We start from the raw sequence: 57671 nt of genomic DNA on the forward strand, positions 1-57671 counted from the left end.
ATCATTACACCATAACAGGCAAAATAAGCAATATTGGATAAATTTTCACTATTAAAAGCACTTTGGAGATTATTAAGCAGTGCGCAAACAATAGCAATAATCAAAAGACTCCCAATTAACTCCATAGACGCATAAATTTCCTTAAATGTAAATTTAATAAAATAATTAGAAATGTTTTTAAGACTAAAACCATTTTCACCAGTTTTCATAAATCCATCTACAAAAGCTTTGGGTTCCATGTCGTTAAATATTTCATACTTTGTTTTTATATTAGTAATATAATCATATAATTTGGTTATTTCCATTTGCTGTTTTTCTCCAATTTTACCTATTTCGGTAGCCTGTACACTAATAGGTAAACATATTAAAAGTAATAAAATTATTATTATTTTTTTCATATTATACCTCTACATTATTTTTAAAATTGATTGCATTACTGCCATTAAGATAGGTATTGCCAAGACTAATATTAATATTTTACCAGCAAATTCAACTTTTGCCCCTATGCTATTCTCACCAGCATCCCTACAAATTTCACTGCAAAAGGATGCTAAATAGGCAATGCCCAGTATTTTAAAAACTGTATTTAAATATACAACATCAATGTTGGCCTTATTTGCTAGGGTTTGCAAAAAACTCATTATTATTGTAAGTTTGTTTATCATAAACAAAAAAATTAATATTCCTGCTGCAATGCTTACTTGAATAGCTAAATCGTCCCTCTTGCCTTTAAATATAAGTACTATAAAGAGTGCCATGAAAGCAAATGCAACAACTTTAATTATTTCCATAATGCCCCTCCTTGTTTGTCTCAGTTAATAGCTTGGCCATGAGATAACAATTCTCTATTATTATCTCCCTAATGCTAAAACTGAAACAAAGTTTTTACAGAAGTAAATAGTTTGCTTACTAGATTTATAACCATCATAAGAATTAATATTACTCCGGCTAAATTTGCAACTACTGCAATGTCTTCCTTTCCCCCGCTTTTTAAAATCTTGTCAATAATAATTATCAGAATCCCTGTTGCCCCTATTTTAAACAGCAAACTAACATCTAACACTTAAAAAACCTCCTCCCTATATTAATGCTATTACAATCACTGCCCCAAAAGAAAAACCTAAATATCTGTACATTCTTACATTTTTATTCATAAAATCTTCTGATATTTTAATTTGTTTTTTTAAATTTGCAAGTGTTAATGAAAATATACTGATTTGGCCTTCAATATCAGACTCTCCTAGAGTTTTAGATAAATCCAAAATAACATTTATATCGTCAGGGTTTAGATATATCCTGCTCTTTATTAAATTCATTGCACAATTCATTGCCTCATATACATTTTCATAGTCATTGTCAGATAATAATTCACCGGTTTTATTAAAAAGCTCCCGTATAGGTTCTTTGCTTTTTTGTGCTACACTTTTAAAAGCATCTGGAAGTAGAGCATGTACATAAGTTATTTCATTTTGAAGCTGATATATTGCTCTTTGAACTTCATTTAGCTGAAAAACTCTATACTTTAACCTTTCACTATATATAAAACCCGCTCTAGTTGAAGCGCCTAAAATCACAGCACATGCAATTAATTTAATCATTTAAGGACCTCCATATATCTGTGCCTTTAGTAAAATCATAAATGCATTCTATTGTACCAATGCCTCTTTTGTTAGAAAGCACTATGCCTCTTGTAAATACGAAGTTCTCCATAATATCTTTAAAAACTAATCTTTTATACAGATCTTCAATTCCAAAGCCATGAATAGTTGTAATTAAACTAATACCTGAATTTAATGCCATTAAAATACTTTCCATATCATTTTGGGTGCCTATTTCATCACACACAATGACATCAGGAGACATGCTTCTAATGGCCATCATAATCCCTTGGCTCTTGGGACAATTATCTAGTATGTCTGTTCGCATTCCCACCTCCATTTGTGGTATGCCTTTAAAGGAGCCTGCTATTTCTGACCTTTCATCAATTATGGAAACATTTTTACCATTAAAATTTTTATTTTTATCCCCCTGAGATATATGACGCGTAATATCTCTAAGCAGAGTTGTTTTTCCGCATTTAGGAGGAGATATAATAATTGTATTGTATACTGAATTGTTGCACGTAATGTACGGCATTACTTTATCAGCACAACCAATAATTTCTTTGCAAGCTCTTATGTTTATGGATGATATATCTTTAATGGTTTTTATGCTATTGTTCTCAATAACACAAATCCCACATAGTCCAACTCTATGTCCACCTTTTATAGTTATATATCCCTGCCTGATTTCGTCTTCAAAAGCATATATTGAATAATTGCTTATTCTCTGCATTATATATTTAATATCATCTGTCGTTGCAATATAATCCCAAATTTCTTCTTTATTACCAATATGAATAAATATAGGCTTGTTCACTTTTATTCTAAGTTCTTCCAGCTCCTGTATTTTATTAACCTGTTCCAATTTACTTCTAATAGTCTTTGGTAATATTTCAAATAAATCTTTTGTAACTAAAATTTTTATCACCCTCTCATATATAATTTCTATTATGGGTTGTTATAAAATATTCCATATAAATTTAAAAATTATTAGCTTAAATGGACTCATTTTACATAATATATGTGATGAATCTCCAAAAAAGAATAAAAAAAAAGAACCAAATTGGCTCTTTTTAAATATATAATCTATAGCTTGTAGTTTATACTCTTAGCATATAGTCGCCATTTCTGGTGTCTATCCTTATAGTCTCACCTTCATTAACGAACATTGGAACTTGGATTATTGCTCCTGTTTCTACAGTAGCTGGTTTTGTTACACTTGAAGATGTATTCCCTCTAACACCTGGTTCAGTGGCTGTTACAACTAGTTCTACAAAATTTGGAGCTTCCACTGAGAAAGCCTCATTCTTATAAAATTTTATTACAGCAAACATATTTTCTTTTAAGTATTTTATAGCATCTTCAACTTTTTCGTAGTTAAGTGGTATTTGTTCATATGTTTCTTGATCCATGAAGTAGTATAATCCATCTGCAGCATATAAATACTGCATTTCTTTTCTTTCTATAACTGCTTCTTGTAATTTTGTAGTTGGATTAAATGTTTTTTCTGTAACCCCTTGGTTAATAACGTTTCTTAATTTAGTTCTAACAAAAGCAGCCCCCTTACCAGGTTTAACATGTAAAAATTCTATTACTGTATAAACTTGTCCACCCTCATCAAATGTAGTTCCTTTTCTTATATCACCTGCTGATATCATTAAGTATCCCTCCAAAATTCATTGTTAATTCAATTAACCCATTATATTATAACCTTATTAGATATATTAATACCAATTCCTACAGTCATACTATAGGAATCTTTTTTATCCCAGTAAATTTAAATTGACCCGTTTATAATTGAAATTTCATGTGTAGTGATTCTTTTAAAATTTTTTTTTATAATCATAGTAAATATAAACATTACAGTGGAACAATGTTATTTTATCAAAACTTAATGATATTTGCAAATATAATTATGTAATATTTAAATAATCTTTATTCTTTTTATAAATATACCACATAAAAACTATATATAATCATAACATGGTGAATAATTTACTTGTTTTTTTTAAAATCCATACTTATAGTTGTAGTTTTCTCCGCTTTATTAATATTAATACTGTTTATGCTTAAAATATTCTTGCTTTCATTTAAAGAATACAAGGATGTATACAATAATCCTATATCTCCATTATACTCTACTTGGATATTGCATATCTCCTCCGACTTCATATTAATAGTTTTTACTCCAAAATTACTATTTTTTCTTATAAGTTCCAAAATGTCGCTGTATCCATATTTTTCTATATTGACAAGCTTTTTATCCACTGTAATATCAGCTAGACTTTGGTTTTTAATCCAATTAATTTTATGCATTACAAAAATAAGTTTAAAAGACAAAATACCCATTATCATTAGTAAAATAACTAAAGTCCTATTTAATTGCCTATTTTTATACATCACCATACCTATAATGTAACTTTAAAGTTAAACTTCCCTTCATTTTTAATGTTTGGAGTTAATTTTTTAATTGAATAATGCTCTTCCATGCGCCTTATCACATGAATATATTCCTCATAATCATTAACTTCAATATCTATTTCCAAATTATCTTTTGTAATGTTAATATTCTCGTAGCTGAAATTATTATCTTCAAAAAACTTAGTGAGTTCACTATATTTTTCAATAATACTTGTATCTTTTTTAATATTTTCTATAACATTAATAGTTTCATTTTCCCCACCTATATATTTCTCTATATTATTTTTTTCATTAGAAATATTTAAAATGAGGCTCATCAAAATAATATTTACTACTAAAGATATTTTAATATATAATTTTACTTTTTTATTCCATACTCCAGTTTTTCTATCTTCGTACCAATTTGGAATGAATGTTTTTTTCGCCATAACTATCTATCCTTTTATTATTATATATTTTACCAAGTCATCCCGTTTTAAATTTCTTAATATTACCACAGGTAATGTAGGATATTGGAATTCTTCTATATTTAACCCTTCTACATTTGAATAATATATTGTTTTACATAGTTTAGCATGGTCATTGTACTTATCTAGAAATTCATTCATTGCATATGAAAATTTAAATAAAAGCAAATCCACAACTCTTATAATAGTATTAGCCACAATTTCATTATTATGACATATTAATAAATATAAAATGCAATTATAATAGAAGCCCAATATATAGTTTTCTTCATTGATTTCATTACAATAGTAACTTTTGACGCAAAACTGAATCGTGTTTACTTTTTTTAAATTGATATTATTATCAATGCAGCTTTCTAATATATTCAAGTTATTTCCACTAAGGCAAAAAACCATTATTTCCATATTAAATTTATCTTTTTTAATTAACTTATATGTAAATGAAATATGATCTATATCTTTATAATAATATCTTAGTTCATTTTTAATCAAATCATTAATTTGGTGTTTTTTAACTAGTGGTAGGGTTACCATTTTAATATAAATCGTCTCACCTTCAATAAGCACATATAAGTTTTTGTTCCTTATATTAATTACAAAATCTTTTATATTTGGAGTATCCATTTGATATGTGTTTCCACAAGTTATATTGTTAACCCTATTTAATATTACCCTTTTAGAAAATTCTATAGCTGAAATTTTTTCTGCAGAAACTTCTAAAAACATATTCCTTCTAAATTTCATTTTTCACTCACCGCCACATTTACAACTATAATCAGTTGTTTAAAGATTCTTTCAACTTGCCACTTGCCACGTGAGTGGCACCTTATTTATAATCTGTTTTTATAAAGACCATCTTATAGCTTTCACCAATAGCTTGTAATTCGAAATAATCATTTCTGTTTGCTTCATACTTGTAAGGTGTTGTGAAAATAAATTCATTGCTTATATTAGAATAACTCACCTTAGCTTTTTCATACTTTACTATGTAGCTTTTAGAATTGTAAAAGAACTCCTTTATTCCTGTTTTTTTTATTGTTTCATTATTTTCATTAAGATAGGTATAAAATAGTGTCATTAAATATTCACTATATCTTTGATAGTTATCCTCTTTTATTAGGTATTCTTTAGTGCTTGTAGAATACTTTACTTCTGACATTTGAATATCAAATATATACATCATTATAATCAAACAAATCATTCCTACTAAAACAGTATAAACCAATATAAACCCCTTTTTAGTTTGCATTTTCTATTGCTAAACACCTCTCCATTGTTTGACCATTGTACCAGCCCACTTTAATATAAAGAGTTCTTCCAGTCCTTTTAGCCACAAATTCTTTCACATCATCTATAATTACACTTTTATAGGAACTATCCACAGGTAAGCTATATTTTGTACCATACAAGATATAAAGATTACTTTTGACACATTTTATGTGATTTATGGTGCTTCCATCGGAATAATTTATTTTAATAATATTATCCTCAGTTTTTACTACAGTGGCATCCTCATTGACTTCTTTTTCTATTATTGCTATAGCTTCGTTTAAATAATTAAACCCCTTATTTTCTAATACATTATTTTTATAATTTTTTAAATAAGAGACAAGCAAACTATCTACCACCCCCACCATTAAAAATACCAGGCCCATAACAATTACTATTTCTATAAGTGTAATTCCACTTTTTTTCATTTATGGTCACCTTTGTAGAAATTACACTGTAATTCGATAAGCTCCTCTGGGCTACCCGAATGTAGGGTGAGTCTTAAAGTATATACTTTAAATTCACATTTTAAAAAGTTCAATTGTATATAGGAATCCGTAAGGATTGCCTTGTCCGAAAACAAGTCCATTACTCCTATTTGAATTTTATTCACATACATATTTTCACTATTTACAAAAACTCTGTTATTTTTCTTTAACTCTTCTAATTCCTCAAAGGTCATAGAATATATAATATTATTTTTAAGGCACTCCATTAGGGTTACATTATTATTTATAGTTTTAATATCCTTTTTTATATTGTGAGAAGTTACGTCGAAAGACATCATACAAATGAAAATGATAGAGAATATTCCTAGGCTGCATAGTACCTCAAGCATGGTAAAGCCTTTTTTATTTATTGATTTTGACATAGGACGTACCTACTCTCATTGTAATTTCGTGTTCTATTGAATTATTATCTTTTAATATTATTGTGCAGGCATCATTACTAAAACCATACTTATCAATTTCAATATCTCTATTTATTCTCCTACCTTGAACACTATATAAGGTTATTTTGTTTGAGAATACCAACGTATTTATGGTATTAAGGCCATTTTCTAAATTTATTTCATTCCTCACTATATCAAAAGTTATTTTTGCACTGCAGGCATTTTGTCTACAATACATCTTTGAATTATTAATAAACCCTACTGTTGCATTACTATAATAATCTGCATCTACTTTGTTTTTTACTGATTTATAGTACCTTACAGAAATGACGCTACAGCCTGCCATTATACTCATAATGGCTATAACTATTATCATCTCAATTAATGTAAATCCCCTACGCATAAATTCACCTTTCTTCTGAAATATCGTTAAATCATCATCTTCGATGCGCCAATATTAACGACTTCAGATGGAAATTTAGACTCCCACTGAAGTTTTCTCTTTGTTGAAGAATTTACCCCCTTCTTATAGAAGATGGAGACTTTGATTCTGAAATGTCTTTAAAATTTACCCGCGGAATCCATAACGTTTAACATTGGTAGCATTACCGCCAATATAATTATGCCAATCATAACCCCTAAAAATATTATTAGAATTGGTTCTAGTAGTGCAGTGGCTTTCTCTACATTTTCCTCTGCATCCTCATAAAATATATCTGCAGCTATTAAAAACATTTCATCTAAATTACCCGTTTCTTCTCCTATTTTTGTCATAGCCATAAAAAATTGTGGAAATAGGTTCATTGAGTTTAAAGAACTTGATAAATCTCCACCTTTTTTAATGTCATCAAAAACTGTTTTAAGCTTTAGCTTAAAATATCTGTTTCCAATAACATCATGAATTATCTCGAAAGCACTTACCAGGCCCACCCCACTAGTTAGTAATATATTAAGACCTCTAGTAAATCTTGTGTAAATAATACGTTTATATACTGGCCCTAATATTGGGCAACTAAACTTTAATTTATCAAAGACCATCTTGCCCTTTTCTGTTTTTAAATATTCTATTAAAATAAAAACAGCAGTTAAATTTATCATTAAAACCCATAAAAAATTTGCTGCTAAAAAGTTACTCATCCCTAAAACCAGTCTAGTTATTAATGGAATTTTTGCATGGAAAGTATTCAAATTTGTAATAAATACTGGAATTACTTTTATAAATAAAAAAAACGATACAATTGTTAATGTGACAAATACTGTGCAGGGATAAATCATGGAATTAGTGAATTTTTTTAATAGCTTATGCTCTTTTTCATAATAAACTGCCAATTCCTCTAGAATTATATCTAGCTTCCCACTCTCTTCACCTAGATAAATCATATTTATCATAAACTCAGGGTATACATTTATAGTGTTTTGCATACTTCTATGAAGTGAATTACCCTTTTGTACATTTCCTCTAATGTTTAGGAGACTATTTTTTATAGATTTATGCTGTATTTGCTCATAAAGCAAATTGAGAATATCGCATATGGGAATGCCCGACTTAATACATATTGAGAATTGCTTGCAGAATATAGCTATAGTTTTCAAATTAGGTTTAGGAGAAATTTCAGTTATTTTTTTTATACTCCTACACTTTATTAAAAATAAGTCTTTCGTCCGTAAATCTAATGCTAATTCTTCTATACTATCACTGCACGTAGTACCCTTTATTGTTATTCCATCATATGTTTTAGCCATATATTTGAATTTCATCATTTTATACTTCACCTATTACTAGCACCCTCAAAAACAACTAGTAAGTTTACCATTTTTTTAGATGCCCTATTTAAAATTATAACTATAAGTAGCATTTACAAATTCTTCTATTGAGGTTACGCCATTGTGAACTGCAGCGCTGCAACTCTCTATAAAGGAATCTGATTTATTTTCATTGCAATATTTCCAAAGTTCATCGCTTATGCCGCTTCTTGCTATAATGGATTTATGAACACTATCTAATTTTAGTAATTCATATACCACAGTTCTACCTTTATATCCAGTCCCATTACATTTGTTACAACCTGCTCCTTTATATAATTTCTCCCCAATATTAAATCCTAAATGCTGAAATTCACCATTAATAGTCTCATATTCCATTTTACAAAATGAGCATAATTTTCTTATTAATCTCTGAGCTAGTATTACAACTAATGAATCCGCAGCTAGATAGGATGGAATACCCATATCTATTAGCCTAGATATGGACGTAACGGCGTCATTTGTATGAAGTGTTGTCAATACTAAGTGGCCTGTTATTGATGCCCTAACGGCAATTTGTGCGGTTTCTTCATCTCTTATTTCTCCAAGCATTATTACATCTGGATCTTGCCTCAATATGCTTCGTAGCCCAGTTGAAAAAGTAAGCCCCGCTTTATTGTTTACGTTTACTTGATTAATTCTAGGCATATTATATTCTATTGGGTCTTCTATGGTAATGATATTTTTACTTTTACTATTAATTTCATTTAGTAGCGCATATAGTGTGGTTGATTTTCCGCTTCCTGTAGGTCCTGCGACGACAATCATTCCATGAGAAAGTTTTAATATATCCTTTAAAATTAAAACTTTCTCAGAACTAAAGCCTAATGAGTCTAAATTAATAAATCTCTCTAACTTATATAAAACTCTTATAACTAGCTTTTCTCCATACATTGTTGGTAGGGATGATACTCTAAAATCGTAGTCCGTTCCATCTATATTTTCTGTTATTTTACCATCTTGTGGTACTAATTTAGTGGCTATATCCATGTTTGCCATTATTTTTATTCTTGTACATAAGGATTTATATACGTTACATGGAATTTGATTTATTTCGTTTAGAATGCCATCTACTCTCATGCGAAGTATGGCAAAATACTTAAACGGCTCTAGATGAATATCGCTAGCTTCTGCATTTATGGCTTGTTTTAAAAGGGAGTTTGTTATCCTAATAACCGGTGCATTTTCATTTGATAATTCTGAATGTGCTTCTTCATTTTTTTCACTTTCCTCTAACATATATTCTTTTCTCATTTCTTCAACTGCCACATCCACAATTTGTTTTCCATAGCAGTTTTCAATAGCCTCCGAGATATTACTAGCTAAGGCAAAGAATATTTTGACTCTTTTGTTTGTTATAAATTTCAGTTCATCGATAACTTTTATTTCAAAGGGATTTGAAAAAGCAACATGTACTTCAACACTATTATCATAAAAAGGTATTACACCATACCTAGTAGCTACCTCCTTGGATATTAGTTTAAATGCTTGATTTTTTTTACTATTAGATTCCAGCTCAGTATAAGATATGTTAAAATCCTTCTGTACTATTAAAATAAGCTGATTTAAATCTATTTTTAGGTCTTGTAGAATTATTTGCTCTTCACTACAATTGTTTCTTAAGGAAATCTCCTTTACATCTTTATACTCTTCTTGCGTAATAAGGCTCTTGTCTAATAATAATTGGAGTAGATTTTTTTTCATCTTATTTTACCTTTTCTAATACTTAATTTTCATAGGATATCCTTTTGTAATTTTTGTCCACTTTTAGAATTTTATTCACCTTTTATGGAAGAAATTTTCGACAAAGCAAAGAAAATGTAGAAAGAATTTTCGACAAAATAAAAAGCAACTGTACTATTAATAAATAGACAGTTGCTTAAAACTTAATTTAGAAAAAAATGTCCTTCAAAAGTTATTTCTGCAGGTCCTGTCATTAGAACCTCGTCATTAACCATCTCTATAGAAAGTATTCCACCGGGAACCTGAACTTCTACCTTTTCATCAACATATCCTAGTCTGTTTGCTGCTACTACAGCGGCACAACTACCAGTACCACAGGCTAAAGTTGGTCCTGCACCTCTCTCCCAAGTTTTAACCCTTATCCTATCTCTTCCTACTATTTCACAAAAATTTACATTTGTTTTTTCAGGAAATGAACTGTGCCGCTCAATAAATCTTCCTTCCTCAACCTGATAATCTTCCTGTCTACCAAAAACAATAGTATGTGGCACTCCCATAAACATTGAAGTAATGCAATACTCTTTATTGTTAGCCTCTATCTTTTTATTAATTATTTCTTCAGTTACTAAAGCAGGAATACTACTGGGATTAAAATTGTATTTCCCCATATTTATAGTTACACTTTCAGCGAATCCATTTTTAATGCTTATATTTGCCAGCTTTACACCATCACCAGTTTCTATTTTTATATTTTCTTTTTGCACATATTTTTTTTCAAAAATATATTTAGCAAAGCACCTTATTCCATTTCCGCACATAGATGCATAAGAACCATCAGCATTAATAATTATCATCTGAATATCTGCTATATTACTTTTAGTAACTATTAAAATTCCATCTGCACCTATTCCAAAATGCCTATCACAAAGTTTTATAGCGAGTCCCTCTAAATTAGCATATTTGCCCTGAAAATCTTCAATAACAATAAAATCATTTCCCGTTCCCTGCATTTTTGTGAAATTTATAATTTCCAAATAACTCCTCCTCCTTATAATCCAACTTGTATGACTTTTCAATAATTTTCTTTAATGGTATAATATAAATGTAACTTAACTTATTAGTATTATATTATATAAAGTATTATTTACAAAGTATAAGTGTGTAAATTTATAAAGTTTTAACAATTGTGAAAGGGTGATATGTATGGCATTAGATGGAATTTACTTATCTAGCCTCATTGAGGAAATAAAAGATATTATTATAGATTGTAGAGTTGATAAAATAACCCAACCAGAAAAAGATGAAATCATATTAAGTTTTAAAAAGAATAGAAAAATATATAAATTATTAATAAGTTCAAGCTCCAACTATCCTAGAATCCATTTTACAGACTTTAATAAAGATAACCCAGCGCAAGCACCTATATTTTGTATGGTTTTAAGAAAATATTTAAATACTGCCACAGTTTTAGATGTAAGACAACTAAGTTCAGATAGATTGCTAGTTATTGACTTTAAAAGTAGCGATGAATTAGGCTTTGATAGTGTATACTCACTTATAATTGAAATAATGGGTAGGCATAGTAATATCAGTTTAGTTAGAACCCGTGACAATTTAGTTATGGATAGTATTAAGCATGTAACGGCAGACATAAACAGTTTTCGTGTTTTATTTACTGGTGTAGAATATGTATACCCTCCCATCTCTACAAAACTAGATCCTTTTAATTTTAGTTATGAGGGATTCTATGAGTATATATCCACTAAAGAAATACAGTACTCTGAAAAGTTTTTTACAGGTACTTTCACAGGAATAAGTTCTAAACTTTCCACTGAACTCCTCTATAGGTATTCTTTGGAGAATAGTAATTTTGATTTAGCACACGCTAAACAGATTTATGATTTTACAGTAAATATGTTTAAATCCCTACATCAAAATACTTTTTTAGCTTCCTATACTATGAATGGTAAATTAGAAGATTTTCATTGTGTTAAGCTTACCTCTTTAAAAGATTGTGAATATGACCAATATGATTCACCCTCTAAATTAATAGAGAATTTTTATTTTCAAAAGGATAACCATGATAGATTAAATTCTAAAAGTGCAGGTCTTCAAAAAATAGTTCATAATAATATTAATCGTTGTGATAAGAAGGTAAAAATACTCAAGGAAACCTTAAAAGAATGTGACACTAAAGGCGCTTATAAGTTAAATGGTGAACTTTTAACTGCAAATATATACTCCCTTAAAAAGGGTGACAAGTTTGCAAGTGTTGTTAATTACTATAGTGAAGATGGGGAGTACATTAAAATCAAACTCGACGAAAATAAGACTCCCTCCCAAAATGTTCAATATTATTACAAAAAATATAATAAATTTAAGATAGCAGAGGAAATGGCCACAATACAAATGGAGCTTACTGAAAATGAATTGAAATATCTTCATTCTGTACTTACTAACATAATAAATGTAGAAAACTATAATGGAATTGAAGATATTAAAAATGAATTAATAGAAACTGACTATATTTCATTTAAAAAGCACAGTAGTGGTAAAAATAAAAAGGCAAAGCCAACAAAACCTATGCATTTTGTTTCAAGTGATGGCATTGACATATATGTTGGTAGAAATAATATTCAAAATGATTTTTTAACATTAAAGCTTGCCAATAAAAATGATATGTGGCTTCACACAAAGGATATCCCAGGTTCCCACGTTATTATTAAAAATTTTGGTGATATACCTGAAAGCACACTACTCGAAGCTGGAAATTTATCCGCATTTTATAGTAAATCTAAGGATTCTTCTAGTGTACCTGTTGATTATACACAGGTGAAAAATGTAAAGAAGCCCTCAGGTGCAAAACCCGGAATGGTTATTTACTCTACAAATAAAACTATGTATATAACTCCTAGCGAAAGCCACTTAAAAAGGATTGAATAAAAAAGATATGCTGCATAATGTTTATGCAGCATATCTTTTTTATTCTTGTTTTTTTTGTCTAGGTATTTCTTTTATATATTGGTAATAATAACATAGTAATCTTCCATTATATAATTTTCTATTTTTATCTGCTTTCTTTCCAAAGTCCTTCTGAAAATCACCATTGGCGGTTATGACAAAGCAAGACCATTCATTTAGCCTCTCATACATCTCTCCGAGGTCAATATGAAGTTTTTTAACTTCTGCTAATTCTCCTAATCTTTCTCCATAAGGTGGATTAGTTATAATAACTCCATATTTCTGTCTTGAGGTAAAACTTTGCATTGGTATTTTTTGAAATTTTATAAACTCCTTGACTCCTGCTTTTTCTGCATTAGCTATGGCTGTTCGAAGTAGCTCTCCATCAATATCTGAGGCTAGGATTTCAATTTCATTGTTATTTACAGTTTTTCTTGCACCTTCTCTTACTTGCTCCCAAATATCTGCCTCCATTGATGGCCAAGTTTCGCTTGCAAATTTTCTGTTTATCCCCGGAGCAATGTTTTTCGCTATAAGAGCCGCTTCTATGGCTATGGTCCCAGAACCACAAAGCGGGTCAGCTAAAACTCTTGAGCTATCCCATTTACTTATTAGCACAAGGGCTGCAGCTAATGTTTCTTTTAGTGGTGCCTCGCCAGCGTATTCTCTATACCCTCTTTTATGTAATCCCACACCAGAAGTATCTATGGATAGTGTCACTATATCTCTTAAAATTGCAACTTCTATCTTATACTCTGGGCCTTGTTCTGAAAACCACTCGCTATTATATTTTTTCTTCATAGACTCTACTACTGCTTTTTTTACTATGCTTTGGCAATCTGGAACACTGTGAAGCTGTGATTTTACAGATTTACCTACGATATGCATATTACCGTCTTCTGGTATTAAATTACCCCAATCTACTGCCAGCGTTCCTTGAAATAATTCTTCAAAAGACAAGGCTTTAAATTCAGCCATCTTTATAAACAGCCTTTCTGCGGTTCTTAGCCATGTATTGCATATAGCAATATCCATTTCATCCCCTTCAAAGGTTACTCTTCCGTTTTCCACCTTTAAATCTTCGTATCCTAGTGCTTTTAGTTCTTTTGCTGTAACTGCTTCTATCCCAAAAGTAGTCGTGGCAATTAAAGTATACATCATAAATTATCTCTCCTATTTCTTCTTTTTCTTAGGTATCACTCATATTATAATATCTCTATTTGTTATTATTGTCTAGAATTTTTAAATTAGAAAGCATTAAAAATAAAAGTGCCAGAACTTCTGCTGGCACTTTTGTGTATATATTATATCTAAAAATCCTATTAATTATCTCCTGACTTACTCTTTTCAGGTAGTGCTAAGTTCAATATTATACCCACCAGTGTTGCAAGAGCTACTCCTGCAATCTCAACTTGCGCTCCTAAAAACGGAAACTTTATACCGCCTCCACCAATACCTAAAACTATTATTACAGAAGCAATTATAAGATTTCTCTTTTTACTAAAATCAACTTTATCTTCCACAAAAATTCTGAAGCCAGAGGAAGCGATTATTCCAAATAACATAACACTAACCCCCCCGATTACAGGAAGCGGAATATTTCCTATTACTGCAGAAACTGGTCCAATAAAGGATAATACAATTGCAATTATTGCAGCTCCTCCAATTACCCAAACACTGTACACCTTTGTGATTGCCATAACTCCTATATTCTCACCATAAGTGGTATTAGGTGGCCCTCCTACAAAACCTGCAAACATCGTGGCAATCCCGTCTCCCATAATTGACCTATGTAGCCCAGGATCTTTTGTGAAGTCACGGCCTACAACATTACTTGTAACATATACATGACCAATATGTTCAGCAAGTGTTACGAAAGCTACTGGAGCCATAAGCATAATAGCATTTATGTTAAAGGTTGGCAAAACAAAGCTTGGCATTGTAAAAAATTTAGCTTTGCCTATTTCTTGTAGAACTTCCTTTGGAATTACTCCAAGAAATATAGAAAGTGCATATCCAATTACCATGGCAATCAAAATCGGTACTACCCCGAAAAATCCTTTGAAATACATAGTGCCAATTATTGCTATTCCCAGGGTTGCCATTGATACAAATATCCATGTGCCTCTAGATACACCTTGAAGTGCCGGTGTTGTAAAACCTGAATTTAGCCCTGCCCAATTTATTGCAACGCCAGCGAGACTTAGTCCTATTACAATTACAACAGAACCTACCACCACTGGAGACAACATTCTATCTAACCATTTGGTTCCCGCGAGTTTAATAATTAGTGCTACAATTACATATACAAGCCCTGCAGCTATAATTCCTGATAACATAGAACTTTGGCCATATGCCTTTGTGGCTACGCCCATAGGTCCTATAAACGCAAAGGATGAACCTACATAAGCAGGAAGTCTAGCTTTCGTACATAAAATATACAATAACGTCCCCACCCCACTACAAAACAGTGCAATTGATGGACTAAGACCTGTGAGCATTGGTACAAGTATAGTTGCTCCTACCATAGCAAATAGGTGCTGGAAGCTTAAAGGGAGCGTCTTAATGATTGGTAATTTTTCATTAACATCTACAATTTTATTCATTTGTTCCTCCTTTTAGTCTCGCTGGACTATTTTAAAAGATTATTTATCTTCTTCGAAATTATGCATCATCTGCGATACTGTTTATCTTCTTCGAAGCTATATTTCATATATACTAACTGAATCTTTTTCGTCAATTTCTAAAAGCTCCACAGAAATCATTTCTTTTCCAGAAGTAGGTATGTTTTTCCCTACATAATCTGCTCTAATAGGTAATTCTCTGTGCCCTCTATCTACTAAAACAGCTAATTGTATCATTTGAGGCCTACCATTAGCTATTATGGCATCAATTGCGGCTCTCGCAGTTCTTCCGGTATACAATACGTCATCTACTAAAATTATTTTTTTACCTCTCACATCTATACCTAAATTTGCATTGTTTAAAACTGGCTGCTCGTTTATTGAGGTAAGATCATCTCTATATAAAGTAATATCAACACTGCCTACAGGAACTTTAGTTCCTTCAATCTGTTCTATTAAGAGAGCAATTCTTTTTGCAATTGGTACCCCTCTTCTTTTTATTCCTATAAGGATAATATCCTCTATTCCCTTGTTTTTTTCAATAATTTCATGAGCTACTCTTGTCAATGATCTTTCTATTGCCTTTTCATCTAATAGCACTGATTTAAATTCCATAACTTCACCCCCTATTAAAATATTATAGTGTTAACACTATCTTTGTTTTATTTACTTTTACAATATAAAAAAAGCCTTTATCATAAAGGTAAAGGCATACTATACTTTAATAGTATTGCTTGCTTCATCCTTATGATCTCTCTGGAACATTTAAAGGCACAAATATTTAATTAAAAACATAATATCACATATTATGCTCTATTTCAACTCATTTCTTAACTTGATTATAATTTTTTCGAAATAATCTGGAAGAGGTGATGTAAATTCCATGTATTCGTTAGTACTTGGATGTATAAAACCAAGCATTTTTGCATGAAGAACCTGACCTTTTAAATTAAACCTCTGCTTTTTAAAACCATATACCAAATCCCCAACTAAAGGATGTCCTATCTTTGCCATATGTACTCTTATTTGATGAGTTCGACCTGTTTCTAGATTACATTCCAATAAGGTATTGTTGTCGAACCTTTCTATTACTTTATAGTGGGTGATAGCCTTCTTACCACTTTCTACTACAGCCATTTTTATCCTATCCTTAGGATGCCTTCCAATAGGCTCATCTACTGAGCCTTCATCTTGCTTAATTATACCTTCTACAAGAGCTAAATAACTTCTTGTCATGGAATGATCTTTAAGCTGCTCTGCTAAAGAGTTATGTGCATTATCATTTTTAGCTACTACAAGGGCTCCAGATGTATCCTTATCGATTCTATGAACTATTCCTGGCCTTAGAATACCATTGATGCCTGATAGATCCTTGCAATGATATAGAAGCGCATTAACTAAGGTTCCAGTATAATTTCCTGGTGCTGGGTGAACCACCATATCCTGAGGTTTATTAATTACAATTACATCGCTATCCTCATATATAACGTCCAAAGGTATATTTTCTTCCTCAACGTCTAACTCTAAGGGCTCTGGAATTGTTAATGTAATTATTTCATCTACTTTTAATTTATAATTACTTTTTCTAATCTTACCATTAACAAATGCCGCTCCACCTTCAATTATTCCTTGAATGTATGACCTAGATTTATTTTCAAATTCATTAGAAATAAATACATCTAATCTTGTACCAACTGAATCTTCCTCAACTTTATACTCAAAATTTTCCATTTATACTTCATCCTTTACTATAGAAATTGCCAAAACCAAAGTACCCACAACTACTAACATATCCGCTACATTAAATGTTGGGAAATAATATATATCTTTATAATGAAGTAAAATGAAATCTACTACATATTTATAAAATAGTCTATCATATAAATTTCCTAGCGCTCCACCTATAATTAGTGCAAGGCTTATTCTTAGGAATTTTGATTTTGGCTTATATTTAACAAGATAATATATCATTCCTGATATAACTAGTAGAGTGACTATGGCTAGCAATATGGTTTTGTTTTGCATAATACCAAAAGCTGCTCCTCTATTTTCTAAATATTCTAATCCAAAAAAATCTTTAATTATTATAATTCCATTATTATCTTTAAGTGAACCCAGCGCCCAAATTTTAGCTAATCTGTCCAATAGCAATCCAAAAAAAACAATTAATAGTTCCATACCCTTCCCCCTATTTATTATGAACAGATAAGCATATATTGCAGGGATATGTTTTTCATACTAATAGCTCTAAACTCATTCAATGCAATATATACTTTTTTTTATTCTGCCTAATTTAAAATATTGTTTCAACTTATTTTTTAATCTGGCAACTGATTTTTATATTGCTGATTACTTATTTTTTCTATAGGTTCAACATAACCGTCGTCATCATCATCATAATACTCAATTATGTCTTCCAATCTATTAAAACGTTCAACTGTTTGATAAATATCTTCAGCATCTATACCTACTTCACCACTAGTACTGTATCTAAAAAGTGTACCCAGCACATCTTCCTCCACGCATCTATCATTTTGCTGCTCTGGTTTTTTATCACCTATGGATTTTTCACATCCCACACAGTTTTCTGCGTAAGGTATAAATTCTAATCTTTCCTCAATTATATCACGCCCGCAACTCTTGCATTTCCCGTAGGTGTGATTTTCAATGCTGTCTAATGCAGATTGAATCTTTTTAATAATTGATATCTCATTTGCTTTAAGTGCCAATCCTTTTTCAATATCAAAAAGTTCAGTAGCAGTATCTGAGGGATGATTGTCATAAAATGATATTTCAGATGCCATTTCACTGTTAGAATTTATAACACCATTTTGCCTAAGTTGATTAATAAGCCTTTGAACGCGTGATTGTTCATTTATTAATCTTTGTTTAAAGTATTGTATTTTTTCCTCTTCCATGATAACAGCTCCTCTAGTTATTAATATAGTAGTAATATCAAACTGATAAAACTCCCATAGGCTTATGTTTTCTCATGGAGTGAATTTTATTACACTTATTTAAAATTATTTTAATAATTACACATCTTAATCCCTAAACGCTACCTCGAATTTTTTTACATTTTTAACAATTTGATCTATGGTGTCAATTGACACTGTTTGCCTTGCGTCAGATATAGCATTGTTTGGAGTAATGTGGCTTTCAATCATTAATCCATCTGCACCTGCAGCTATTGAGGCTAGTGACATCTGTTCTACTAATTCTCTTCTACCTGTTCCATGGCTTGGATCAACAATTATAGGGATACGATATTTTTGTTTAATTGCAGCAACACTACTTAAATCTAATGTATTTCTTGTGTAAGTTTCAAAGGTTCTAATACCTCGCTCACAGAGCACAACATTTTCATTACCATTTGACATAATGTACTCTGCCGCATAAAGCCACTCTGATAGTGTTGCACTCATGCCTCTTTTTAATAAAATAGGTGTCTTTAATTTTCCAACTTCCTTCAGCAAACTGTAGTTGTACATATTTCTAGACCCTATTTGTAACATATCAGCATATTTCAGTACTAAATCTATATCCTTAGAATCCATAACCTCTGTTACTATCGGCATATTAAATTCATCACCAACAATTTTAAGTGTTTTCAGACCTTCCTCCTTAAATCCTTGAAAATCATAGGGAGAAGTTCTTGGTTTAAAGGCTCCCCCCCTCAATATATGTACACCGGTTTTTTTTAAACCACTTGCTATTGCATGCATATTATCGTAATCTTCAACTGAGCAAGGCCCTGATATTATTACTTTTTCTTCTCCACCAATAATTATATTTTTAACCTTTACTTTCAAATCTAAACCATTATTTTTATGAACTAATAACTTTTCCATATACAAGACTCCTAAATTAATTTTAACATATTGTTCAAAATTTTTGTGGAATGCTCTACAGCAATATCCTTGAATTTTTCATAATCCATATGAGCTCCATTATTTGCATTGTCTGAAATGGATCTAATAACAATAAATGGGATTTTGTTTAAATAGCACACTTGTGCTATACTTGCTCCTTCCATTTCACAAGCTAAGCATTCAAACTCAGAATTAAGCCATTTTATTTTATCAATGCTGGCAATAAATTGATCCCCTGACACAATTCTTCCCGTAAAATAATTATGCCCTTGTATGCTCTTGCAAGCCTCTATTGCATGCTCTATTAGTTTTTTATCACATTTGAAATCAAAAGTATCGAGTCTCGGAATTTGTCCTATCTTATCTCCAAATACAGAAGTATCCATATCATGTTGTACTAAATTATCCGCTACTACAATATCTCCAGGATAAATATTTTCTTTAGTTCCGCCTGCAATCCCCACATTTATAACATAATCTACGTTAAAATCATCTATTAATATTTGAGCACAAACTGCAGCATTAACTTTCCCAATACCACTAGTAACTATGACTACGTTTTTATTATGTATAATTCCAAGACTAAATTCCATATTAGCCTTAACCTCACTTCTTTCAAATTCCATATCTTTAAGTAAAAATCCAACTTCCTCACTCATTGCTCCAATAATACCTATATTCATTTTTTACTCCTCCTTGCGTCACTATGCTGTAGAAAACATTTATTATTTCCAAAGTTCCTAATATATTATATCACATTTGCTACATAAAAAATCTCACCCATTGAGTGAGATTTCTATGTTTTTACTCTTTTGCAAAAAAACTTTTTATTTCTTCTATATCATGGTTATGAAAATCTTTTTCATCAATATTTTTTAATGTTAAATTAAAAACTTCTGATTCTACAATATTTTTTGTGTCTATTTTTTTATCCCCAATTTCATTACCCACATTGTAACTCTTAAAATAGTCACTTTCTAGGCCATCAAACATCTCAACTTGACAATTCATAAAATTTCTAAATTTCGTTCTAAACATTGCAAATTCTTGCTTAACACTATCATATTCACCATTTATCTTAAGTACATCATCATGTGCTTTATCTACCATTCTTTGAGAAGAATCATTTGCACTTCTGATAATTAATTCTGACTCCTTCTGAGCAGAAAATTTTGCTTGTTCTGCAGCATTTTGAGCGAGCACTAAGGTGTTTTGAATTGTAGATTCTATTTTAACATGATGATCTAATTTTTCTTCTAAAAAGCTGTTCTTTTCTCTTAAGGTTGAATTTTCTTTGTACATAATTTCATATTCTTCAGCTACCTTATCTAAAAACTCATCAACTTCATCAGCATTGTATCCTCTTAAACCCTTTTTAAACTCTTTATTATTAATATCCATGGATGTCATTCTCATTCTCGTTCCCCCCTTAACTATATGAATTGCTTTATTTCAACTTTTAAACGGTCCTTTTGAGTACTTCCTATAATCTCTTTAACCACAAACTTACCATACCCTCTAATGGTTAAGGTATCATTGCACTTTACAATCTTATCTTTTTTTAAACACTGAAAATAATTCACTAATATTTTACCCGTCGATATAAGTCCCACTGAATTATTTCTTGAAACATTGCATATGGCTGAAACCATTCCATCTAGGCGAAGTGAGGTAGATATAACAATTTTCTCCTCGAATTTACGTTCTGGAAGCTCCTGCGATGTATAAGAGTATTCACTAACGCTGCAATGAGAATTGCCTATATCATTCAAATTATTAATTATATAACTGCTAATGTCACCACATACTGGTACATAGCAAACCGCATCTCTAATTATTAAGTCACCTAATTTTTCTCTTTTAATTCCTAGTGACATTATAGCACCTAAATAATCCTTATGATGAAGGGTACTAAATTTAGAGTTATTACTTATTTTCAATAAGTTTATGGGATATATTAAAGGTCCCTCATAGGATGAAAATGATAACATTCTCCTGTCGGAATCTTTAAATATCCCATTTGTATATGATTTTATTTTATAATTTTCACATAGGACCGAAATTTGATTCCATATAATTGGAGATAAAAACTCATTAGTAAATATGATTTTATTAGTTTTCTCAGCTATTTGCATTTTATTAAATATATTGGAAATCAAATTTTTATCCTCGTGATTTATACTATTTAAAAAATAGTTCTTATCCATTTAACTCATTCCTTAATCTAATATCTCAATAAGCCAAGCACTAATGATCTTACAATCATTATTATAACAAGTGCTATTATTGGTGAAAAATCTACCATCATATTTCCAAAATATTTTTCTTGAATTTTTCTACCGGGTAGTAAAATAGGCCCCGTTATTTTATGCAATAATTCTACATATTGATTTGTTCCCCTATAAACCCAAGATAAAATCACTTCGATAAATATTGCATATTGTAATGCACTAAAAATTAAATCAAAAAATCTATAAAACAAATTTGATAACCTCCTGTTTTTCTCTGATTATTTATTCCAATTAAAAATTCCTTTTGAACTTAATTCACTTTTTAACTCATTATTAACTTCTATATTCGAAGGAGATAATATGTATACACCTTTTTCAACTTGTTGAAGGTCTCCACCTAAAGAATAACAAGAGCCTCCAATAAAATCTAATAATCTTTGGCCAGTTTTAGGTTCTAGTCCCGTAGTGTTAACTACTACAATTTTTCTTGACTTCAAGTTATCACTAATTGTAGTTGCTTCATCAAAATCTTCTGGTTTAATAATAACCACTTTTGTAGATGCTGTGGTATGAATATTCACTACTTTACTTTGTTTTTTATTTGCAGTCATCAGTGATTCAATCTCCATGTTATCATCTTCAGTTTCCATTTCTTCAATTTCATCAGATGCATCCTCTGCCATACCTAAAAAACCCATAACCTTGTTTATTACTTTACTCATTGTTATCCCTCCAGTTTATTGTAATCTCTTTCCCCAAATATTTTCTCACCAAGTCTTATCATATTAGATCCTGCTTTTAGTGCAATTTCAAAATCTCCACTCATACCTAAAGATAAAAATTCCATGGTAACATTTTTATATTTAAAAGTTTTTAGATTATCAAACATACTTTTCATCTGATTAAAGTAAATTCTACACTCTTCTGCATTACCAATTGGAATTGTAGCCATTAGGCCTTTAACTTTTATGTTGTTACATTCCTCGCATGCTTGTATTAGAGAATCTATATCATGAGCAGCTATACCGGTTTTAGCATTTTCTTTCCCAATATTAACTTGAATTAAAACGCTAGCAATTTTATCTTGCGCCCCATATTGTTTTTCAATTTCTTGAAGTAGTCTTATGCTATCTAAAGAGTGAATAAGATAAACTTTCCCAACAATATGTTTTACCTTATTCCTCTGCAGGTGTCCTATAAAATGCCATTTAATGTCCTCTTCTAGGCTATCATGTTTCTCCATTAATTCTTGTACTTTATTCTCTCCAAAATCTCTAGCTCCAGCTGCATATGCTTCTTTTATTTCATGGATTTGTCTAGTCTTAGAAACGCATATTAGTGTTACATCTTCTGAGATTTCATTTTTTATTTGGTTATAAGCTTCACTAATTTCCAAACGGACCTGCCTCCTTGCTGTTCTCCTGGTCAACACAATTATTAATTGTTATTTCCCATTTTTATTTTAATTCTTTAATTCTTTATTTCTTTAATTCTTCATTGAAGCGAAAAATCCCTTCAATTTTTGCATATTATTATTTGATTTTTAATTATATTAATTTTTTTTATTCGCGATACTCATATACTTTACTATATAATCACCGGTATATGCTAATATTTTTATATCATCTACCTTAACAATGTCAATCTTAACTTGTCTGAGCTTTAATTCTTTTATATGTGTAGCTTCTAGTGTTAAATAATTATACAATACATCTTCATTACCTATGGCATCAATGTAGAATGGAACTACTATCTTAATGCCATTTAAATCAATGTTAGAACCAGCACATAATCCATAATTATCATAGATAATTCTTTGACCATTAACAGAAATTGCTTCTGCTCCTGCATTTCTTAGATCATTTATCACTTCTACAATATCAGCGTCATGAATTAACTGTCTACTACTAAGATACTCATCAATATTGCTGATACCATCGTCTAATGTAATTTTAACCCCTTGACCTTGAACATCACTCTTTCCTAATATAATATTATTTTCGTTAACTTCCTTTTGAATTTCTTCTAAAACTTTATATTTTTTCACATCACCACTATCATACTTTTGGAGCTTTGAGGTGGCATTGTAGTATTGCTCTTTTAAATTGTTTAGTTCAGAATATAATTTACTTCTCTCATTATAGGCTACATCATACTGTTTCACATCCAAAAAATTACTTTTTCCTTTAAATCCAATATTCATAGCTATAAGGAGTCCTATTATTATTGATGCAATAAAAACAAATATAGTAGCTTCATTATTTTTCATTTAATCACCTCAGGAGTGAGATTTGGTTTTATCTATTAAAAGTCGTCTAATAATTGCAAAGTTATCAAATATTCTTCCTCCAAATACAATAACAGCAGCCAAATAAATTGGAATGCCTAATTTATCACCTAGATAAACCATGGCTACGGCTAGTGCTGAATTTCCGAAAAATCCTGATACAAAAATATCCGCTCTGAAATTACGGGAAATTGACCCTCTCAGCGCTCCAAAAACAGAATCTAAACACGCAAAAATTGCTACAGAAATATATGGAGAAAATTTAACTGGAATATCAACATTCCATACAATTCCTAGTATAATACCTATTAATAGCCCTACAAATGCAACCATTTCATCACCTCTATTTCTTTTCTATTGGTTTAGCAAACTCAAATTTATATGCTTTATTATATTTAAGAACCTTAATTTTATCTGATTTTTCCATAGTTATATCGCAGGTCTTACTAAGGTCTTGTGGAATCGCTCCTGGAAAACTAATAGCACTTTCTAGTAAGTCTTTTTTCCCAATTGCTTTAATTGTAATTCTTTTATTATAAGAAATCCTTTCATCATTCATAATAATTGCATTTCCTGCATTTCTTATACCACTACGAGAAGTAAATCTAATATCATTAATTGAAATTGCTTCAGCATCTGCCGCATTTAATTCATTTACTATATGCACCAAATCTGTATCATTTATACGCTGAGATTCAGAGTCACTACCAAAAACATCACTTTTAGGGGTAATGTAAATTATTATACCTTGACCTTCTACTTCAGTACCCCCAGTAAGAATTCTCGTCTCTTCCAATTCTTTGTATAATAATCCACTTTGTTCATCTCTTCCCTTAGCAGAGTTCTCATATTCCTTTGTTTTAGCATCTAATTCATCAATCTTTTTCTGCATTTCTTCTTTGCTAGTTTTTAATTGTTCATTTTCAGTTATAATTTCTGGTGTATTCTTATTAGTATCCGCTGTTAAATTCTGTTTGCTTATCATTTTAAATTGGTAAGTTATCATAAATCCTAATAATACACATATTATGCCAATGGAAATTTGGGATCTAAACTTCTTCATAGACTTCCTCCTTGCTACTCTCTGGGGGGGGTACTTGTTTTTGTTTTTACTATTGTTGTATAAATACAACTGGATTGGATTTAGAACTAACATCCACATAACCTTTAGCACCCTTATATTCAAGTTGTGAAATAATGTTTATCGCCTTATTAAATTTATTTTTTAAGTCGTCAGATGTTCCAAATTTAATACACATTTCTCCAGAGAAAACCTTCACATCTAAAACATCACTTACATCTACCATAGTTATCACAATAGCACTATTGGTTTTTCTATACTCAGTAATAATATTTGTTATTTCATTTGCAATAATAATTTTTCTATTATCTTCTGAGTAAACTAAACCTCCAACTTTAGATTGTTCGTATTTAAATCCAATTAAATTCACTAAGCTTTTATTTTTAATATCAGATCTTTTTTCTAGCAAAATGCCTTTGTTATCTAGAATATAATATATGTTGTTCACTTTTCCATAAAATACAGCTACTCTTTCTTCTATTTCTATTACAATTTTATTTGGCAAAACCTTTTTAAATTTCACACCTAGGATATATGGATTTTGGATAATTCTTTTTTTACTATCGTTAAAACTTACATTAAAAATATTACTTCCAAGTGTAATTTTAGCCGCATCATTAATTTCAGCTTTTGAAGCATTGGAATTCCCTAGAATTTCAATAGTTTTAATATTAAAATAGGGTAATTTAAAACATAGTGTAATCAATGTGGATACCATAATCATGGATAGAAGCGTTAAGCGTTTTACTCTTTTTTTGTGCTTTCTTTTATATAATAATTTTTCTTTATTTTCTATAATATAATTACCATTTTTAAAATTATCGCTTTTCTTGTTCATTCACTTCCCCGCATTCAATAATACATATTTTTTACATTTTTGACTTTTAAAATATAAACTTCTAGATTGTAGTTCACACTTTATCTTAATTTATCTAACTTACTTTTATAACTCACTTATCTATATATAATACCACTTAATCTAATTATTTTCATCTCAATTCCAATGTATTTTTTAGTATTTTAAAAAAATTAATATTTTGTGTGAGAAAGCATATAAAAAGGCATGCACAAATGCAAGCCTTCCCTTTTAATTTTTATTTGCATTTTGTCTTGACACGTTTAAAATTACTCCCATGGCAAACATATTAAAAACCAAAGCTGAGCCACCATAGCTTATAAAAGGCAATGGCACACCTGTAACTGGCATTGAACCGGTAACTACTGCTATATTAATAATTGCTTGAATAGCTATAACAGATGTAATACCAATGCCTAAAATAGTACCATACATATCTTTAGCTGTAACTGCTATTTTAATACCACGCCATACAAATATTACAAATAATAAAATTATAAAGCCGCATCCGATTAATCCTAATTCTTCACCAATTATTGAAAAAATAAAATCCGTCCACGGTTCTGGTATGTAAAGACATTTTTGTCTCGATTGCCCAATTCCTGCACCAGTGACTCCGCCAGACCCAAGTGCAAGCAATGATTGAACTAGTTGATAGCCTTCATCTTGACTATGGGCAAAAGGATTTGTAAAATTCATAAGTCTTTCCAATCTATATGGCGCAATTAATATTAAAACACCAACTGCAGCAACTAGCGATCCACCTATGGCAAAAATGTGTAAAAATCTTGCTCCTACCGCAAATAAAATAATTACAGTAACAATCATTATAACTGTTGCAATACTTAAGTTTGGTTCTAGTAAAATTAGACCTGCATAAAATCCTGAAACTAATAAGTACGGAAGAACACCTTTAAAGAATTCTTTAACTTTTTCTCCCTTTATGTCTAAGCTTTTAGCCATATATAACACTATAGCATATTTTGCAATTTCCGATGGTTGAAAACCTGCAAATCCTAATGGAATCCATCTCTTAGAACCGTTAACGGCTGGACATGCAAGTACAGCAAGTAATAACACTACAGTAATTATCATAATAATACCAGTATATTTTTTTATTACGTGATAATCAATTTTAATAGCTGCAATCATAAAAATGAATCCAATGCATACCCACATTAATTGTTTTTTTAAATAGAATTCTGGATCATCTAGTTTGAAAGCCGAAGTATAGGAGCTGGCACTATAAACCATTACTACTCCGATGGCCACAAGAAGCATTATGGTTGCAAATAATACAAAATCTATTTGTCCTATTTTAACCTTGGATTTTTTCATAATATATCCTCCTTAAATCATCTCCTGGGTCGCTAGGATTAACGACTTCAGAAGGATATCCAGACTCCCACTGAAGTTTTTTCTTTGTTATAGTATGGGCCACTTATAGAAGTAGGAGACTCTCCTTCTGAAATGTCGTTAAACCCTAATAGGTAAAGGATAGAAATCCAACTATACATAAAACCACTGTTACAATAGAGAATATTGCCACAATCTTAGTTTCCTGCCATCCACTTAATTCAAAATGATGGTGAATTGGAGACATCTTAAATACTCTCTTACCAGTAGACTTAAATACTAATACTTGAATAATAACTGAAACTGCCTCCAGAACATATATTCCACCTACAATAACAACCAGTAGTGGTACCTTAAGTATCATACCCACCGCTGCTACTGCGCCACCAAGTGCAAGTGACCCCATGTCTCCCATAAAAATTTGTGCTTTATAAGAATTAAATTTTAAAAATCCTAATAACGCACCAGCAAGAGCAGCACAGAATATTGCAAGAGTAGAATGAAACATCATATTACTAACTAGTGCAAAGAATGTCATAACTACTATTGTAACACTGGTAGCTAAGCCATCTAATCCATCTGTTAAATTAACTGAATTTGTAGTTGCTGCAAAATATATAATAATACAGGGTACATACCAAATACCCAATTTTATGGTTTTATTTAAAAATGGTATCATTGTTTCCGTCCCTATTATAATTGAAGCGTAATAACCAATAAAACCCGCTACCACAACTATAAGTAGCATCTTTTGTTTGGATGAAAGCCCTTCATTTTTTTTACGTTTTATTTTTAGAACATCATCAATAAGCCCAATTAATCCAAAAGCAATAAAACAATATAGTGCAATCATAGCCTCATCATTTAAATGCCTAACAATGATTAGCATTGTAATTATTGTTGAAGTCATGAATATAATGCCTCCCATAGTAGGTGTGCCTGCTTTTTTTAGATGACTTCTAGGTCCTTCTTCCCTTATATTTTGACCAAACTTAAGCTTATGTAACATTGGAATTAAAAGTGGACCTTGTAGAATTGATAAAAAAAATGCAATTAAAACTGAATATATAATTAAACTCATTTTTCAGTCACCTCTTTAGCATTTATATTATCTAGCGAATTTAGATTCGCCCGCGAATTAATATTCTCTAGAGCATTCAAATGCTCTAGTTCATTAACTATGCTCTCAAACTTCATATATCTCGAAGCTTTAACTAAAACAACATCATTTGGGGCAATAATTTCACTTAGGAAAGAAATTACTTCATTATAAGTTTCAAAACACCTATATTTATCTATATCACTAAATCCTTGTTTATATGCCTCATTAAATTCCCCTAGGGTAATTAATAAATCAATATCTTTACTTTTTGCATATTCCCCAACTTGCCTATGTCCTTCGAAGGCGTTATTTCCTAATTCTCTCATAGTACCGAGTATTGCAATTTTAGATTTTCCACTAACATCACAAAGTACATCCATTGCAGCTAGCATTGAATCTGGGCTAGCATTATAACAGTCGTTAATGACAGTGAATTTTTCACCCTTTGTTATATCTAAACGCATAGAGGTGGCTTCTAAATTTTTAAAGCCACTAGCAATTTCATCATAGCTCATACCCAATACCCTTCCGCAAGCTACTGCTAGTAGGGAATTTAGTACGTTATGTCTTCCAGGTATATTAACCTCAATTGTATTATCAGTTAAAATTCCAGTCTCAATTAATCTGAATGTTATTTTGTGCTCAAAAATATTTAAATCACAGGCTTTATAATCAGCCTGAGAATCAATTCCTGTTTTTATAGTTTTATAGTTTGATGTGATTATATTTTCTAATAAATCATTGTCTGAATTTACAATTAAAATACTATCCTCTGTAAAAAAATCTGTTATCTCCATTTTAGCCTTTAAAATATTTTCTCTTGTTTTAAGATTTTCAAGGTGAGACATTCCGATGTTAGTAATTATGCCAATATTAGGTTTTGAAGTCTCACATAGGTTATGAATCTCTCCAAAATCACTCATTCCCATTTCGAGAACTGCAATATCATAACTTTTATCTAACATAAATATCATCATAGGTAACCCTATTTCGTTGTTAAAATTACCCAGTGTTTTAAAAACTTTGAATTTTGCAGATAGCACCGCTGCAACCAAATCCTTTGTGGAAGTTTTGCCTGTAGACCCTGTAATCCCTACTACTTGTATATCTAGCTTATTTAAATAAAATTTTGCTAAATCCCTTAATGCTTTTTTAGTATCTCCTACTTTAATTACAGTAGTTTTCACATCTAGCAACTTTTCTTCAAATTTTATTTCATCAATTATGCAAATTGAAGCTCCTTTTTTACTAGCATCTACAATAAAATCATTAGCATTAAAATTTTCACCCTTTAAGGCTATAAAAATATCCTTGTCTTTTATGTCTCTTGTATCCATGCAAACATTGTTATAAAAGGCGCTTTCTCCTTTAACTACTACTTCTCCAAGCGTTGCCTCAATTATCTCGTCTAGTGTAATATACTCCATCTACAAACTCCCCTTTATTATATCTAAAACAATTTCCCGCTCATCAAAATGTATTGTTTTATCCTTCAAAACCTGATAGTCCTCATGCCCTTTTCCTGCAATAACAATTACATCATCTTTCATCGCAATTTCAATTGCTCTTTTTATAGCTGCTGTTCTATCCGCTATAATTTCAAATTTCTGTTTTCCAATGCCTTTTACTACATCATTAATTATTTCTAGCGGGTCCTCAGTTCTTGGATTGTCAGAAGTTATTATTGAAATATCACTAAGTTTGCTACCAATTTCGCCCATGATAGCTCTTTTGGTTTTATCTCTATCTCCGCCGCAACCAAAAACACATATAAGTTTGCCTTTTGTAAATTCTCTCACAGTTTTTAGTATGTTTTCTAGTGCATCAGGTGTATGTGCATAATCTAAAATTATTTCAAATCCCAAGTTGTAGTTATTTGCAACAAGTTCACAACGTCCAAGCACTTGTACTTTTTTTAGCCCTTGTTTAATTGCAGATATTTCTATTCCCTGATTTAAACAAACTCCAATGCAGCCAAGAGCATTATATATATTATAATTTCCTGGTATATTCAATTCAATCTCAAAAGAGTTGTCTTTATACAGCACCGTGAATTTACTTCCCCTCGAGTTCATTTCTATATTAGTAGCCCTAATATCTACATTGGAATTTAATCCATAGCTCGATTTACTACTTGTAATTAAATTATAGGCACTGCCTCCATAAGTATCATCAATATTAATTACAGAGTTTTTACTATGCTTAAATAATATTAGTTTTGCATTAAAATAATTTTCTAAAGTTTTATGAAAATCTAAATGATCTTGTGTTAAATTTGTGAAAATGCTTTCACAAAACTCTATTCCATATACCCTATCTAAATACAGTGAATGAGAAGACACCTCCATAACACAATAATCCACACGTGACTCCACCATTTCATTGAAAAGCTCATGTAGCTCTAGAGATTCTGGAGTAGTTCTCTCCGAATGAATTTTGTCCTCACCAATATAATTTGCTATAGTTCCAATAAGTCCAACTTTATGCCCTTGCTCCTCTAAAATAGCTTTAATCATAAAGGCTGAAGTTGTTTTTCCATTAGTACCTGTGATTCCTATGATTTTCATCTTACTACTAGGGTTATTATAGTAATTAGCTGCACTTAGAGCTAATGCCTTTCTGCTATCTTCTACTTTAATCACAGTACAATTTAATTGTGCTTCTATATTCTTCTGACATACAATAGCAGCCGCTCCATTGTTAATTGCATTTTGTATATATTCATGACCATCAACCTTATACCCATCTATACAGAAAAATAAATCTCCACTTTTAATTTTTCTTGAATCATATTGAATTTCTTTTATATCTATATCAATATTTCCATTAATTAAATCCAAATTAATATTCTCCATAATTTTTCTTAATTTCATATTTTCACTCCCTTAGTGTATTTACTCATAAATGTGTATTTACTCATAAATGTGTATTTACTCATAAATGTGTATTTATTCATAAATGTGTGTCTATACATAAATATGTGTTAATACATATAATATGCTTTTACATATAGTATGCTTGCAAATAATTATTTTTCTTATTATTACTAACCTGTTTTGAAAATAGTATACAGAAGTAAAGAGGATTCCCTAAAAAAATTACTTTTACCCACAACATGGCAAATCCGACAGTTCAGAAATACTGAGTGATGTCGGTATTTATCACCTTTATGTTACACGAAAATAAATAACAAGTCAAAGTTGCTCTATACTGACTTGTTATTTATTTCACTGTTTCTTAAATATAGTATCTACACTATATTTAACTAGTCAGCCATTATATCTAAATGTAATGTAATAGTAGTTCCTTTTTTTACTTCTGTGCCTTCTACACTTTGTTCTGAGACTATTCCATTACCAATAAATTGAACTTTTAGACCAAGACTATTTAACATTTCACTAGCTTTTTCCGGGCTATTTCCTTTAACATTTGGAACTATCACTGAATTACTATACTCTACTTTTGTATCAGTGTGTAAAATAATTTCAGTTCCTTCTTTAACTGTATATCCAGGTTTAGGAGTCATATCAGTAATAACTTCTCCGCCAGTTGTTAATTTCAACTTTAAGTTATTATCTTTTAATATTTTTTGAGCCTCTGCTCTTTTAAGGCCTCTTACCTCAGGCACGATAATATCCCTAAGTAAACTTTTGCCAATTTCCTCACTAGAAGCATCAGATTTTAATGATAAGTAATTAAATATATCATTAAAAACTTGTTTTGCCACCACTGTTGCAATTTGTCCACCATAATAATTAGATGGATTTGGTTCATCAATATTAATTAGTAAGGTTATTTGTGGATCATTTGCAGGTGCCATTCCTGCAAATGACGAAACATATTTTTGTGGTGCATAACCAGGCCCAGTGCTACTAATCTTTTGAGCAGTTCCCGTTTTTCCAGCAATATGATATCCTGCAATATATGCCTTCTTACCTCCACCACTTTCTATAACCTGTTCTAGGTCAGCTCTAAGTTGCTTTGTCACTGACTCATCTATTATTCTTCTTTCATTAAAATTGGAATATGATTGAAGAACCTTTTTATTGTTTAAATCATCATAATTTATTATCTCTTTCATAACATGAGGTGTTATAAGTTTCCCTCCATTTGCAATAGCATTAAATGCTGTTAAATACTGCACACAAGATAGTGTATTACTTTGACCAAAAGATGTTGTTGCTACGTCAAGAGTAGTCATACTTTTAGTTGGTCTGATTATTCCTGAAGCTTCTCCATTTAAATCAATACCAGTTTTTTTTCCAAGTCCAAACAAGTAAATATACTTATTTAGTTTTTCAGGACCTAGTCTTCGACCCAGTTCCATAAATCCAACATTACATGAGTTTTTTAAAATATCCACAAAGCTTTGAGCTCCATGTCCCGTTGTTTTCCAACACTTTATTGTTTTACCTGCAACTACAGTGCTACCATTACAGACAAATCTATCACTGTCTGTAACTAGTTTCTCTTCCATGGCAGCTGTTGCAGTAACTACTTTAAAAATAGACCCTGGCTCAAATGTATCACTTACTGCTCTGTTTCTCCAAGCCTTTTGGTTTTCGTCAAAACTTTTAGTAAGATCCCAGGGATCATTTGGATTATAGCCTGGTTTATTAGCCATCCCCAAAATTTCTCCATTTTTAGGATTCATTGCAATTATGGTAACTGCTGCTGCTTTATTATCAATCATGGCCTGAGTAGCCGCTTTTTCACAAAAATATTGAATCATCTCATCAATAGTAAGTACTACATCTTTACCATTTATTGGTTTTGTATAATCTGATATTTTATAAGGCAAAGCTTCACTTTTTCTATCAGTTTCAGAAAGGTTTATTCCAGGTACCCCAGATAGATATTTATCGTAATATAGTTCAACGCCTGTTAATCCATTACCATCAGAATTAGTATGTCCTATAACATTTGCTAAGAAATTATTATTAGGATAATATCTTTTTGTATCTCCAGTAATTACAATTCCCCGGAGCTTATTACTTTTAGCATAATCAACAATTTTATCGGCTATATCCTTATCTATCCTTCTCTTCAAAATGGCTGCTCCAATAGGTTTTCCCTTTGCATTAGTCTGAGTCAAAATAGATAAAACATTCTTAGATTCCATTCCAAGTATTTTAGCAAGGTCAGGTGCAATACCCGCCATAGTTAATTTGTTTTTGCTTGTAGTATCTCTTAATGAATTAAGATCTAAGTCTACTCTAAAAACATTTGCACTTATAGCTAATTCCTTTTCATTTCTGTCTAAAATCCGTCCTCGTTGTGGTGCAATCCGAACGTCACTTGTCCATTGTAGAATTGCCATTTCTTTATAATCCTTTCCTTTAACTATCATTACGTAGCTTAACCTACTAACTAATAGAAAAAACAAAAGAAAAAGTATGAAAAAGACACCCAACATTCGTCGTTTAACTAATACCTTGTCCCTATACTCTCCTCTTGCCAATGTGGTTCCCCCTTACTATTATCTGTGAAAAAGAAAACATAAAAATTAATAATTGCTATTTAAAAGATAAAATTTTTAATTTTATTTACTATTTCATTACTTACTTTTATTTTTGAATTTTCAGTTGTTCCTAAATTGTTTTTGCTCAAATTACAATATTGTACATCGCTAATCCTGGGTTTAACCATGTGAAGTTTCTCAGTAGCAGTTTTCTCAATGTAACTTATATTTCTAAACTTAAGTAGTTGGACTTTGTACGCGTCATTTTCTTTACTTAATACGTCTATTTGAGCTTTAGCTTTAGATGTTGTATCTTGATAATTATAAATCATACAATATCTAGCAATAATAACAACTCCTATAATAAAAACTAGAAAGATATTTGTTAGAGCATTTTTTTTCTTTTTTATATCCTTTAGTTTTTTACTTTGGTTTGTCTGTTGTCGTGATTTTTCTAGCTCTTCATATTTTCGTTTTTGGATTCCATTTTCTGGTGCGAGTACTGTATTCCCATCCATTCCAAACTTGTTTTTTTCTACTATCACTTTATTCACCCCATCCCCAAATTAGAACTAAATCTTTTCAGCCACTCTTAATTTTGCACTTCTGCTTCTTTTGTTAATTTCTAATTCTTCCTCTGTTGCCACTATAGGCTTTCTACTTATAAGTTTTACAATTGATGTTTTACCACACACGCACATAGGTAACTCTTTTGGGCACTTACAAGGATCATTTAACTCTTTAAATTTATTTTTAACAATTCTATCTTCAAGTGATTGGAATGTAATAACTGCCATTCTTCCTCCGCGATTAAGTCTATGTACTCCATTTTCTATTGCATTATCTAATATTTTTAATTCACCGTTAACTTCAATTCTTATACCCTGAAATGTTCTCTTAGCCGGATGGCCACCTTCTCTCTTATACTTAGCTGGTATAGCTGCATCTACAACATTAACTAGTTCCAGCGTAGTATCAATAGATTTTTCGGCTCTTCTGTCTATAATAAAATTAGCTATTCTTTTAGAAAATTTTTCTTCTCCGTAATTTCTTAAAACCTCTCCGATTTCCTGCTCACTATAATTATTCACCACATCATATGCTGATAAACTTTGGCTTCTATCCATTCTCATATCAAGCCTTGCATCTTTCATGTAGCTAAATCCGCGTTCTGCACTATCTAATTGAAAGGAGGACACCCCTAAATCCATAAGGATACCATCTACTTTTTCTATTTCCAGTTTTTCGAGTATTTCATCAATATTGTAAAAATTATTATGTACATATGTAACATTATTATATTCTTTAAGGTTTTCCTTCGCTGCCCTTAATGCGTCCTCATCTTGATCAATTCCAATTAAGCGTCCCTTTGAAGACAATCTTTTTAAAATTTCTAATGAATGCCCTGCACCTCCTAATGTACAATCAACATAAATTCCATCTTCTTTAATATCTAGCGCATCAAGGCACTCATTTAATAAAACTGGTAAATGCTTAAATTCCATAATTTTTCTCCTTTTATAATCCTATTTCAATCTATATTCCGAGTTCCATCATTTTTTCTGCTATCTCATCAAAATTCATATCCGAGTCATTATATTCATCCCATTTATTTTTAGCCCATATTTCTATCCTAGTTGATACTCCTATACTTACTATTTCCTTTTGTATTGAAGCATATTCACATAAATTTTGTGGTATTAAAGCTCTTCCTTGTTTATCTATTGTTATTTCATTTGCACCCGAGAAGAAAAATCTCACAAAGGCTCTAGCATCTTTACTAGTTAATGGAAGTTTTTTTAGTTTTTCTTCCATTATTGTCCATTCAGGCAAGGTATATATGTATAAACACCCATCTAGACCCTTAGTCAGTATAAATTCATTGCCTAATCCCTCTCGAAATTTGGTGGGGATAATTATTCTGTTTTTACTATCAATGGCATGTTGATATTCACCAATAAACATTTTACTCCCCCACCTTATAACTTTACTCCACTTTAATCCACTTTAAACCATTCTAAACCACTTTTATGTATTATTCTATAGAAAAACGAAAATTCCTTCTTATTTTAGCGAGTTATTATTAATTTTTAAAGATAATTAAATTATTTAATTATTTTACTAGAATATATTTACTAAAAATATACTATTATCCACATGTGAGTTTTCATAAAAACCCCACAGTATTATTTACTTTCTTGATATAGGAACAAATCTAGAGTATAATTTAAAAGGTGTCAATAATTTGAGAGTAAGAAAGGAATGTACATATATATGAAGCTAGGAATTGTAGGTTTACCAAATGTAGGGAAGAGCACATTATTTAATGCAATAACAAAGGCAGGAGCAGAATCTGCTAATTACCCATTTTGTACTATAGAACCAAATGTAGGAGTTGTTAGCGTTCGTGATAAAAGATTAGATGTGCTACAAGCTCTTTATAATAGTAAGAAGGTAATTCATACCGCAATTGAATTTTATGATATAGCAGGCCTTGTAAAAGGAGCCAGCAAAGGAGAGGGACTTGGTAATAAGTTTCTATCCCACATCAGAGAAGTAGAATCTATAGTTCATGTGGTAAGATGCTTTAGTGATGACAACATCATTCACGTTGATGGCAACGTGGATCCACTACGAGATATTGATACAATTAATTTAGAACTTATTTTTTCTGATCTTGATGTATTGGAAAGAAGAATGGAAAAGTCATTGAAACTTGTTCGTTCTGGTGACAAAACAGCAAAAATAGAATTTGAACTTATGGAAAGAATAAAGAACCACCTTGAAGCAAACTCTCCAGTAAGAACATTAGAATTTAACGAGGAAGAATCTGTTTTTGTAAACACCCTTTTCCTAATCACTTCAAAACCAGTATTATATGCTGCAAATATTAGTGAGGAAGATCTAGTGTCTGGTAATTCAGAAAATGCTATGGTTAAAAGTGTTAAGGAATTTGCTGCAAATGAGAATTCAGAAGTAATTATAGTTTGTGCAAGGCTTGAAGAAGAACTATCCACTTTAGAAGAGGATGAAAAAATGGAACTTCTAAGTGAATATGGTCTTGATGAATCAGGTTTAGATAAACTTATTCACGCAAGTTATAAGCTGCTCGGTTTAATGAGCTACTTAACTGCAGGCCCTCAAGAAATAAGAGCATGGACTATAATCAATGGAACTAAAGCTCCAGCTGCTGCTGGTAAAATCCATTCGGATATCGAAAGAGGCTTTATAAGGGCAGAAATAGTTTCCTTTGATAAATTAGTAGAATGTGGCTCTGAAGCCGCCGCTAAGGAAAAAGGCCTTTATAGACTTGAAGGAAAAGAATATATTATGCAAGATGGCGATGTAGTTAACTTCAGATTTAACGTATAGAATTAAAAAAGCAGGACTTGGATATTTAAAATATATCAGTCCTGTTTTTTTAATAGCATTAAATCATCATTTTTTGCTACTATATTTTTTTAATTCCTTGGTAATAGCATTCATTACTTCTTGGGAGTTCACTTCTGAAGTTCCCATTAGCACCTCCATAGCATCTTCTATAGAGGTCATAGTATATATATGAAAATTTCCATTTTTAATTTCTCTCTCAACTTCTGCATTTAAAACCAAGTCATCTGCATTAGATAGTGGTATGACTACACCTTTGCCCACTATTGTATCTATGGCTTTGCAAACTCCAAAAAAACCTTCTATTTTATCATTTACCCCACCTATAGGTTGAACATCACCAAATTGATTTACAGAACCTGTGACAGCAATATTTTGTTTTACAGGTATCTTACTTAAGGCGGAAAGCATACATATTATTTCTGCCACAGAGGCACTATCCCCATCTATTTTGCCGTAAATCTGTTCAAAGCTCAAATGGAAATCCACTGGTAGTTTATTGAATCCACCATTAATAGCACTTATATATCCCTTTAAAATATTAATAGATTTACTATGAATATTTCCGCTTAGATTACTATCCTTTTGAACATCTACAATATTTCCTTCTCCCCTATAGCAACAGCAGGTAATCTTTATTGGCTTGCCAAAACTTAAATATCCAGTATCAATTACTGATAATCCATTCACTTGTCCGATTCTACTATTTTCAACGTCAATGAGCATTTTCTTTTCAGTATAGTTATTTAAAATTTCCTTTTCCATAATATCTTTTTTATAAGCAATTCGGATTATATCTTCTGCACTAATCTCTTGTTTATTTTCTTCGCACACCTTATTGTTTGATAGTGTTAATAACTTACTTATTTCATATTTATCATAATATATTTTTTTTCTACTCTGAGCCTTTCGTGATAATACCTTTGCTACTTCTCTTACTGCTCCACTTGTAAGGCGCTTAAAATCATTTTCACTACAAATATTATTTATCTCAAATATTAAAGAGTTCTTTAAATCATTGTCTATATTCTGCAAGGGACTACATTCTGCTTTTATGGTGAAAATTTTTCTAAAGTCTTCATCATAATTATAAAGCAAGTCGTAAGTTTCATAATCCCCAATAAGAATCACTTTTTCTTTAATGGCTATAGGTTCTGGTTTTATGGTACTTAATGAGACCAGGTCATAATAGCTTCTGTTATAACTCACATCCACTTTCTCTGCTAGCAATGACTTTTTTAAATGATAGTAAGCTGAAGGATTGCTTAGCAGCGTGTTTGTTCTAATAACCAAACAGCCTTCATTTGCTTTTAACATACTACCACTTTTTATTAGTTCTATATTCGTAGTATAAGCCCCATTGTGATTTTCGTATTCTATATTTCCAAGTAAATTTGATAAACTAGGATCCTGTTCAAATATTACAGGTGGACCTACGTTTTTACTATTATCTACAATTACGTTTATGGCATATTTAAATATAATTTCATTTATTTTTTCCTCATCCTCATCAAAGCTTAATGAGTAATTATCTATAAGTTTTTTTTCAATGTTATTGCATACCATATGGAAATAATCTTGAACAACTTTATCCTCACTGAACCTGATTTTACATTCTTCTTTTAAATCATTCATTTCATCTTTATAGTATACTTCCATTATTTGTTTTAGTTTGTCTATGTCTCTTTCTTCAATATTTTTTAATTCTTCTAATATTTCCTTAGCTTTATCTTTCAAAAGGCGTACTGTATCTAAAATACCTTCTTTTTTTTCACTATCTAATATATCATATTCACTTTCAGTCATTTCTTTCCCGCTACTTAAAGGAATGAATGTAAATCCATTGTTAGCAGATTTTATATCGAAGCCTTTGTCTTTAGCCGAATCTATTAGTTTAGCAATTAGTTCATTTCTTTTCTTTTGAATATTTTCCTGTATTTCTTCCTTTTCTTTGTTTGTAGAATTGTTATAAAACTGGAATGTGCACTCTAAATATTCATTCTGCATTTCTTCAAGTGTGCCTTTTAGCTTATTACCTCCACCATTGCTTACAAAAATTGCTTTAGGAGATTTTTCATCCTCATATAATAAATAACAAATATCTTTTGGTTTCCTCTTATTTTCATAAATTTTATTTACATATTTCATAATATCTTTAAGAGTCTCTTTTGAAAAATCGTCTATTAAATAAATATTAAAGCCCTCTTTATCTATATTTAGGGCAGTTTTAATATTTTCTATTACATCAAAATACTGTGGTAATGAATCCAAGGGTTCTCGCACTTTCATATCTTCAATATCAAATTCATATATAATGTCTTTTGAAGTTAATTCCCTGTTCATATTCACCCTCCTTTCAATCCTTTATTATATTAATATTCTTAAATTACTAATTTAGGAACAAATATTATCATTGAGATATAATAATATTTTATGAATTTATGCATAATTATATTTTTTTGTAATGAGTTGGAACAACAAATATTTAAAATAGACTTTTTTTAATACTTGAGTTAAATTACAACATAAGATATAATAAGTTATTGACTTTTTATATTTTTTATAATTTTTGCTGTAAAGGAGTAATACTGATGGGATTTAAAGAAAAAATGACTAATAGCTATACACAGGCTTATTTGAAGAGATATGGTGACAGACTTACTCAAGCACAAGGGAGAGTTCTATCCGTCAAAGTAGAAGAAAAAAGTTACTTTAAAATATTTTACAAATTACTCGTAACCATCTTAGTAAAGGCAGATGGAAGTAAATCTATTGCTAAGTGCGTATTTAAAAAAAGACGTTGGTTTAAAAAAATCAACTTTATTTCTGTGCTTCAAGGACATTCTGTTATAATTCAAGGAATGAAGGGTAAAAAAGGAAAAGAACACAGAGAGCAGATTCAAATTGTAAATATTAGAAATATGACTACAAAGAAAGATTTGGTACCAACAAAGGGAGATACTCCTACTCCAAAAGTGCAACGAGTAAGGGCTGATAAGCGGTTTAAATAAATAAAAGGGACTGCCTCAAAATGATCATTTTGAGGCAGTCCCTTTTAAAATTTATTGCAGCACTGCACGTGATAACAGCACGCAAGTGATGCGAATATCACTGTAAGTGATAATTAATGGTTGTGTATTAAATATAAGTACAAGCTGTTAATAAAAGAAATAATACCGGAGAAGAATAAAATAATACACCATTGACCAAAATTAAGCGGTATTGTATGAAATATGCTCTGTAGTGCTGGAACATACACTATGCTAAGTAGCATAAGAACGGATATGCCTACAGCCCCAATTAGGTACAGATTTGTTAAGGGATTAATTTCAAATAAAGACAGCTTTTCCGATCTACATTCAAACACATGTATGAGTTGCGATAACACTAGAGTTCCAAGAGCTAACGTTCTACATGCCTCAAGACTCATACCATAATATTTACCACCAATAAAAGACAATATCGTACATACACCAATAAGGCATCCACGGATGATAATCTTTTCTGTAAGTCCTCTTGAAAATACACTTTCATTCTTTTCTCTTGGTTTTTCAAACATAATATCACCGTCAGCAGGGTCAACTCCAAGCGCAATAGCAGGAAGTCCATCCGTAACTAAATTTACAAATAAAATCTGTATTGGAAGCAGTGGATTTTCTAAATAAAATAGCGAAGCCAAAAACATAGTAAGTACTTCGCCTAAATTACAGGACAATAAATACCTAATAAATTTTCTTATATTATTATATATTACACGCCCCTCTTCCACTGCTGCAACAATGGTTGCAAAATTATCATCTAAAAGAATCATTGAAGCTGCCTCTTTAGTTACATCCGTTCCCGAAATCCCCATAGCTATACCAATATCTGCTTCTTTTATAGCTGGAGCATCATTTACACCATCTCCAGTCATGGCAACAATTCCATTATTGTGTTTAAATGCTTTTACAATTCTTAACTTATGTTTTGGGCTAACCCTTGCAAATATCTTATAATTGTTGATATTTTTTTCTAATTCCTTGTCATTTAATAGATCTAGTTCATCTCCAGTTATAACTTCGCCAGGATCGAGGCAAATATCTAACTCTTTCCCAATAGCATAGGCAGTGTTTTTGTGATCTCCTGTTATCATTACAGGTTTTATACCAGCAACCTTGCATTTTAAAACCGCCTCTTTTACTTCTGGCCTTGGAGGATCAATTATTCCTGCAACACCTATGAAAATTAAGTTAGACTCTAAATTTTCATTTTTAATAATACCAGACACCTTATAGGCAGAAGCTATACACCTTAACGCCTTATAAGACATAGAATCTACAGCCCGGAGTAGTGCATTTTTATAATTAGGCAGCATAGGCTGCACGTTTCCATCTACCAATATATAATTACATTTTTCTATAACTCTTTCTGGAGCACCCTTTACATAGCAAACTTCTCTATCGTCTTCGCGAACAACCACAGACATAATTTTTCTTGTTGAATTAAAAGGTATTTCATATACACGTCTGGATTTACTCAAAAATTCTTGTAGCTCTTTAGAGTTTCCAAAAAATCCTTTGATTAATGCAGTTTCAGTAGGATCACCAAAGAGGGATTTCTCTAAATTCTTTCCATTGAAATCGTAATTACAATCATTACAGTATGTATACGCACTTTTCATAACTAAATTTAATGGAATTTTATCTTTATCAACATGATAAACCCGTCCGTCAAAATACAATGCTTTTACTGTCATATTATTTTCAGTTAAAGTTCCTGTTTTATCTGTGCATATTACAGAAGTACAACCTAGTGTTTCCACCGCTGGTAATTTCCTAACTAGTGCCTTCCTTTTAAGCATTCTAGATACTCCAAGAGCTAAAGCTACCGTTACTATAGCAGTGAGCCCCTCTGGTATAGCAGCTACTGCTAGACTTACTCCAAGTAAAAACATTGCGTACTTATCTTGTCCACGCCAGATACCCATAAGCGTTACAACCGCGCAAATTATTATACAAAGTGCAACTAATATTTTCCCAAGATGATCCAGCCTTTCTTTTAATGGAGATTTCTCACTTTCAATATTATGAAGCATATTTGCTATTTTTCCCATTTCCGTGTTCATTCCTGTAGCTACAACCTTTGCTTTAGCTTTTCCTGTAAGCAGTATTGTACCCATATAAATGTTACTATCACTAGAACTTGCACTTTTGTGTACTCCAGCTGACTCTCCAGTAAGCAGTGATTCATCTATCATTGCATTATTGTCCTCAGTTAAAATACAATCCGCGGGAATTCTATCTCCACTTTCTAAGATTACCAAATCACCTGGCACTAAATATATGGCATTTATTACGAGTATTCCTCCATTTCTAAGTACTTTAGCCGTTGGTGCTGCTAGCTGACTTAGCGCCTCCAGAGACCGTTCAGTTTTATACTCTTGAATAAACCCTAGTATTCCATTCATTATAACTATAATAAATATAGTTATTGCATCTGCTTTTTCTCCCATGAATCCTGAAATAACTGTTGCAGCAATTAATATCCAAGTAATAAAATCATTAAATTGCGAAAAAAATATTGAAACAGGAGATATCTTTTTTTTATTTTCTAATTTGTTATATCCATATTTCTTTAATCTAGTTTCAGCCTCTTGTGAGGTAAGCCCCCTTGATGTGGTTACGCTATCATAAACAGAGCCTCTTGGCCTGTTTTTATCCTTTGCATTATCCTTTGACAATTGTTCGTTAATCACTACATGTCCCCCTTATACTTGTCTGACCTAGATAGGATTCCATAATTCTTTAAGCTTACTAATTCACTATATTTTCATTCTCTACTAATATATGTGTTTGTTTACTTACATATGAAAAGAATGTAGTGTAATATTTTAGCTATTATTGATTTTTTCTTTACAATATGTAACTTTAAATATAAAATAGTACTAACAATGATTATTAATGAAAGAATCATAATGGAAAAATAAAGATGATAACAATTTATAATTGTTATCTACCCCAGACGAGAACAAGGATGGGTAACAATTTATAATTGTTACCTACTCCAGCGAAATACAAGGAGGTACATACGTGAAAAACATTATTTATGTTACTGGACATAAAAATCCAGATACTGATTCTATTTGCTCTGCTATTGCCTATGCAGAGTTTAAAAATAAAACCGGAAAAATTCCTGCAGTTCCTATAAGACTAGGCGCAACAAATTTGGAAACGCAATTTATTCTTAATTACTTTAACGTAGCGGAACCTGAGCTTATAACTACTGTTAAAACACAGATTTCTGATTTAGATATAGACATTGTAGCTCCTATTTCACCAGATATTTCTCTAAAAATGGCCTGGTCCATTATGAAGAAAAATAATATTAAAACCCTACCTGTTATAGATGAAAATGATAGGCTAGCTGGTGTGGCTTCAGTTTCAAATCTTGCTGCAAGCTATTTAGATATTTGGGACAATTCTATTCTTGCCAAAAGTAATACCACACTTGAGAATATTTTAGATACTCTATCAGCTAAATGCCTATTTAAACCAGAACATGATTTTAAAATAACTGGAAAGATTATTGTAGCTGCTATGAATCCAGAAAGCACGAAAACTGTAATTGAGGCTGGTGACGTTGCTATATGTGGCGATAGAGAAGATTCTCAGTCACTAATAATTAGTTCTAAAGCTTGTCTTTTAATTATTACGGGAAACCATCCTCCAACAGATGTAGTTATAAAACTTGCAAAAGCGAATGACTGTACAATTATATTAACCCCTTATGATACTTTTACGGCTTCTAGATTAATAACTCAAAGTATCCCTATAAATTATGTTATGACCAAAAAGAATGTACTAAGCTTTAATACAGAGGATTTTATTGAGGACATAAAGTATATTATGCTTGAAACCAGGTACAGAAGTTATCCAGTAATTGATGAAACTAATAAAGTTATTGGAAGTGTATCCAGATTCCATCTAATATCACAAAACAGAAAAAAAGTAATCCTTATGGATCATAATGAAAGAACTCAATCTGTATCAGGCCTTGAGGATGCTGAAGTATTAGAAATTATAGACCATCATAGAATTGCAGATGTGCAAACTGGATTCCCTATATATTTCAGAAATGAACCTGTAGGTAGCACTTCAACCATCGTAGCCTCAATATTCTTTGAAAATGGAATTAGACCTTCAAAAAGCGCTGCAGGCCTTCTATGTGCAGCAATAATTTCAGATACGCTACTTCTAAAATCTCCTACATCTACTATAGTAGATGAGCTTGTATTAAAAAGATTAGCTCAAATTGCTAATTTAAACATAGAAGAGTTTGCTAAAGAAATGTTTAAAGCTGGAACATCCCTTGAGGGTAAAACTGCTCAAGAAATTTTCTACCAAGACTTTAAGACCTTTTCTCTTAATAATTATAAAGTTGGAGTATCACAAGTTGGTACAATGTATATTGATGGCTTTGATCCATTAAAAGGGGACATAATAAATCTGATGAGCAAAAAAGCCAAGGAAAGTAGTTATGACATTATTTTGCTAATGTTAACCGACATATTAAATGGCGGATCTGTATTAATAGCTGCGGGGCAACATAAAGATATTGTTTCAAAAGCCTTTAATGTTACTCTTACTGATAATGGTGCATACATACCTGGTATAGTATCAAGAAAAAAACAAGTTATACCACCTATTGCAGCTGCCATAAATCAAATAAAGTAAATTTTATAATATATTATGAAATAAAAAAACAAAGCAATTTTTTAATATGCTTTGTTTTTCTATTTGTATTTATTATAACCCATAAATGTAACTATAGGACTATACTAGCTTTAGAAGCAAAATAGCAGTGAAAATTATAAAACATATTGAATAACTTATACTTAAATAATCCTTAATGCAAGAATCATCAATCTTATTATTATATTCTCCATAACTTTTTAAATAATGCATATTATTACCATTATAGTGGAAATAAAAATTAACGGATTCTATATAAGCCGCCAGGATATCCACATTAAGAAGAGGTTTTTTCAAAAGATTACTAATAAAATCTCCTTTAAATTTTATCTTAAGATTTTTATTCTTAAAAGCATAGATTACATATAAAAATGCTTCCGCTATTAAAGCTGGAATTATAGTAGCTATTGCTAAAATTGTACCTATTATATTCAAATCCTCGTCCAAACTTAAATTAAAAATTAAAGTAAATACAATAGCAGCTCCATTTCCAAATATTGTAATATAGAATAAAGGAGCAATAAATCCACACACCAATGATCTAGATATAGTAGACATTGTGTCATAAAATTGTTTTCTTTCAGTGTGATTTAAATTCTTTCTCTCTGTATTACTTATATCTATAACTATAAAAGCTGTCAAAGCATTGTATACCTCATTACTTTTTATAAATGTAAGCCCAATATATATAGCAATTACAGCAGATAAATATAAAAATTGTATCACATATATATTTTTAACTTTTTTCCACAATTTTATGTTAATGAAATTAAATAGCCCTTGCCTATCTAGTCTCCATAGCAATATACTAAATAAACATCCAAATACATATCCTATTCCCATTTCCATCCCCCTTGTTCATATTATTACGCACTTTAATATTAATATATGAAGGGGACTCTTTAATTAAAACTATTTTTATTTTATTATTTCTAGGAATCAAAAAATAGACATACTTTCATAAGTATGCCTATTTTAATAATAAATTTATTTGTGCAAGTTATTAGCCATTTGCCACATTTCATCTGCGGTTTTTAAAGCAGAAGAACTAAGTTGAAACGCTCTTTGGGTTATAAGCATATCTGTCATTTCAGTTGCAATATCAACATTTGATAATTCTAAATATCCCTGCTTAATAGAATAATCAGTACTTTTTGAAACCTGCACACCAGGCTTTGGCATATACAAACTATCTCCTACAGAAATCATCGAATTATCCCCTACAACATTTGAAATTCTCACTTTTCCCACCTGTAAATTTACATTGTTTTGTTTTATAGTTACAAGGCCTTTTTCATCTACATGAAAATTATTTGCATTAAATTTATAAGGTCCATCTAACCTATTAATATTAATATCCTTATTATCAAGTATACTTAATCTATTTCCCTTTTGGTCAACTATAGTGCCACTTGCATCTGTTAAAAAATTACCTGCCCTTGTATAAGCCTTGTTACCATCCGGCTGAACCACCTCAAAATAGCCGGTACCATCTATAGCTAAATCCGTCGGAAGCTCTGTAGATGTAAGACTACCTTGCATATTGTCTCTTGTCCATTCTCCAACTCTAACACCAGTACCATTTTGCAATATTGCTTTACCATTAATGCCTTTAGATACGGGATACCCCTTTCTATCAAGTGACTCGTAAACAAGGTCTTTGAAATTTGCACTAATTTTTTTATACCCATTAGTATTCACATTTGCAATATTATTTGATATACAATCTAGCTTTTCCTGTTGGGCCATCATAGAACTTTTGCTATTCGATAAAAGTCTTAACATCTGCTACATCCCCCCTAATTTGCATGTTTTATCTTACGGTCCCTACTTCATTAACAGCTTTTCCTAAAGTTTCATCCATGGCTTGTAGAACTTTTTGGTTACTTTCAAAATTTCTCATAATTGTCATCATATTTACCATTTCACTTGCAACATTAACGTTAGATTTCTCTAGTGCATTTTGCCTAACTGTAATTCCTCCATTATCAATTGGACTTGCTGCTTCGAACAAATTATCTCCAACCTTTTTAAGCGTTTTATAATCTGCAAAGTCCACAGTATTTAATTTAGATGTGTTTTCACCATTAACTGAAATATTCCCACTTTTATCAACTTGAAGTTTACCATCACCTACAAATAGTGGTTCCACTGCATTTGTTGCACTATTTTTACATAGCACCTTGTCTCCGCTATCCGTTACTAAAAACCCTTGTCCATCAACGTGAAAATCGCCACTTCTGGTATAATAATTTTTATTTGAAATACCATCATTCCTTTGTACTGTAAAAAATCCCTTTCCTTCAATTGCAAAATCTGTGGCTTTATCTGTTGTTTGTATAACACCTTGAGCAAAATATGTGTTTAAGTCATCAATTCTACTTCCCGTACTAAGGGAACCTATGACATTTTTAGTATTTACACCGTTTACAATTTTGTCATAGTTTTGTATTAGCACATCATCAAATTTTTTAATGGAAAGATTATCACTTTTAAAACCAATTGTACTAGCATTTGCTAAATTATTAGATACTACACTTTGTTTAGCCTCACCAGTTATGAGTCCTGTCACTGCTGTGTAAAGACCTCTAATCATTTTCCCACTTCCTTATTATTAATAATTGGCATTTCATCAGGGTAACGCATACCATACCCTCTAGCCTTTATTTCAACCTTACCTTTACTCATTTCATAATTTATCTTTGCACCACTTAATAAAATCGCAGAAATAATCAGTCCTATCCCTATTCCTATTAGAAGTTTTCTATCGCTTAGAAAGTCTATTAAATTTTTTATCTTATATATAAATCCTTTATTAATAGTACTTCCCCCTTACCTAAATGCATTATTTCTGATATTTCCTCCACAGATAGTCCCTCACTAAATAATCTTTTTATTCCCTCAACCTTTTCACTGCTACTATTATCCGCTTCATCTATAATAATTTCACTTTTATTTTCATCATAAATTTTCTCGTTATGTTCTATACTGCCTGCTTCCTCTAAATATGAAGTATTTAATTTTTTATTTGTGACCTGGTTTTTTTTCATAATTTCTTTCATTTCCATAATTTCACTTTGCAGTTCCAAAATACTCTCTGAAAATTCTAGTCGTAGTTCTCCTATTCTAAGATCATAATCCTGAGTATTTTCTATAGCATTTGAAAGCGCCCCATTAAAAGACTTACTCTGCTTTTTTATAGATAAAACGTTTAAAATTACAAGAATTAATCCAATAAAAATCAATAAACCCGTCATATAATTCACTCCAAATTCTATACTATTTCATATTTTAGTCTTACTAAAGCTTTTCTTAGATTTACAAGTGCTCTGCTGTGAAGTTGACAAACTCTTGATTCAGATACGTTCAAAATACGGCCTATTTCTTTTAATGTGAGGCCTTCATAATAATATAATGTTAAAACCATTTTATCCTTCTCCTTTAGGTTATCGAGGCCTAAAGATAAATATTCGATTTGTTCTTTTTCTTCTAATGCTTTTTCTGGGCTTGGACTCCTAACATCTTTAATTGTTCCACTAAGGGGCATTTCATCCTCATCAGAAAATATTAAATCCTCTAGTGAAACTACAGATATATAGTTTATATTATTCTCAATGTCAGCTACCTCATTAATAGTAATTTCAAGTTCCTTTGCAATTTCATGGTTTGAGGGTTCTCTATAGAGAAGTTTCTGTAGCCTCTCAATAGCTTCATTATACCTATTAAGCTTATCCATAGCGCCCTTAGAGATGGGGCTATTTTTACGTAGCTCATCAATCATAGCACCTTTTATTCTTATTGCTGCATAACTAGAAAACTTCATGCCTTTAGTTGCATCAAATTTTCCTAGTGCATCCATAAGTCCAAGCATTCCATAACTAATTAAATCTTCATATTGTACATATTTAGTTTTTCCAATTATTACTCTAGATGCGATATATTTAACTAAGGGTATATTGTTTTTAACAATTTGCTCACGCACATCAACTACACTCGCTATTGACATATAAGCGCCTCCTAATTTTTTTTCATCTGTTCTCTCATAAGTTGAAATATATATCTAATAATTTTTTCCTGAGTTATGCCATCTAAAGACTCAAAGCTTAACCCGCAAAGAAATCTACCTTGATCATCTTTTACAATTCTCTTTGCTTGTCCCACTATAAGTATATTTTCATTATTAACCGTTAAATCCACCAAAATAAAATCATTGGTCTTAATTTCTTCTGATACTCTGACCTTCATGCCACCACCGCTTAAATCAACTAGTACCGCCTTCAAATATTCACTCTTATCGATGGTACTTGGCTTTGTTCTAGGCTGATTTTTAAGGTTTTTATATTTAGCAGTGTTTATTAATGGTACTCTGACATATTTTCTTCTTTGAATTTTTTTTATTTCCATAGGTTTTGATATAATTAAAATAGGTATATTTTCAAATTTACGTCCTATAATTGAAGACTTAAATGTATAAAGATTTTCCTCCTCATAATAAATTACATCTATAATAGTTCCCTTTGACAATGGAACATATTGACCTGCACTCATAGGAATACTAATCTCTATATAATCCTCTGTTAAATCTTGTATATTGGTGTTGTAATATTTTTCATCAAATAATATTTCTAATTTCTTGTTTATGGCAAAATCCACTTTAATCATTACCCCAACCCCTTATGAAAAAATGCTGAATATTTTCTTAAATAACCCTTCTATCCCCATACCACTTGTTTTATCATTCATGCCTTCAATTTTGTTTGCGATACTATTTATATCCCGAGCGGCCTCTGAACTAGGATAACTTACTATTACAGGTTGTTGAGCACGTACAGCATAAGCTAATTTCTTATCTTCACCGATTTTACCTAAATAGTCTAGTTTCATACCAAGAAATTTAGTAACAGCATTATTAAATTTATTAAAAGTCATATTAGCTTCATTATTATCTAAGGATCTATTCACTATGACTTTCGCAGAATTTTTAATATTAAAATGCTTAACAGCCTTAAGTAAACTATAAGCATCTGTTAGCGAAGTAGGTTCTGGAGTTGTTACAATTATTAAATCCTCACAGCAAGCAATAAAACCCAAAACACTTTTATTTACACCAGCCCCTGTATCCATTATTATATAATCTAGTCCCGTTAAAGCAGTAAGTTTATTTAAAAAGGCATTTCTTTGAGTTTCTGTCAAATCTTCAACTTTCATAAGAGCGGAGCCTCCTGGAAGAAGTTTCACCCCAAAGGGTCCATTTACCACAACCTCTTCAATTTCTTTACCATTGCTTATAACATCAAATACGTTATACATTGAAGAGCATCCCATTATAATATCATCATTTCCCATACCTATATCCGCATCAAAAATCATAACTTTTCTACCCATTTTTTGAAGCGCAATAGATAAATTTACTACTATATTACTTTTCCCAACTCCACCTTTACCAGAGGTAACTGTTATAATCCTAGGCACACTATCATCATTTTTCGATGCCATTTGTCTAAGTCTTTGTGCCTGGTCTAGCATATAGTATCCTCCCCAAGTATAAGACTAACAATTTTGTCTGGGGATAATTCTTTAACGTCATCAGGTACATTTTGACCAGTTGTCACAAAACTTAAGGGGGTCTGGGCAGTTTCTATTATATTAAGTATAGAACCATAAGTGGAAGTTTCGTCTAATTTAGTTACTATTATACTATTATAATTCAAAATTTGATATGCTTCAATAATATATTTAATATCTTTATTCTTTGTTGTAGAACTAAGTACTAAATGGATGTTTTTTGTATCAGCCTTTTCCACAAAAGTTCGAAGTTCAGAGATTTGCATTTTATTTTTACTACTTCTTCCAGTAGTATCAATTAAAATTACCTCGCATTCACTCATAGTTCCTATGGCATTTTCCATATCCTTTATATTGTATACAACTTTAAAGGGTATGTTCATAATATCTGCGTAGGTTTTAAGCTGTTCAACTGCGCCAATTCTGTAAGTATCTACAGTAATTAGCCCTACTTTTTTCTTCTCCACTAGTGCTAGCCTTCCTGCTAGTTTAGCAATGGTAGTAGTTTTTCCTACTCCTGTTGGCCCTACTAGCACTATCCTACCTTCTAATTTTGGAATAGTCACATGAATCATTTCTTTTAAAACAAGTTTCAATTTTTCATATTCATCAGTTTGCATATCACCTGTTTTTATTTCATTTTCTCTTATTTCATCTGTGTAAGCTTTAAAATCTTTAATTTTCTTCATTATATTGACTATGGTTTCACTATCTACGTCATTGTCTTCTAATAATTTTTCTATATCACTTTTATTATTTCCTGGGCTATTAACACTAGTAACCTTACTAGCACTAGAGAGCTCACTTTTAAGTGAGAGCTCACTAATCATAGTTTTCATTTGTTTCATTTCACTCATTAGGTCCATTGTGGGTTCATTTAAATTAGCCTTGTTGCTTGCATTATTGCTTCCCTGTTCATACCCTAAATCACTATTTACAGCGCTAACTTGATTTTGAATCTCCCTTGGATAATTTTCAATTCCATTTTGCTGCTGCACAACTTTTTTAATTGCCACAATGCTTTCTTTCACACTTTGGTCTTGTGGATTTATTTCATTTTCAACAGCTGCTGTAACTTCAATAATCTTAGGAGAGAATAATCCTTTTAATCCTGGTTTTCTGATTTTTCTTTGGCTTATAATAACAGCTTCCGAGCCTAGCTCATATCTTATTCTTGTCATGGCTTCGTTCATGCTACTCACTATAAATCGTTTTATAATCATTGTAGAGTCACAACTCCTTCAGTTTTAATCTCAATTTCATTTGGTATCTCATTGAGAGAAAGCACGGAAACGCTTGGAAATACCATTTCAATCAGTCTTCTAAAGGCTGGTCTTATCTTTGGTGTTACTAATATTACTGGTTGATTATTGTGAAAATAAATTGTGTTAATATTACTCTTAATGGAATTTAATATTTTACCTGTGGTATCCGGTTCTACTGCTGGAAAAGAACCCTGTATAGATTTTTGAATGTTACTAGAAATAATATTCTCAACTTCTGGCGCCAAAGTTATAATTGTTATAATTCCATTGTCATCAACGAGTCCATTACAAATACTTCTTCCCAGTGAAAAACGAACATATTCTGTTAAAACTTCCAAATCCTTAGTTATTCTAGAGTTATCTGCTAGAGACTCTAAAATTGTAACCATGTCCTTTATAGCTACTCTTTCTTTTAGTAAGCTTTGAAGAACCTTTTGTACTTCACCAATAGTCATAAGGTCTGGTATTAATTCTTCAACTACAGTATTATATTTTTCTTTTACAGAATCAATTAATAGCTTAGTTTCTTGCCTACCTAGAAGTTCAAAGGCATGATTTTTAATCGTTTCTGTTAAATGAGTAACCATTACAGTAGTTGGGTCTACAACTGTGAGTCCCTTTATTTCAGCATCTTCTCTTTGATCATTATTTATCCATACTGCAGGCAGTCCAAATGTGGGTTCAATGGTGTTAATGCCTTGTATATTAATCTCTTCGGAACTAGGATCAATACAAAGTAACATACTTGGCATTAAATTGCCTTTAATTATTACAGTTCCGCGAATCTTAACTACGTATTCATTTGTTTTTAGTTGCAAATTATCTTTAATTCTAATAGGTTGAACAACAATTCCCATTTCTAGTGCACACTGCCTCCTTACTGAGGCAATTCTTTGTAATAAATCTCCTCCTGTAGCTTCGTCGGCAAGTGGTATTAGTCCATAACCTATTTCTATTTCCATAGGCTCCACAGAAATCAGACTCATCACATTTTCTGGTTCTCGACTTTCAGTTTCATAATTTTCCTTTTCATCATTTTCTATTCTCATAATCACTTGATCTTTTGCGTCCTTTTGCAGGAAATATGCACTGGTTGCTGTAGCGATGGCAAGCATTATGAAAACAAGTGTAGGCATACCTGGAATAGCCGCCAAAACTAACAATACTATTGATGCTAGTGCAATAACCTTTGGAAACGCAGTAAGCTGAGCCGTTACTTGACTTCCTAAATTTGTAGTACTACCGGATCTGGTAACGAGAATACCAGAAGCAGTTGATATTAGAAGCGCAGGAATCTGGCTTACAAGACCATCCCCTACTGTAAGGCGTACATAAGTGGTTGCAGCTGTTGCAATTGGCATTTTAAGCATTACCACACCTATAATTATTCCACCAAAAATATTGATTATGGTAATAATTATACCCGCTATTGCATCTCCCTTTACGAATTTAGAAGCTCCGTCCATTGCTCCATAAAAACTGGCTTCATCCTGAAGCTTTATTCTTCTCTCTCTTGCCTGTTCTTCAGTAATTGCACCTGCATTCAAATCAGCATCAATGCTCATCTGTTTACCGGGCATAGCGTCTAGCGTAAATCTAGCAGAAACTTCGGAAACTCTACCCGCACCGCTTGTAATAACTATAAACTGTATAATAATAATTATTAAGAAAATAATTATTCCAACTACATAATTACCTCCAACAACAAATTCACCAAAGGCCTCAATTATATCACCGGCATAAGCCTGGGTTAAAACTAGTCTGGTAGATGAAATATTGAGTCCTAGTCTTAAAAGTGTTGTAATCAGCAATAATGTTGGAAAAACTGAAAATTGCAAAACTTCTGTTGTAAACATTGTTAATAGTAAAATTATAACTGCAAGTGTAATATTAAGTGCAATTATTACATCAAGAAGCTTTGGTGGCAATGGAATAATAATCATTAAAACTATTCCTATTACACCAAAGGCTACTAAAACATCTAGATTGTTTTTTATGTTAAATCTCGCTTTTTCAGCCACGGTTATCCTCCATTACTTTCTTTTCTTTAATTTGTATACCAATGCCAATATCTCTGCCACTGCTCCATACATTTCAGCTGGAATTTCTGATCCTATATCTAATTCCTTATATATTAACCTTGCTAGTGGTTTATTTTCAATAATAGGTATATCATTTTCACTTGCAAGCTCTTTTATTTTTATAGCAACATTATCTGCACCAATAGCTACAACTATTGGCGCCCCTTCCCCTCCTTGCTCATATTTAATAGCAATAGCTAGGTGAGTAGGGTTTGTGATGACCACAGTAGCATCAGGAACAGCTTGCATCATTCTACTAGCTGCCATTTCTCTTTGCTTTTGCCTGATTTTATTTTTAATCTGCGGGTCTCCTTCTTGTTGCTTATATTCTTCTTTAATTTCCTGAACACTCATTTTTAATTCTTTGTTATGCTTATACTTCTGGTATGCAAAATCAATTATAGATATTATAAGCATTATTATTGCAATTTTAAAAAATATATCTATTACTAATTTCCCAAAAACACCTAAAATAGCATCAATTTTTAAGCTCCCATAATTCATTATGTCTAGATAATTGCTTTTTATATAATCATAAGCTACATATGCTATGGTAGTAATTATAGCTAAATTTTTAAGTAGATCCACCAGGGATCTTGTAGAGAAAATTTTCTTAAATCCACTTATTGGGTTTAGTTTTTTCAAATCTGGTTTAAGTGGTTCATTTGTAAATATAAAACCAGATTGCATTAAGCTTGCCACCACTCCCATTATCATAATAGGTACCATAATTGGTAAAATCAAAATTCCAAATTTGGTCATAGAAACAAAAAGCACAGTTCTAAATGTTTCCTCAGTTAGACTCAAGGTTAAATAATTGTTTAAGAAAAGAGTCACTACAGCTTTTAAATTGCCTAACATATAGGCACCCAGCATTATAAGTAAAAGTGTTGAGGTGAGTAGCGTAATAGTAGAGGATAATTCCTTACTCTTTGCTACTTGACCTTTTTTCTTTGAATCACTTTTCTTTTTAGGAGTAGCTTCTTCAGTTTTTTCACCACTATCCGCTGAGATAACAATTAATAAGGGTATTACTCTATAAAAGGCTTTAATTATATCAGGAATAGTGTAAAAAGAATTTACTATTAAAGTAATAACAGTTGGAAGCACTAGTGCAAAACAACTGAGTCCTACCAGTATTTTTATTGGCATACCTAAAATCATAACATTTAATTGTGGTACCGTTCTCGATATAAGTCCCAGACATATATCTGTTATAATAACTATCAGAATAATTGGTATTGCAATTTTGAGTCCCAGGGTAAAAAACTCTATGAATATTTTCACCATCATCATAGCTGTTGCTTGTGATAGTATAAACTTACCAAGATGAATAACGTTAAAAGAATCAATAATTGCTCTTATTAACATGTGATGACCATCTACCACAAAAAACATAACCATGCTTACCCAGTAAAGTAACCTTCCAAGCAATGTAACATTCTCATTAGATACAGGATCAAAAAGGCTCATCATGGAAAAACCAACTTGGAAATCCATAAGCTGCCCAGCCATTTGTGCCGAGAAAAAACAAAATTTTGTTATGTATCCCAGTACTAAACCAGTAATAACCTCGTCTATTGCAAATATTATAAGGGCTGTGTTATTAGTAATTAGGCTTACATTATCATAATTAACACCTGGTAGAATTAAAAAAGTGAAAACAACACAAAATCCAACCTTTGCTGTGGCAGGAGTACCCGTAGGAAAGAAAATTGGAATACCCATTACGAATGCTGATATTCGTAGGAGCACCATTATAAAGCCTAAATAATAAGCTGTATTAATCAATATATTTCCACCTAACCTCCCATATTAGCAATAAGTTCAAAAATTCTAGTTGTAAAATCAACTAAAATGTGAAGCATCCAACTACCCATTAATAAGCCAATTAGCGCTGCTGCAAGTAGTTTTGGCACAAAGGTCAAAGTTTGCTCCTGGATTTGCGTTGTAGCTTGAAATATACTTATTATTAGCCCTACTAGTGTAGCTACAAGTAGTATGGGAGCAGATACCAATATTGCAGTTTGAATAGCATCTTTTATAACGGATAATACAATACTCTCAGTCATTTAATTCACCTCAACTAAAACTCATAATTAATGATTTTACAAGCAGATTCCAGCCATCCACCATAATGAATAACAATAATTTAAATGGGAGAGAAATCATAACTGGCGGTAACATCATCATACCCATAGCCATAAGAATACTTCCCGTAACAATATCTATGATAATAAAAGGGATAAATAATAGAAATCCCATTTCAAAAGCTCGCCTTAGTTCACTTATTATAAAAGAAGGAACCACCGCATATAGGGGCACTTTATCATAGCTAAGTTTAGGCTTTCCATTGCTCAATACCACTTTTCCATTTGCATCAACTTCATTTTTAACTGTATCTTCTAATTTTCCCACCTCTAAAAAAAGTTTTAAGTCCTTAGCTCTGGTCTGTTTTAACATAAAATCCCTCATGGGTTTAGAACCCTTATCAATGGCAACGGATTGAGTTATCTTATTATTCAAATAGGGAGTTAAAGCCTCGTCATTAACTTTTGTAAAGGTTGGCGCCATAGTAAAAAATGTTAAAAATAGAGCAAGTCCAATTATGACCTCTTTTGGTATTGCCTGTTGAACACCAATAGCACTTTTAAATAAGGATAGCACTATAATTATCCTTACAAAACTGGTAGTCATTATAATAAATGAGGGAAGTAATGTAAGAATGGTAAGAATCACTAGCAATTTAATATTATCCACATAATCCGTGGGAGTAGTTGCTTTATCAATGGATAGATTAATTTTAGGTATTGGTAGTGTTTGTGGAACCGCATTTACAACCTTTATTGTGACAATCCCCATTATTACCATAATCAAAGCAAAAATAAGTAGGTTTTTATTCTTTATTTTCATCTTTAGCACCCTTTTTCATAATACGTTTTTTGAATGTGTCCACAAGGTCTTTTTCTAAAATATGCTTTTTAAACAAATCCTTCATATCGTCATATTGAGGTAGCTCTTTAATTTTTTCGATTCTACTAATTTCACCCTCAGGTAGTTCAAATAAAATATTAATTTCCTTGGAACTAGAAGAAACAGCAAAGGCTTTTTCACCAATTTTTACAACTATAATGCTATTTTCCTTAGATAATGCAATCCGGTCTAATACTTTCATATACCTACCATTTTGCAATTTTTGAAGTTTATTACCACCATATCTCAAAGATAAATATAAAATAAATAATATGAATGGTAAAAATATTATGATTTTAAAAAGTAATGTCCAAAATTCTAAGTCCATGCTTTTACCACCTACTGTACCAATATATCGTTAAAATATATATGGGCTATTTTCCCTTTTGTTAAAACTGGATTTATACTAGCAATTAGTTGATTCTTTATAGAATCAATACCTGTAGCACTAAAGTCTGTAGTTCTCTTTGCTCTAAGAGTTGCAATGACCACATCCCTAATAATCGGCTTTTTTGCTTCTAGTTCTGCAGTTAAAGCCTTATTATCTTCATATCCAATAAAAACCTTCACCTTGAGATATCGCTTTCCATCCTCGTCCATTAGATTCAATAAGAATTCATCTAAGGAATAAGTTACCTCATTGGTTTCCACGACTTTCGCTGTATTAGCTGTGGCGGTGCCAGATTTTTTGCTAGCGAAA

61 protein-coding genes (2 of these 61 only partly in view) are annotated in these 57671 nt (G+C 31.2%); 4 read left to right on the top strand and 57 right to left on the bottom strand.

The annotated features are described in order from the left end of the window. The 16 genes from spoIIIAE to dapF form a co-directional block, all read right to left on the bottom strand. Positions 1-398, bottom strand: the 5' end (the start) of a protein-coding gene (gene spoIIIAE, locus G9F72_RS16890; protein WP_164955801.1) for a stage III sporulation protein AE. The gene continues 751 nt to the left of window position 1, outside the view; 398 of the gene's 1149 nt are visible here — the first part of the coding sequence; it begins with the start codon at positions 396-398; the stop codon falls past the left edge of the window. A gap of 9 nt (positions 399-407) precedes the next feature. After that, positions 408-791, bottom strand: a complete 384-nt coding sequence (gene spoIIIAD / locus G9F72_RS16895; RefSeq protein ID WP_164955802.1) for a stage III sporulation protein AD — start codon at positions 789-791, stop codon at positions 408-410. A 74-nt stretch (positions 792-865) separates the two neighbouring features. Further along, positions 866-1063 (bottom strand): stage III sporulation protein AC, encoded by a 198-nt coding sequence (gene spoIIIAC / locus G9F72_RS16900; RefSeq protein WP_164955803.1) that lies wholly within the window; start codon positions 1061-1063, stop codon positions 866-868. A 16-nt stretch (positions 1064-1079) separates the two neighbouring features. After that, the gene (gene spoIIIAB, locus G9F72_RS16905; RefSeq protein WP_164955804.1) at positions 1080-1598 is read right to left on the bottom strand and encodes a stage III sporulation protein SpoIIIAB; all 519 of its coding nucleotides are present in this window, start codon (positions 1596-1598) and stop codon (positions 1080-1082) included. Continuing rightward, the gene (gene spoIIIAA / locus G9F72_RS16910; RefSeq protein ID WP_164956073.1) at positions 1591-2526 is read right to left on the bottom strand and encodes a stage III sporulation protein AA; all 936 of its coding nucleotides are present in this window, start codon (positions 2524-2526) and stop codon (positions 1591-1593) included. Before spoIIIAA ends, spoIIIAB begins: the two co-directional genes overlap by 8 nt. A gap of 175 nt (positions 2527-2701) precedes the next feature. Beyond that, entirely contained in the window at positions 2702-3259 is a 558-nt protein-coding gene (efp, locus tag G9F72_RS16915) for an elongation factor P (protein ID WP_124997840.1), read from the bottom strand. Positions 3260-3596: 337 nt separating this feature from the next. Continuing rightward, positions 3597-4007: a hypothetical protein gene (locus G9F72_RS16920; protein ID WP_224676153.1), complete on the bottom strand. Its 411-nt coding sequence runs from the start codon at positions 4005-4007 to the stop codon at positions 3597-3599. A 2-nt stretch (positions 4008-4009) separates the two neighbouring features. Then, positions 4010-4450, bottom strand: coding sequence for a hypothetical protein (locus G9F72_RS16925; RefSeq protein WP_164955806.1), 441 nt, complete (start codon positions 4448-4450; stop codon positions 4010-4012). Positions 4451-4456: 6 nt separating this feature from the next. Beyond that, on the bottom strand, positions 4457-5233 hold the full coding sequence (locus G9F72_RS16930) for a hypothetical protein (RefSeq protein ID WP_164955807.1): 777 nt from the start codon (positions 5231-5233) through the stop codon (positions 4457-4459). Between the two features lie 82 nt (positions 5234-5315). Continuing rightward, entirely contained in the window at positions 5316-5738 is a 423-nt protein-coding gene (locus G9F72_RS16935; RefSeq protein WP_164955808.1) for a hypothetical protein, read from the bottom strand. Then, on the bottom strand, positions 5728-6186 hold the full coding sequence (locus tag G9F72_RS16940) for a hypothetical protein (protein WP_164955809.1): 459 nt from the start codon (positions 6184-6186) through the stop codon (positions 5728-5730). Before G9F72_RS16940 ends, G9F72_RS16935 begins: the two co-directional genes overlap by 11 nt. Beyond that, a complete protein-coding gene (locus G9F72_RS16945; protein WP_164955810.1) occupies positions 6183-6629 on the bottom strand; it encodes a prepilin-type N-terminal cleavage/methylation domain-containing protein in 447 nt (148 codons plus the stop codon). Before G9F72_RS16945 ends, G9F72_RS16940 begins: the two co-directional genes overlap by 4 nt. Beyond that, positions 6610-7053 carry a Tfp pilus assembly protein FimT/FimU gene (locus G9F72_RS16950; protein ID WP_164955811.1) on the bottom strand — a complete coding sequence of 148 codons (444 nt, stop codon included), beginning with the start codon at positions 7051-7053 and terminating at the stop codon, positions 6610-6612. The genes G9F72_RS16945 and G9F72_RS16950 overlap by 20 nt, the downstream gene beginning before the upstream one ends. Positions 7054-7211: 158 nt before the next feature. After that, positions 7212-8411: a type II secretion system F family protein gene (locus tag G9F72_RS16955; RefSeq protein WP_164955812.1), complete on the bottom strand. Its 1200-nt coding sequence runs from the start codon at positions 8409-8411 to the stop codon at positions 7212-7214. Positions 8412-8477: 66 nt separating this feature from the next. Continuing rightward, positions 8478-10157 (bottom strand): GspE/PulE family protein, encoded by a 1680-nt coding sequence (locus G9F72_RS16960; RefSeq protein WP_164955813.1) that lies wholly within the window; start codon positions 10155-10157, stop codon positions 8478-8480. Positions 10158-10339: 182 nt separating this feature from the next. After that, positions 10340-11161: a diaminopimelate epimerase gene (gene dapF / locus G9F72_RS16965; RefSeq protein WP_164956074.1), complete on the bottom strand. Its 822-nt coding sequence runs from the start codon at positions 11159-11161 to the stop codon at positions 10340-10342. A gap of 178 nt (positions 11162-11339) precedes the next feature. Between dapF and G9F72_RS16970 the strand changes: the two genes are divergently transcribed. After that, positions 11340-13079: an NFACT family protein gene (locus G9F72_RS16970; protein ID WP_164955814.1), complete on the top strand. Its 1740-nt coding sequence runs from the start codon at positions 11340-11342 to the stop codon at positions 13077-13079. Positions 13080-13118: 39 nt separating this feature from the next. Here G9F72_RS16970 and G9F72_RS16975 read toward each other — a convergent pair whose 3' ends face one another. From G9F72_RS16975 to mraZ, 25 genes are all read right to left on the bottom strand, one after another. Then, on the bottom strand, positions 13119-14258 hold the full coding sequence (locus G9F72_RS16975) for a class I SAM-dependent RNA methyltransferase (protein ID WP_164955815.1): 1140 nt from the start codon (positions 14256-14258) through the stop codon (positions 13119-13121). Positions 14259-14419: 161 nt separating this feature from the next. Next, positions 14420-15703, bottom strand: coding sequence for a uracil permease (uraA, locus tag G9F72_RS16980; protein ID WP_164955816.1), 1284 nt, complete (start codon positions 15701-15703; stop codon positions 14420-14422). Between the two features lie 96 nt (positions 15704-15799). Then, complete coding sequence (gene pyrR / locus G9F72_RS16985; RefSeq protein WP_164955817.1) at positions 15800-16336, bottom strand: bifunctional pyr operon transcriptional regulator/uracil phosphoribosyltransferase PyrR; 537 nt, start codon at positions 16334-16336, stop codon at positions 15800-15802. A gap of 198 nt (positions 16337-16534) precedes the next feature. Further along, complete coding sequence (locus G9F72_RS16990) at positions 16535-17452, bottom strand: RluA family pseudouridine synthase (RefSeq protein ID WP_164955818.1); 918 nt, start codon at positions 17450-17452, stop codon at positions 16535-16537. Beyond that, positions 17453-17899 carry a signal peptidase II gene (lspA, locus tag G9F72_RS16995; RefSeq protein WP_164955819.1) on the bottom strand — a complete coding sequence of 149 codons (447 nt, stop codon included), beginning with the start codon at positions 17897-17899 and terminating at the stop codon, positions 17453-17455. It lies immediately after the preceding gene. 140 nt (positions 17900-18039) lie between these two features. After that, the gene (locus G9F72_RS17000; protein WP_164955820.1) at positions 18040-18639 is read right to left on the bottom strand and encodes a TraR/DksA C4-type zinc finger protein; all 600 of its coding nucleotides are present in this window, start codon (positions 18637-18639) and stop codon (positions 18040-18042) included. Positions 18640-18765: 126 nt separating this feature from the next. Then, positions 18766-19572 carry a 3-deoxy-7-phosphoheptulonate synthase gene (gene aroF, locus G9F72_RS17005; RefSeq protein ID WP_164955821.1) on the bottom strand — a complete coding sequence of 269 codons (807 nt, stop codon included), beginning with the start codon at positions 19570-19572 and terminating at the stop codon, positions 18766-18768. A gap of 11 nt (positions 19573-19583) precedes the next feature. Beyond that, positions 19584-20276, bottom strand: a complete 693-nt coding sequence (locus G9F72_RS17010) for a 5'-methylthioadenosine/adenosylhomocysteine nucleosidase (protein WP_164955822.1) — start codon at positions 20274-20276, stop codon at positions 19584-19586. A gap of 121 nt (positions 20277-20397) precedes the next feature. Next, the gene (locus tag G9F72_RS17015; RefSeq protein ID WP_164955823.1) at positions 20398-21009 is read right to left on the bottom strand and encodes a DivIVA domain-containing protein; all 612 of its coding nucleotides are present in this window, start codon (positions 21007-21009) and stop codon (positions 20398-20400) included. 17 nt (positions 21010-21026) lie between these two features. Continuing rightward, positions 21027-21800: an RNA-binding protein gene (locus tag G9F72_RS17020; RefSeq protein WP_164955824.1), complete on the bottom strand. Its 774-nt coding sequence runs from the start codon at positions 21798-21800 to the stop codon at positions 21027-21029. A gap of 17 nt (positions 21801-21817) precedes the next feature. Further along, positions 21818-22075, bottom strand: a complete 258-nt coding sequence (locus G9F72_RS17025; protein WP_164955825.1) for a YggT family protein — start codon at positions 22073-22075, stop codon at positions 21818-21820. Between the two features lie 27 nt (positions 22076-22102). Then, positions 22103-22546: a cell division protein SepF gene (locus G9F72_RS17030; protein WP_164955826.1), complete on the bottom strand. Its 444-nt coding sequence runs from the start codon at positions 22544-22546 to the stop codon at positions 22103-22105. Positions 22547-22548: 2 nt separating this feature from the next. After that, positions 22549-23220 (bottom strand): YggS family pyridoxal phosphate-dependent enzyme, encoded by a 672-nt coding sequence (locus tag G9F72_RS17035; protein ID WP_164955827.1) that lies wholly within the window; start codon positions 23218-23220, stop codon positions 22549-22551. 156 nt (positions 23221-23376) lie between these two features. Then, a complete protein-coding gene (locus G9F72_RS17040) occupies positions 23377-24093 on the bottom strand; it encodes a DUF881 domain-containing protein (RefSeq protein WP_164955828.1) in 717 nt (238 codons plus the stop codon). Between the two features lie 9 nt (positions 24094-24102). Beyond that, positions 24103-24444, bottom strand: coding sequence for a small basic family protein (locus G9F72_RS17045; RefSeq protein WP_164955829.1), 342 nt, complete (start codon positions 24442-24444; stop codon positions 24103-24105). 10 nt (positions 24445-24454) lie between these two features. Then, entirely contained in the window at positions 24455-25174 is a 720-nt protein-coding gene (locus G9F72_RS17050) for a DUF881 domain-containing protein (RefSeq protein WP_164955830.1), read from the bottom strand. A gap of 49 nt (positions 25175-25223) precedes the next feature. After that, on the bottom strand, positions 25224-26030 hold the full coding sequence (locus G9F72_RS17055; protein ID WP_164955831.1) for a cell division protein FtsQ/DivIB: 807 nt from the start codon (positions 26028-26030) through the stop codon (positions 25224-25226). A gap of 249 nt (positions 26031-26279) precedes the next feature. After that, positions 26280-27386 carry a stage V sporulation protein E gene (gene spoVE / locus G9F72_RS17060; RefSeq protein WP_164955832.1) on the bottom strand — a complete coding sequence of 369 codons (1107 nt, stop codon included), beginning with the start codon at positions 27384-27386 and terminating at the stop codon, positions 26280-26282. A 145-nt stretch (positions 27387-27531) separates the two neighbouring features. After that, the gene (gene mraY, locus G9F72_RS17065) at positions 27532-28485 is read right to left on the bottom strand and encodes a phospho-N-acetylmuramoyl-pentapeptide-transferase (protein WP_164955833.1); all 954 of its coding nucleotides are present in this window, start codon (positions 28483-28485) and stop codon (positions 27532-27534) included. Then, entirely contained in the window at positions 28482-29933 is a 1452-nt protein-coding gene (locus tag G9F72_RS17070; RefSeq protein ID WP_164955834.1) for a UDP-N-acetylmuramoyl-tripeptide--D-alanyl-D-alanine ligase, read from the bottom strand. The genes mraY and G9F72_RS17070 overlap by 4 nt, the downstream gene beginning before the upstream one ends. After that, positions 29934-31379, bottom strand: a complete 1446-nt coding sequence (locus G9F72_RS17075) for a UDP-N-acetylmuramoyl-L-alanyl-D-glutamate--2,6-diaminopimelate ligase (protein WP_164955835.1) — start codon at positions 31377-31379, stop codon at positions 29934-29936. It abuts the gene before it with no gap. A gap of 392 nt (positions 31380-31771) precedes the next feature. Continuing rightward, a complete protein-coding gene (locus G9F72_RS17080; RefSeq protein ID WP_164955836.1) occupies positions 31772-33967 on the bottom strand; it encodes a stage V sporulation protein D in 2196 nt (731 codons plus the stop codon). A gap of 59 nt (positions 33968-34026) precedes the next feature. Next, complete coding sequence (locus tag G9F72_RS17085; RefSeq protein WP_164955837.1) at positions 34027-34512, bottom strand: cell division protein FtsL; 486 nt, start codon at positions 34510-34512, stop codon at positions 34027-34029. A gap of 27 nt (positions 34513-34539) precedes the next feature. Then, positions 34540-35472: a 16S rRNA (cytosine(1402)-N(4))-methyltransferase RsmH gene (gene rsmH / locus G9F72_RS17090; protein ID WP_164955838.1), complete on the bottom strand. Its 933-nt coding sequence runs from the start codon at positions 35470-35472 to the stop codon at positions 34540-34542. Between the two features lie 31 nt (positions 35473-35503). Beyond that, complete coding sequence (gene mraZ, locus G9F72_RS17095; protein WP_164955839.1) at positions 35504-35932, bottom strand: division/cell wall cluster transcriptional repressor MraZ; 429 nt, start codon at positions 35930-35932, stop codon at positions 35504-35506. A gap of 309 nt (positions 35933-36241) precedes the next feature. On the opposite strand from mraZ, the gene ychF reads away from it, so the two are divergent. After that, a complete protein-coding gene (gene ychF / locus G9F72_RS17100) occupies positions 36242-37339 on the top strand; it encodes a redox-regulated ATPase YchF (RefSeq protein WP_164955840.1) in 1098 nt (365 codons plus the stop codon). Between the two features lie 66 nt (positions 37340-37405). On the opposite strand, the gene G9F72_RS17105 is transcribed toward ychF, so the two are convergent. Further along, positions 37406-39700, bottom strand: a complete 2295-nt coding sequence (locus G9F72_RS17105) for an AAA family ATPase (protein WP_164955841.1) — start codon at positions 39698-39700, stop codon at positions 37406-37408. A gap of 248 nt (positions 39701-39948) precedes the next feature. Between G9F72_RS17105 and G9F72_RS17110 the strand changes: the two genes are divergently transcribed. Next, positions 39949-40368 carry a hypothetical protein gene (locus G9F72_RS17110; protein WP_164955842.1) on the top strand — a complete coding sequence of 140 codons (420 nt, stop codon included), beginning with the start codon at positions 39949-39951 and terminating at the stop codon, positions 40366-40368. Between the two features lie 113 nt (positions 40369-40481). Here the strand turns inward: G9F72_RS17110 and G9F72_RS17115 are convergent, their stop codons facing one another. After that, positions 40482-43091 (bottom strand): cation-translocating P-type ATPase, encoded by a 2610-nt coding sequence (locus G9F72_RS17115; RefSeq protein ID WP_224676154.1) that lies wholly within the window; start codon positions 43089-43091, stop codon positions 40482-40484. 334 nt (positions 43092-43425) lie between these two features. On the opposite strand from G9F72_RS17115, the gene G9F72_RS17120 reads away from it, so the two are divergent. After that, entirely contained in the window at positions 43426-45069 is a 1644-nt protein-coding gene (locus tag G9F72_RS17120) for a putative manganese-dependent inorganic diphosphatase (protein WP_164955843.1), read from the top strand. 99 nt (positions 45070-45168) lie between these two features. Here the strand turns inward: G9F72_RS17120 and G9F72_RS17125 are convergent, their stop codons facing one another. From G9F72_RS17125 to fliL, 14 genes are all read right to left on the bottom strand, one after another. Then, complete coding sequence (locus G9F72_RS17125) at positions 45169-45930, bottom strand: hypothetical protein (protein WP_164955844.1); 762 nt, start codon at positions 45928-45930, stop codon at positions 45169-45171. Positions 45931-46074: 144 nt separating this feature from the next. Then, entirely contained in the window at positions 46075-46872 is a 798-nt protein-coding gene (locus tag G9F72_RS17130; protein ID WP_164955845.1) for a flagellar hook-basal body complex protein, read from the bottom strand. Between the two features lie 28 nt (positions 46873-46900). Further along, entirely contained in the window at positions 46901-47683 is a 783-nt protein-coding gene (locus G9F72_RS17135; RefSeq protein WP_164955846.1) for a flagellar hook-basal body complex protein, read from the bottom strand. 196 nt (positions 47684-47879) lie between these two features. Then, a complete protein-coding gene (locus G9F72_RS17140) occupies positions 47880-48344 on the bottom strand; it encodes a DUF6115 domain-containing protein (RefSeq protein WP_164955847.1) in 465 nt (154 codons plus the stop codon). Positions 48345-48361: 17 nt separating this feature from the next. Further along, on the bottom strand, positions 48362-49093 hold the full coding sequence (locus G9F72_RS17145; protein WP_164955848.1) for a FliA/WhiG family RNA polymerase sigma factor: 732 nt from the start codon (positions 49091-49093) through the stop codon (positions 48362-48364). A gap of 11 nt (positions 49094-49104) precedes the next feature. Next, positions 49105-49749: a flagellar brake protein gene (locus tag G9F72_RS17150; RefSeq protein WP_164955849.1), complete on the bottom strand. Its 645-nt coding sequence runs from the start codon at positions 49747-49749 to the stop codon at positions 49105-49107. Positions 49750-49761: 12 nt separating this feature from the next. Next, positions 49762-50613 (bottom strand): MinD/ParA family protein, encoded by an 852-nt coding sequence (locus tag G9F72_RS17155; RefSeq protein ID WP_164955850.1) that lies wholly within the window; start codon positions 50611-50613, stop codon positions 49762-49764. Further along, the gene (gene flhF / locus G9F72_RS17160; protein WP_164955851.1) at positions 50607-51875 is read right to left on the bottom strand and encodes a flagellar biosynthesis protein FlhF; all 1269 of its coding nucleotides are present in this window, start codon (positions 51873-51875) and stop codon (positions 50607-50609) included. The genes G9F72_RS17155 and flhF overlap by 7 nt, the downstream gene beginning before the upstream one ends. Continuing rightward, entirely contained in the window at positions 51872-53938 is a 2067-nt protein-coding gene (flhA, locus tag G9F72_RS17165; protein ID WP_411955938.1) for a flagellar biosynthesis protein FlhA, read from the bottom strand. The genes flhF and flhA overlap by 4 nt, the downstream gene beginning before the upstream one ends. Before the next feature lie 12 nt (positions 53939-53950). Further along, positions 53951-55789: a fused FliR family export protein/FlhB family type III secretion system protein gene (locus G9F72_RS17170; protein WP_164955852.1), complete on the bottom strand. Its 1839-nt coding sequence runs from the start codon at positions 55787-55789 to the stop codon at positions 53951-53953. Positions 55790-55800: 11 nt separating this feature from the next. Next, positions 55801-56070, bottom strand: coding sequence for a flagellar biosynthesis protein FliQ (gene fliQ / locus G9F72_RS17175; protein WP_164955853.1), 270 nt, complete (start codon positions 56068-56070; stop codon positions 55801-55803). Positions 56071-56080: 10 nt separating this feature from the next. After that, complete coding sequence (locus tag G9F72_RS17180; protein WP_224676300.1) at positions 56081-56905, bottom strand: flagellar type III secretion system pore protein FliP; 825 nt, start codon at positions 56903-56905, stop codon at positions 56081-56083. Beyond that, positions 56895-57299, bottom strand: a complete 405-nt coding sequence (gene fliO / locus G9F72_RS17185) for a flagellar biosynthetic protein FliO (protein ID WP_164955855.1) — start codon at positions 57297-57299, stop codon at positions 56895-56897. Before fliO ends, G9F72_RS17180 begins: the two co-directional genes overlap by 11 nt. 11 nt (positions 57300-57310) lie before the next feature. Further along, a protein-coding gene (fliL, locus tag G9F72_RS17190) for a flagellar basal body-associated protein FliL (protein WP_164955856.1) crosses the window boundary here: on the bottom strand, positions 57311-57671 show its 3' portion. Its footprint extends 98 nt past the window's final position; the window shows 361 of its 459 coding nt (coding positions 99-459); its start codon lies beyond the right edge, outside the window; it ends in the stop codon at positions 57311-57313.

The organism is Clostridium estertheticum (genome assembly GCF_011065935.2).
In the GTDB taxonomy this organism is placed as follows: domain Bacteria; phylum Bacillota; class Clostridia; order Clostridiales; family Clostridiaceae; genus Clostridium_AD; species Clostridium_AD estertheticum_A.

Coding starts and splice junctions, on each gene's coding strand:
- spoIIIAD (WP_164955802.1), bottom strand. CDS start 791: ATGGAAATAATTAAAGTTGTTGCATTTGCTTTCATGGCACTCTTTATA.
- spoIIIAB (WP_164955804.1), bottom strand. CDS start 1,598: ATGATTAAATTAATTGCATGTGCTGTGATTTTAGGCGCTTCAACTAGA.
- efp (WP_124997840.1), bottom strand. CDS start 3,259: ATGATATCAGCAGGTGATATAAGAAAAGGAACTACATTTGATGAGGGT.
- G9F72_RS16920 (WP_224676153.1), bottom strand. CDS start 4,007: ATGGTGATGTATAAAAATAGGCAATTAAATAGGACTTTAGTTATTTTA.
- G9F72_RS16925 (WP_164955806.1), bottom strand. CDS start 4,450: ATGGCGAAAAAAACATTCATTCCAAATTGGTACGAAGATAGAAAAACT.
- G9F72_RS16930 (WP_164955807.1), bottom strand. CDS start 5,233: ATGAAATTTAGAAGGAATATGTTTTTAGAAGTTTCTGCAGAAAAAATT.
- G9F72_RS16935 (WP_164955808.1), bottom strand. CDS start 5,738: ATGCAAACTAAAAAGGGGTTTATATTGGTTTATACTGTTTTAGTAGGA.
- G9F72_RS16940 (WP_164955809.1), bottom strand. CDS start 6,186: ATGAAAAAAAGTGGAATTACACTTATAGAAATAGTAATTGTTATGGGC.
- G9F72_RS16945 (WP_164955810.1), bottom strand. CDS start 6,629: ATGTCAAAATCAATAAATAAAAAAGGCTTTACCATGCTTGAGGTACTA.
- G9F72_RS16950 (WP_164955811.1), bottom strand. CDS start 7,053: ATGCGTAGGGGATTTACATTAATTGAGATGATAATAGTTATAGCCATT.
- G9F72_RS16955 (WP_164955812.1), bottom strand. CDS start 8,411: ATGATGAAATTCAAATATATGGCTAAAACATATGATGGAATAACAATA.
- G9F72_RS16960 (WP_164955813.1), bottom strand. CDS start 10,157: ATGAAAAAAAATCTACTCCAATTATTATTAGACAAGAGCCTTATTACG.
- G9F72_RS16970 (WP_164955814.1), top strand. CDS start 11,340: ATGGCATTAGATGGAATTTACTTATCTAGCCTCATTGAGGAAATAAAA.
- G9F72_RS16975 (WP_164955815.1), bottom strand. CDS start 14,258: ATGATGTATACTTTAATTGCCACGACTACTTTTGGGATAGAAGCAGTT.
- uraA (WP_164955816.1), bottom strand. CDS start 15,703: ATGAATAAAATTGTAGATGTTAATGAAAAATTACCAATCATTAAGACG.
- pyrR (WP_164955817.1), bottom strand. CDS start 16,336: ATGGAATTTAAATCAGTGCTATTAGATGAAAAGGCAATAGAAAGATCA.
- G9F72_RS16990 (WP_164955818.1), bottom strand. CDS start 17,452: ATGGAAAATTTTGAGTATAAAGTTGAGGAAGATTCAGTTGGTACAAGA.
- lspA (WP_164955819.1), bottom strand. CDS start 17,899: ATGGAACTATTAATTGTTTTTTTTGGATTGCTATTGGACAGATTAGCT.
- G9F72_RS17000 (WP_164955820.1), bottom strand. CDS start 18,639: ATGGAAGAGGAAAAAATACAATACTTTAAACAAAGATTAATAAATGAA.
- aroF (WP_164955821.1), bottom strand. CDS start 19,572: ATGGAAAAGTTATTAGTTCATAAAAATAATGGTTTAGATTTGAAAGTA.
- G9F72_RS17010 (WP_164955822.1), bottom strand. CDS start 20,276: ATGAATATAGGTATTATTGGAGCAATGAGTGAGGAAGTTGGATTTTTA.
- G9F72_RS17015 (WP_164955823.1), bottom strand. CDS start 21,009: ATGAGAATGACATCCATGGATATTAATAATAAAGAGTTTAAAAAGGGT.
- G9F72_RS17020 (WP_164955824.1), bottom strand. CDS start 21,800: ATGGATAAGAACTATTTTTTAAATAGTATAAATCACGAGGATAAAAAT.
- G9F72_RS17030 (WP_164955826.1), bottom strand. CDS start 22,546: ATGAGTAAAGTAATAAACAAGGTTATGGGTTTTTTAGGTATGGCAGAG.
- G9F72_RS17040 (WP_164955828.1), bottom strand. CDS start 24,093: ATGAAAAATAATGAAGCTACTATATTTGTTTTTATTGCATCAATAATA.
- G9F72_RS17045 (WP_164955829.1), bottom strand. CDS start 24,444: ATGGTTGCATTTGTAGGGCTATTAATAGGTATTATACTAGGAATTGTA.
- G9F72_RS17050 (WP_164955830.1), bottom strand. CDS start 25,174: ATGAAGAAGTTTAGATCCCAAATTTCCATTGGCATAATATGTGTATTA.
- G9F72_RS17055 (WP_164955831.1), bottom strand. CDS start 26,030: ATGAACAAGAAAAGCGATAATTTTAAAAATGGTAATTATATTATAGAA.
- spoVE (WP_164955832.1), bottom strand. CDS start 27,386: ATGAAAAAATCCAAGGTTAAAATAGGACAAATAGATTTTGTATTATTT.
- mraY (WP_164955833.1), bottom strand. CDS start 28,485: ATGAGTTTAATTATATATTCAGTTTTAATTGCATTTTTTTTATCAATT.
- G9F72_RS17070 (WP_164955834.1), bottom strand. CDS start 29,933: ATGGAGTATATTACACTAGACGAGATAATTGAGGCAACGCTTGGAGAA.
- G9F72_RS17075 (WP_164955835.1), bottom strand. CDS start 31,379: ATGAAATTAAGAAAAATTATGGAGAATATTAATTTGGATTTAATTAAT.
- rsmH (WP_164955838.1), bottom strand. CDS start 35,472: ATGGAATTTAAGCATTTACCAGTTTTATTAAATGAGTGCCTTGATGCG.
- mraZ (WP_164955839.1), bottom strand. CDS start 35,932: ATGTTTATTGGTGAATATCAACATGCCATTGATAGTAAAAACAGAATA.
- ychF (WP_164955840.1), top strand. CDS start 36,242: ATGAAGCTAGGAATTGTAGGTTTACCAAATGTAGGGAAGAGCACATTA.
- G9F72_RS17105 (WP_164955841.1), bottom strand. CDS start 39,700: ATGAACAGGGAATTAACTTCAAAAGACATTATATATGAATTTGATATT.
- G9F72_RS17110 (WP_164955842.1), top strand. CDS start 39,949: ATGGGATTTAAAGAAAAAATGACTAATAGCTATACACAGGCTTATTTG.
- G9F72_RS17125 (WP_164955844.1), bottom strand. CDS start 45,930: ATGGGAATAGGATATGTATTTGGATGTTTATTTAGTATATTGCTATGG.
- G9F72_RS17130 (WP_164955845.1), bottom strand. CDS start 46,872: ATGTTAAGACTTTTATCGAATAGCAAAAGTTCTATGATGGCCCAACAG.
- G9F72_RS17135 (WP_164955846.1), bottom strand. CDS start 47,683: ATGATTAGAGGTCTTTACACAGCAGTGACAGGACTCATAACTGGTGAG.
- G9F72_RS17140 (WP_164955847.1), bottom strand. CDS start 48,344: ATGACGGGTTTATTGATTTTTATTGGATTAATTCTTGTAATTTTAAAC.
- G9F72_RS17145 (WP_164955848.1), bottom strand. CDS start 49,093: ATGTCAATAGCGAGTGTAGTTGATGTGCGTGAGCAAATTGTTAAAAAC.
- G9F72_RS17150 (WP_164955849.1), bottom strand. CDS start 49,749: ATGATTAAAGTGGATTTTGCCATAAACAAGAAATTAGAAATATTATTT.
- G9F72_RS17155 (WP_164955850.1), bottom strand. CDS start 50,613: ATGCTAGACCAGGCACAAAGACTTAGACAAATGGCATCGAAAAATGAT.
- flhF (WP_164955851.1), bottom strand. CDS start 51,875: ATGATTATAAAACGATTTATAGTGAGTAGCATGAACGAAGCCATGACA.
- fliQ (WP_164955853.1), bottom strand. CDS start 56,070: ATGACTGAGAGTATTGTATTATCCGTTATAAAAGATGCTATTCAAACT.
- fliO (WP_164955855.1), bottom strand. CDS start 57,299: ATGGACTTAGAATTTTGGACATTACTTTTTAAAATCATAATATTTTTA.